At 70.0% G+C, this 56240-nt stretch carries 56 protein-coding genes (1 of these 56 running past the window's edge); 23 read left to right on the forward strand and 33 right to left on the reverse strand.

The genetic code is table 11. From position 1 onward, the window contains the following. Positions 1-564: 564 nt before the first annotated feature. The 3 genes from LR393_RS28705 to LR393_RS28715 form a co-directional block, all read right to left on the reverse strand. A complete protein-coding gene (locus tag LR393_RS28705) occupies positions 565-1095 on the reverse strand; it encodes a DinB family protein (RefSeq protein WP_231488061.1) in 531 nt (176 codons plus the stop codon). A gap of 40 nt (positions 1096-1135) precedes the next feature. Continuing rightward, entirely contained in the window at positions 1136-1393 is a 258-nt protein-coding gene (locus tag LR393_RS28710) for a hypothetical protein (protein ID WP_231488062.1), read from the reverse strand. An 88-nt stretch (positions 1394-1481) separates the two neighbouring features. Further along, complete coding sequence (locus tag LR393_RS28715) at positions 1482-1817, reverse strand: EthD domain-containing protein (RefSeq protein ID WP_231488063.1); 336 nt, start codon at positions 1815-1817, stop codon at positions 1482-1484. Between the two features lie 111 nt (positions 1818-1928). On the opposite strand from LR393_RS28715, the gene LR393_RS28720 reads away from it, so the two are divergent. Further along, positions 1929-2312 (forward strand): MerR family transcriptional regulator, encoded by a 384-nt coding sequence (locus LR393_RS28720; protein ID WP_231488064.1) that lies wholly within the window; start codon positions 1929-1931, stop codon positions 2310-2312. A gap of 12 nt (positions 2313-2324) precedes the next feature. Here the strand turns inward: LR393_RS28720 and LR393_RS28725 are convergent, their stop codons facing one another. The 5 genes from LR393_RS28725 to ureA form a co-directional block, all read right to left on the reverse strand. Then, positions 2325-2444, reverse strand: a complete 120-nt coding sequence (locus tag LR393_RS28725) for a MarR family transcriptional regulator (protein WP_231488066.1) — start codon at positions 2442-2444, stop codon at positions 2325-2327. Between the two features lie 111 nt (positions 2445-2555). After that, entirely contained in the window at positions 2556-3008 is a 453-nt protein-coding gene (locus LR393_RS28730) for a VOC family protein (RefSeq protein ID WP_231488068.1), read from the reverse strand. Positions 3009-3052: 44 nt separating this feature from the next. Beyond that, positions 3053-3181 (reverse strand): hypothetical protein, encoded by a 129-nt coding sequence (locus LR393_RS35855; protein WP_269328046.1) that lies wholly within the window; start codon positions 3179-3181, stop codon positions 3053-3055. A gap of 45 nt (positions 3182-3226) precedes the next feature. Further along, positions 3227-4903 carry an urease subunit alpha gene (locus tag LR393_RS28735; RefSeq protein ID WP_231488070.1) on the reverse strand — a complete coding sequence of 559 codons (1677 nt, stop codon included), beginning with the start codon at positions 4901-4903 and terminating at the stop codon, positions 3227-3229. After that, positions 4900-5604, reverse strand: a complete 705-nt coding sequence (ureA, locus tag LR393_RS28740; RefSeq protein ID WP_231488072.1) for an urease subunit gamma — start codon at positions 5602-5604, stop codon at positions 4900-4902. The genes LR393_RS28735 and ureA overlap by 4 nt, the downstream gene beginning before the upstream one ends. Before the next feature lie 82 nt (positions 5605-5686). On the opposite strand from ureA, the gene LR393_RS28745 reads away from it, so the two are divergent. Further along, positions 5687-6691: an agmatine deiminase family protein gene (locus LR393_RS28745; RefSeq protein ID WP_231488074.1), complete on the forward strand. Its 1005-nt coding sequence runs from the start codon at positions 5687-5689 to the stop codon at positions 6689-6691. A gap of 59 nt (positions 6692-6750) precedes the next feature. Next, a complete protein-coding gene (locus LR393_RS28750) occupies positions 6751-7365 on the forward strand; it encodes a TetR/AcrR family transcriptional regulator C-terminal domain-containing protein (protein ID WP_231488076.1) in 615 nt (204 codons plus the stop codon). Here the strand turns inward: LR393_RS28750 and LR393_RS28755 are convergent. From LR393_RS28755 to LR393_RS28765, 3 genes are all read right to left on the reverse strand, one after another. Next, positions 7362-8615 (reverse strand): hypothetical protein, encoded by a 1254-nt coding sequence (locus LR393_RS28755; RefSeq protein WP_231488078.1) that lies wholly within the window; start codon positions 8613-8615, stop codon positions 7362-7364. The genes LR393_RS28750 and LR393_RS28755 overlap by 4 nt on opposite strands. Beyond that, positions 8612-9226 (reverse strand): ABC transporter ATP-binding protein, encoded by a 615-nt coding sequence (locus tag LR393_RS28760; RefSeq protein WP_231488081.1) that lies wholly within the window; start codon positions 9224-9226, stop codon positions 8612-8614. The genes LR393_RS28755 and LR393_RS28760 overlap by 4 nt, the downstream gene beginning before the upstream one ends. Before the next feature lie 325 nt (positions 9227-9551). Further along, positions 9552-10175 carry a TetR/AcrR family transcriptional regulator gene (locus LR393_RS28765; protein WP_231488083.1) on the reverse strand — a complete coding sequence of 208 codons (624 nt, stop codon included), beginning with the start codon at positions 10173-10175 and terminating at the stop codon, positions 9552-9554. An 85-nt stretch (positions 10176-10260) separates the two neighbouring features. On the opposite strand from LR393_RS28765, the gene LR393_RS28770 reads away from it, so the two are divergent. Together LR393_RS28770 and LR393_RS28775 are read left to right on the forward strand one after the other, a co-directional pair. After that, the gene (locus LR393_RS28770) at positions 10261-10668 is read left to right on the forward strand and encodes a RidA family protein (RefSeq protein WP_231488085.1); all 408 of its coding nucleotides are present in this window, start codon (positions 10261-10263) and stop codon (positions 10666-10668) included. 100 nt (positions 10669-10768) lie between these two features. Beyond that, positions 10769-11212, forward strand: a complete 444-nt coding sequence (locus tag LR393_RS28775) for a GNAT family N-acetyltransferase (protein ID WP_231488087.1) — start codon at positions 10769-10771, stop codon at positions 11210-11212. A 444-nt stretch (positions 11213-11656) separates the two neighbouring features. Here LR393_RS28775 and LR393_RS28780 read toward each other — a convergent pair whose 3' ends face one another. After that, positions 11657-12211 carry an acyl-CoA thioesterase gene (locus tag LR393_RS28780; protein ID WP_231488089.1) on the reverse strand — a complete coding sequence of 185 codons (555 nt, stop codon included), beginning with the start codon at positions 12209-12211 and terminating at the stop codon, positions 11657-11659. A gap of 236 nt (positions 12212-12447) precedes the next feature. Between LR393_RS28780 and LR393_RS28785 the strand changes: the two genes are divergently transcribed. Next, positions 12448-13041: a histidine phosphatase family protein gene (locus tag LR393_RS28785; protein ID WP_231488091.1), complete on the forward strand. Its 594-nt coding sequence runs from the start codon at positions 12448-12450 to the stop codon at positions 13039-13041. A 40-nt stretch (positions 13042-13081) separates the two neighbouring features. Here the strand turns inward: LR393_RS28785 and LR393_RS28790 are convergent, their stop codons facing one another. Further along, positions 13082-13933 (reverse strand): PIG-L family deacetylase, encoded by an 852-nt coding sequence (locus LR393_RS28790; protein ID WP_345718949.1) that lies wholly within the window; start codon positions 13931-13933, stop codon positions 13082-13084. 73 nt (positions 13934-14006) lie between these two features. Continuing rightward, positions 14007-14576 carry an NADAR family protein gene (locus LR393_RS28795; protein WP_231488095.1) on the reverse strand — a complete coding sequence of 190 codons (570 nt, stop codon included), beginning with the start codon at positions 14574-14576 and terminating at the stop codon, positions 14007-14009. Between the two features lie 80 nt (positions 14577-14656). Here LR393_RS28795 and LR393_RS28800 point away from each other — a divergent pair, with 80 nt between their 5' ends. Next, on the forward strand, positions 14657-15073 hold the full coding sequence (locus LR393_RS28800; protein ID WP_231488096.1) for a hypothetical protein: 417 nt from the start codon (positions 14657-14659) through the stop codon (positions 15071-15073). Positions 15074-15122: 49 nt separating this feature from the next. Here LR393_RS28800 and LR393_RS28805 read toward each other — a convergent pair whose 3' ends face one another. Then, on the reverse strand, positions 15123-16298 hold the full coding sequence (locus LR393_RS28805; protein WP_231488100.1) for an acyl-CoA dehydrogenase family protein: 1176 nt from the start codon (positions 16296-16298) through the stop codon (positions 15123-15125). Between the two features lie 55 nt (positions 16299-16353). Here LR393_RS28805 and LR393_RS28810 point away from each other — a divergent pair, with 55 nt between their 5' ends. Continuing rightward, positions 16354-17724 (forward strand): NAD-dependent succinate-semialdehyde dehydrogenase, encoded by a 1371-nt coding sequence (locus LR393_RS28810; RefSeq protein WP_231488101.1) that lies wholly within the window; start codon positions 16354-16356, stop codon positions 17722-17724. A 22-nt stretch (positions 17725-17746) separates the two neighbouring features. Here the strand turns inward: LR393_RS28810 and LR393_RS28815 are convergent, their stop codons facing one another. Next, the gene (locus LR393_RS28815) at positions 17747-18352 is read right to left on the reverse strand and encodes an acyl-CoA-like ligand-binding transcription factor (protein WP_231488102.1); all 606 of its coding nucleotides are present in this window, start codon (positions 18350-18352) and stop codon (positions 17747-17749) included. Positions 18353-18493: 141 nt separating this feature from the next. Here LR393_RS28815 and LR393_RS28820 point away from each other — a divergent pair, with 141 nt between their 5' ends. Next, positions 18494-19321, forward strand: a complete 828-nt coding sequence (locus LR393_RS28820; RefSeq protein ID WP_231488103.1) for a mycofactocin-coupled SDR family oxidoreductase — start codon at positions 18494-18496, stop codon at positions 19319-19321. 35 nt (positions 19322-19356) lie between these two features. Here the strand turns inward: LR393_RS28820 and LR393_RS28825 are convergent, their stop codons facing one another. Then, positions 19357-20235 carry a LysR family transcriptional regulator gene (locus LR393_RS28825; RefSeq protein WP_231488104.1) on the reverse strand — a complete coding sequence of 293 codons (879 nt, stop codon included), beginning with the start codon at positions 20233-20235 and terminating at the stop codon, positions 19357-19359. Positions 20236-20332: 97 nt separating this feature from the next. Between LR393_RS28825 and LR393_RS28830 the strand changes: the two genes are divergently transcribed. Next, the gene (locus tag LR393_RS28830) at positions 20333-21646 is read left to right on the forward strand and encodes a CoA transferase (RefSeq protein ID WP_231488106.1); all 1314 of its coding nucleotides are present in this window, start codon (positions 20333-20335) and stop codon (positions 21644-21646) included. Positions 21647-21650: 4 nt separating this feature from the next. Here LR393_RS28830 and LR393_RS28835 read toward each other — a convergent pair whose 3' ends face one another. The 4 genes from LR393_RS28835 to LR393_RS28850 form a co-directional block, all read right to left on the reverse strand. Next, positions 21651-21869, reverse strand: a complete 219-nt coding sequence (locus tag LR393_RS28835; protein WP_231488108.1) for a helix-turn-helix domain-containing protein — start codon at positions 21867-21869, stop codon at positions 21651-21653. Continuing rightward, complete coding sequence (locus LR393_RS36725; protein ID WP_231488110.1) at positions 21869-22540, reverse strand: DUF2975 domain-containing protein; 672 nt, start codon at positions 22538-22540, stop codon at positions 21869-21871. The genes LR393_RS28835 and LR393_RS36725 overlap by 1 nt, the downstream gene beginning before the upstream one ends. Positions 22541-22717: 177 nt before the next feature. After that, the gene (locus LR393_RS28845; protein WP_231488111.1) at positions 22718-23014 is read right to left on the reverse strand and encodes a CPBP family glutamic-type intramembrane protease; all 297 of its coding nucleotides are present in this window, start codon (positions 23012-23014) and stop codon (positions 22718-22720) included. Positions 23015-23190: 176 nt separating this feature from the next. Continuing rightward, entirely contained in the window at positions 23191-24111 is a 921-nt protein-coding gene (locus tag LR393_RS28850; protein WP_231488112.1) for an alpha/beta hydrolase, read from the reverse strand. Positions 24112-24168: 57 nt separating this feature from the next. Here LR393_RS28850 and LR393_RS28855 point away from each other — a divergent pair, with 57 nt between their 5' ends. After that, complete coding sequence (locus LR393_RS28855) at positions 24169-24738, forward strand: TetR/AcrR family transcriptional regulator (RefSeq protein WP_231488113.1); 570 nt, start codon at positions 24169-24171, stop codon at positions 24736-24738. A gap of 29 nt (positions 24739-24767) precedes the next feature. Here LR393_RS28855 and LR393_RS28860 read toward each other — a convergent pair whose 3' ends face one another. Together LR393_RS28860 and LR393_RS28865 are read right to left on the reverse strand one after the other, a co-directional pair. After that, positions 24768-25253, reverse strand: a complete 486-nt coding sequence (locus tag LR393_RS28860) for a TlpA family protein disulfide reductase (RefSeq protein ID WP_231488114.1) — start codon at positions 25251-25253, stop codon at positions 24768-24770. Positions 25254-25477: 224 nt separating this feature from the next. Beyond that, the gene (locus LR393_RS28865) at positions 25478-26062 is read right to left on the reverse strand and encodes a TetR/AcrR family transcriptional regulator (protein WP_231488118.1); all 585 of its coding nucleotides are present in this window, start codon (positions 26060-26062) and stop codon (positions 25478-25480) included. Positions 26063-26211: 149 nt separating this feature from the next. On the opposite strand from LR393_RS28865, the gene LR393_RS28870 reads away from it, so the two are divergent. Both LR393_RS28870 and LR393_RS28875 read left to right on the forward strand, forming a co-directional pair. Then, on the forward strand, positions 26212-26946 hold the full coding sequence (locus LR393_RS28870) for an SDR family NAD(P)-dependent oxidoreductase (protein ID WP_231488119.1): 735 nt from the start codon (positions 26212-26214) through the stop codon (positions 26944-26946). Positions 26947-27098: 152 nt separating this feature from the next. Continuing rightward, on the forward strand, positions 27099-28496 hold the full coding sequence (locus LR393_RS28875) for an L-serine ammonia-lyase (protein ID WP_231488125.1): 1398 nt from the start codon (positions 27099-27101) through the stop codon (positions 28494-28496). Positions 28497-28549: 53 nt separating this feature from the next. Here LR393_RS28875 and LR393_RS28880 read toward each other — a convergent pair whose 3' ends face one another. The 4 genes from LR393_RS28880 to LR393_RS28895 all read right to left on the reverse strand — a co-directional run bounded on the left by LR393_RS28880 (position 28550) and on the right by LR393_RS28895 (position 32804). Next, entirely contained in the window at positions 28550-29674 is a 1125-nt protein-coding gene (locus LR393_RS28880) for an L-talarate/galactarate dehydratase (RefSeq protein WP_269328047.1), read from the reverse strand. Positions 29675-29784: 110 nt separating this feature from the next. Next, positions 29785-30381 carry a DJ-1/PfpI family protein gene (locus LR393_RS28885; RefSeq protein WP_231488127.1) on the reverse strand — a complete coding sequence of 199 codons (597 nt, stop codon included), beginning with the start codon at positions 30379-30381 and terminating at the stop codon, positions 29785-29787. A 72-nt stretch (positions 30382-30453) separates the two neighbouring features. After that, entirely contained in the window at positions 30454-32484 is a 2031-nt protein-coding gene (locus LR393_RS28890) for a beta-galactosidase (RefSeq protein ID WP_231488128.1), read from the reverse strand. 179 nt (positions 32485-32663) lie between these two features. Next, positions 32664-32804, reverse strand: coding sequence for a class I SAM-dependent methyltransferase (locus LR393_RS28895; protein ID WP_231488129.1), 141 nt, complete (start codon positions 32802-32804; stop codon positions 32664-32666). A 40-nt stretch (positions 32805-32844) separates the two neighbouring features. On the opposite strand from LR393_RS28895, the gene LR393_RS35865 reads away from it, so the two are divergent. The 3 genes from LR393_RS35865 (at position 32845) to LR393_RS28905 (ending at position 35225) form a co-directional block, all read left to right on the forward strand. Then, on the forward strand, positions 32845-32967 hold the full coding sequence (locus LR393_RS35865) for a hypothetical protein (protein ID WP_269328048.1): 123 nt from the start codon (positions 32845-32847) through the stop codon (positions 32965-32967). A gap of 68 nt (positions 32968-33035) precedes the next feature. After that, positions 33036-33575 carry a hypothetical protein gene (locus tag LR393_RS28900; protein ID WP_231488131.1) on the forward strand — a complete coding sequence of 180 codons (540 nt, stop codon included), beginning with the start codon at positions 33036-33038 and terminating at the stop codon, positions 33573-33575. Positions 33576-33704: 129 nt separating this feature from the next. After that, on the forward strand, positions 33705-35225 hold the full coding sequence (locus LR393_RS28905) for an SDR family NAD(P)-dependent oxidoreductase (RefSeq protein ID WP_231488137.1): 1521 nt from the start codon (positions 33705-33707) through the stop codon (positions 35223-35225). A gap of 1 nt (position 35226) precedes the next feature. Here LR393_RS28905 and LR393_RS28910 read toward each other — a convergent pair whose 3' ends face one another. Beyond that, on the reverse strand, positions 35227-40707 hold the full coding sequence (locus LR393_RS28910; protein WP_231488142.1) for a diguanylate cyclase: 5481 nt from the start codon (positions 40705-40707) through the stop codon (positions 35227-35229). A gap of 152 nt (positions 40708-40859) precedes the next feature. On the opposite strand from LR393_RS28910, the gene mgrA reads away from it, so the two are divergent. After that, positions 40860-41873 (forward strand): L-glyceraldehyde 3-phosphate reductase, encoded by a 1014-nt coding sequence (gene mgrA, locus LR393_RS28915; RefSeq protein WP_231488146.1) that lies wholly within the window; start codon positions 40860-40862, stop codon positions 41871-41873. Positions 41874-41890: 17 nt separating this feature from the next. On the opposite strand, the gene LR393_RS28920 is transcribed toward mgrA, so the two are convergent. Next, on the reverse strand, positions 41891-42841 hold the full coding sequence (locus LR393_RS28920; protein ID WP_231488148.1) for an aldo/keto reductase: 951 nt from the start codon (positions 42839-42841) through the stop codon (positions 41891-41893). Between the two features lie 71 nt (positions 42842-42912). Between LR393_RS28920 and LR393_RS28925 the strand changes: the two genes are divergently transcribed. Beyond that, positions 42913-43962: an enoyl-CoA hydratase/isomerase family protein gene (locus LR393_RS28925; protein ID WP_231488149.1), complete on the forward strand. Its 1050-nt coding sequence runs from the start codon at positions 42913-42915 to the stop codon at positions 43960-43962. Positions 43963-44343: 381 nt separating this feature from the next. Then, a complete protein-coding gene (locus tag LR393_RS28930) occupies positions 44344-46422 on the forward strand; it encodes a hybrid sensor histidine kinase/response regulator (RefSeq protein WP_231488226.1) in 2079 nt (692 codons plus the stop codon). A 72-nt stretch (positions 46423-46494) separates the two neighbouring features. On the opposite strand, the gene LR393_RS28935 is transcribed toward LR393_RS28930, so the two are convergent. Further along, on the reverse strand, positions 46495-47508 hold the full coding sequence (locus LR393_RS28935; RefSeq protein WP_231488151.1) for an Lrp/AsnC family transcriptional regulator: 1014 nt from the start codon (positions 47506-47508) through the stop codon (positions 46495-46497). A gap of 114 nt (positions 47509-47622) precedes the next feature. On the opposite strand from LR393_RS28935, the gene LR393_RS28940 reads away from it, so the two are divergent. Next, complete coding sequence (locus LR393_RS28940) at positions 47623-49137, forward strand: MFS transporter (RefSeq protein ID WP_231488153.1); 1515 nt, start codon at positions 47623-47625, stop codon at positions 49135-49137. 128 nt (positions 49138-49265) lie between these two features. Here LR393_RS28940 and LR393_RS28945 read toward each other — a convergent pair whose 3' ends face one another. From LR393_RS28945 to LR393_RS28955, 3 genes are all read right to left on the reverse strand, one after another. Beyond that, a complete protein-coding gene (locus LR393_RS28945) occupies positions 49266-50126 on the reverse strand; it encodes an LLM class flavin-dependent oxidoreductase (RefSeq protein ID WP_231488155.1) in 861 nt (286 codons plus the stop codon). 117 nt (positions 50127-50243) lie between these two features. Beyond that, complete coding sequence (locus tag LR393_RS28950) at positions 50244-52376, reverse strand: methyl-accepting chemotaxis protein (RefSeq protein ID WP_231488157.1); 2133 nt, start codon at positions 52374-52376, stop codon at positions 50244-50246. Between the two features lie 85 nt (positions 52377-52461). Then, positions 52462-52947, reverse strand: coding sequence for an Lrp/AsnC family transcriptional regulator (locus tag LR393_RS28955; RefSeq protein ID WP_231488159.1), 486 nt, complete (start codon positions 52945-52947; stop codon positions 52462-52464). A 150-nt stretch (positions 52948-53097) separates the two neighbouring features. Here LR393_RS28955 and ald point away from each other — a divergent pair, with 150 nt between their 5' ends. The 3 genes from ald to LR393_RS28970 all read left to right on the forward strand — a co-directional run. Next, a complete protein-coding gene (gene ald, locus LR393_RS28960) occupies positions 53098-54213 on the forward strand; it encodes an alanine dehydrogenase (RefSeq protein ID WP_231488160.1) in 1116 nt (371 codons plus the stop codon). 176 nt (positions 54214-54389) lie between these two features. Then, complete coding sequence (locus LR393_RS28965) at positions 54390-55508, forward strand: thiamine pyrophosphate-dependent enzyme (protein WP_231488161.1); 1119 nt, start codon at positions 54390-54392, stop codon at positions 55506-55508. After that, positions 55505-56240, forward strand: the 5' portion of a protein-coding gene (locus LR393_RS28970; RefSeq protein WP_231488162.1) for an alpha-ketoacid dehydrogenase subunit beta. Its footprint extends 302 nt past the window's final position; the window shows 736 of its 1038 coding nt (coding positions 1-736); its start codon is at positions 55505-55507; its stop codon lies off the right edge, out of view. Before LR393_RS28965 ends, LR393_RS28970 begins: the two co-directional genes overlap by 4 nt.

Raw genomic sequence — 56240 nt, forward strand, 5'->3', positions numbered from 1 at the left:
TTCCTGCCTTTCGGCGTTCCGTCCTGGCGACGTTGTAAACAGTAGACCCTGTGTTGCTCGCCGGTCAAATCCGTGTTTCGCGATTTGAAAAGCGATAGAGCTTTCCCCAGAACGGTAATAACCATAAGAGTGACGCGTACCCGGAAAGGGCACGCGAAGACTTCTCAGGCTTTTACTCAGGAGAACGGGTTGCTGTCACCCCGGAACCGGCCACCTATATGTCCGTTGCTTCCGGAGCGTCGGCGTCCGCGTGAGCGACCCGCCGAAAACCCTTGGAGAACATTACCAGCTCCCTGGCATCCTTCAAGGCCCGCCCGACGCGACGGGCGTCACATGCCGATAACGGAGTCGGCCCTCGTCGATGAGATGCCCGGCAGGCGCCCCCATGACCGGGGAAGTGGGCCCCGCCCGGCCGAAGACTGGGGGATCGCATGATCACGACCCAGGAGGGCGGGGCGACCCGCCAACGGTCGTGCCGCAACGCCACCGGTCCTGCCGGCAGCGCTCGGGGTCGTGCCCCAGTGCTAGAGACAGGGCCCCAGTTCTAGAGACAGTGCCGCAGCGCTAGGGACGGGTGGCAGACGCGCGCAGCAGTCGCAGTGTCCCGATTTCCGCGGCGTTCTTCATCAGCTCCGCGTTCACCCATCCGGCCATGTCGGCCAGGCTCCGCTCGGCCTCCACCGGCCAGGGGAACAAGGAAGGCGCGTCGAGCGCCTCGTCCTCAATCTCGTCCAGCAAACTCCGCCACTGCGAACCGAGCGTGCGCAGCCAGTCGACCGCCGCGTCCCCGATTCCCGGGTACTCCACCTCGGACGGATCGCGGAGAGCGCCACCGTTGGCCCGGTCGAGCGCAGCGCCCAGCCACCAGCCCAGATGCCAGCTGGTCCAGGCGATGGTGGGCACCGGGATGGGGTCGGGCTGGCTCTCCGCCCAGTCGGGCACCCAGCTCCCGTCGGCCTGTGCGTGCAGGGTCCAGCACAGCGGCCCGGGCTCCCAGAGGAAGTCCTCGGCCTCCAGACGCTCCAGGTGGTACTCGAAGAACGACCAGGCCAGGTCGAACTGCCAGCGGAGCAGGTCGCGACGAGGGGACTCCATGGCGCGACCCCATCACATGATCTTCCCCGCGGCAATGGTGCTACTCACCGGTCCGCTGTCGGTGGTGACCGCTGGGGCCGCTCCCGTCACGCATTTCTCGAGGCCGACGCCGCACGAGGGAATTCACGCCGTAGGCCAGGGCGAGCAGCGAACCGGCCCAGGGAATCACCACGGCTGCAATGATGGCTGCCCGGCCGAGTCGCCGGTCCTCTCCCTGCCACATCGCCATCAGGCTCACGGCAATGCCGACGAGGACGAGCAGGAGATAGGTGGCCTCGATGCCATTCAGAGCGAGCAATTCTTCACCGTTCACTGAGACTCGCCGATGGCGGGCGTCACCGACGAGCCACACCGGGGCCGGATCGCGGCGTGGCTCGTCGAGCTTGTCAGATCACGGTTCTCTCCTCGGTGACCAGGCTGAAGCTGGTCTCGAAGGAGACGAAGGTGGGCTCGTCCGGCTGGACGAGGGTCTTGTAGTTGTCCGAGGCGAAGAACGCGTCGTGGTCGGCCCAGTTGTCGAACCAGATCTCGGTGAGACCGTCATAGGTCGGCGCCGGGTAGTTCGGGGCTTCGATCGGGTGGGAAATGGTGTACCTCCGGACGTACTGCTTCGCCTCCGGGATCGAGGCGAACAGCGGTGCATGCTGCTCCCGGTGGTGCCGGACGAACTCCTCGGGGCTCATGCCCTCGATCCGCCTGACCATGAAAGCAAGCTTGATCATTGTGTTCTCCTGCCGTCTCGACCGCTGGATGCGGCGTGGTGCGGCTACGCTAAAACTTGACATGCATGTCAGGGACAAGCCGATGTGACGCAGCACACGACAGGGAGCAGGATGCGGATCGGCGATCTGTCCGCCCGGACCGGTGTCAGTCAACGGTCTTTGCGGTACTACGAGAACCAGGGACTGCTGAGCACCACCCGGTCTCCCGGAGGGCAGCGGCACTACGACGAAGCCGATGTGCCCCGGGTGCAGGAGATTCGGGCGTTCCTGGCCGCCGGCCTGCCCACCCGGGTGATCGCCGGCCTACTCAACGGCCTGGCCGTGTGCCGGGCAGCACCGGACGCCGACGAGGCCCTCCACTCCTGGGAGACCCTGAGCCGCGAACGGAGCCGGATCACCTCCGTCATCGACGAGCTCGTCACCGCCCGCCACGCCCTGGACGAGCTCCTCGCGGTCAACCACGCCTTCCTGAAGGAACATCCGACAGCACGGTGAGCCGAGGTCTGTTCATCTCGCGCCCATGTGCGGTGACGTAGAGGCGCTGGCGTCGCCCGGATCAGGCGCGCGGGCCAGGTAGCCGCGTTCCTCCAGAGCGGTGACGGTCTTCGCGGCCGCCTGCTTGGTCACCGCCATCCGACCTCGGAAATGTCGGCCACCTGATCGCCCAGGGAACCCCGCAGGCCCTGGCCGATGCCCTGCTCGACTTCGCCGGCCAGGTCGACAAGGGCTGAAAGAAGCTCAGGAACAGCAGAACTCGTTGCCCTGCGGGTCGCGCAGAACCCACCAGCGCCCGGCCGGCCCCTGGTCCACCTCGTTCACCCGGGTCGCGCCGAGACCCTCCAGCCGGGCCACCAGATCGTCCAGTGATCCCGAACCCCGGTGCACGTCGATGTGGAGCCGGTTTTTCACCGTCTTCTCCTCGGGCACCTCCTGGAACAGCAGCCGCCGCCCCTGCCCGATGCCGGTGAAGGCGTCGAACGGGTCGTCGGGATGCCGGATCGCGGCCATCCCCCGGAAGTACCGGCGGCCCTCGTGCTCCACCACCGCGGCCGGGGGCAGCTGCCCGGCCCCGACCAGGTGCTCGATCAGGGCGTTCTGGTCTTCGGGCGTGTACTCCAGCGCCGCCGCCCAGAAACCGGCGAGCGCGATCGCGTCGTGACTGTCGATGACCAGCTTCCACCCCAGAGCCATGATCCTATTGGTAGTGGTTACCGGGTGAGTAGGACAAGCGAGGTTCAGGCGCGGGCGGGCTCGCGTTGCCGTTCCTGGGTGACCCGCCGGGCGATGCGGTGGGCGGCGTCGCGGGTGAGGTGCCCACCCCGCGCGCGACGTCCCCCGGATCGTCCGGTTGACGCGCCCTCCATGGGTGCCCTGCTGGATCAAAACGGCGCTGCCTGAGGACGCGGGGGTCAGAGGAAGTAGAGACGGTTGAGTGCGGTGGACTCGGCCGGGGTGGAGGTGACGGGCTCGCCGTCGACCGTGACCAGCCCGGATTCGGGGGCGACGCGGACGGTGGCGAGGCGGTGGTTGAGCAGCATCTGGGCGGGGCCGATGCCGCGGGTGCCGCGCACGCCGACGCGCCGGCGGCGGGTGGTCATGGTGTCGTTGCCGTCCTGGGCGGCGGCCTGGGAGGTGAACGCGACCGACAGATCGGCCGCGGTCGCGCCGTGCCCGCCGAACTGCGGCCCGTAGACCAGAGGTTCGGCCCGGTCGATCGCGGCGTTCGGGTCACCGGTGACCCCGTAGGCGGGAAAACCCGCCTTGAGCACGAGGTCGGGTTTCGCACCGAAGAACTGAGGACGCCACAGCACGACATCGGCGAGTTTGCCCACCTCGAGCGTGCCGATCTCGTGGGAGAGGCCGTGCGCGATCGCCGGATTGGCCGTCAGTTTGGCGATGTACCGCAGAGCACGGGCATTGTCGTTCCGCTCCGGCGCTCCCAGTTCGGCCTTCATCTTCCCGGCCATGGCGAAGGTCCGGCGCACGGTCTCCCCCGCGCGGCCCATGCCCTGGGCGTCGGAGGAGGTGATCGGGATGATGCCCAGGTCGTGCAGCACGTCCTCGGCGCCCATCGTGCCGGCCCGGATACGGTCGCGGGCCAGTTCCGCGTCGCCGGGCAGGTCTTCCTTGAGGCCGTGCGCGGCCATGATCATGTGGAAGTGCTCGGCGACCGCGTCGCGCCCGAACGGCAGGGTCGGATTGGTGGACGAGCCGATCACGTTGGGTTCCCCGGCCAGGCTCAGCACGTTCGGCACGTGCCCGCCGCCGCAGCCCTCGATGTGGAACGCGTGGATCGTGCGCCCTTCCAGCACGGCGAGCGTGTCCTGCACCGACAGGGACTCGTTGATGCCGTCGGTGTGCAGCGCGACCTGCACGTCGTGTTCCTCGGCCACCCGTAGCGCGGTGTCCAGGGCGCGGGCGTGGGCGCCCATGTCCTCGTGCACCTTGAACCCGCAGGCTCCGCCCTCGACCAGCGCCTCCACCGACGAGCCCGGTTCGGAGGCCGAACCCCGGCCCAGGAAGCCGATGTTCACCGGCCAGGCGTCGAACGCGTTGAAAGCGTGGCGCAGGGCCCAGGGCGAGTTCACGCCGACGCCCCAGACCGGGCCGAACTCCTGCCCGATGATCGTGGTGACACCGCTGGCCAGCGAGGCCTCCATGATGCGGGGGCTGAGCAGGTGCACGTGGGTGTCGATGGCTCCCGCCGTGGCGATCAGGCCCTCCCCCGGCACGATCGTGGTGCCGGTGCCGACCACGACGTCCACCCCGTCCAGGGTGTCCGGGTTTCCGGCCCGGCCGATCGCGCTGATGCGGCCCTCCCGGATCCCGATCGAGACCTTGCGGATGCCCAGCACCGCGTCGATGACGACCACGTTCGAGATCACCACGTCACAGGTCTCGCTCACCCGGGCGGCCTTGAGATGCATACCGTCGCGGGCGGTCTTGGCGAACCCGGCCAGGAACTCCTCCCCCGGCCGCTGGGAGTCCGCCTCGACCTCGATCACCAGGCCGGTGTCGCCGAGGCGGATGCGATCGCCCTCGCGGGGTCCGTAGGCGCCGGCGTAGTCGGTTCCGGTGAGGCTCATGCCTGATCCTCCGCTGCGGTGTCCAGATACCCGCAGGCGTGGGCCTTCTCGAGGGCGGCGTCGATCGCGCCGGGGGCGTCCAGAGAGCCGTCGACCAGGCCCGCGAAACCGATGACGACGCGGGCACCACCGATCGGGGTCAGGTCGACCTCCCGGGTCTGACCCGGATCGAAGCGCACGGTGCCGCCGGCGTCGATGGCGAGTCGTCGTCCGTAAGCGGCCCGCCGGTCGAACCGCAGACGGGGGTTGACCTCGAAAAAGTGGAAGTGCGAGGTGACGCTGATGGGAACGGGGGACGTGTTGGTCACCGGGATCCTCAGCGCGTCGGGGAAGGTGATCGGCTGGGCGGGGCCGGGCAGCAACGCGCCCGGGGCATCCTCGCCCAGTGATCCATGTGGTCCTGCGAACGGCTCCGTGACCACCACCAGACGGGTACCGTCGTCGAACACGGCCTCCACCTCGACGCGGTCCACGACGTCCACGACGCCCGGCAGCACCTCGTGCGGGCCGAGTACCGTGCGCCCCGCCTCCATCGCCTGAGCCAGGCGGGCACCGTCGCGCGCGGCCTCACACACCGTGTCGGCGATCAGCGCCGTGGCCTCCGGAATGTTCAGCCGCAGGCCGCGCGATCGTCGTGACCTGGCCAGTTCGGCGGCCGTGAAGATCAGCAGACGGTCACGCTCGGTGGGGGTCAACCGCATGCCGCCCACCTTAATCGAAATCGTTTCGGTTAAGGTGGGGGCACGCCCGACCCCCGGAGGACCCATGCACGCCGGACGCCACATGCCTGCCGAATGGGAAGCGCACGAGCGCACCTGGATGGCCTTCCCCACGCCCAACCCCACGTTCGGTGAGACCGGTGGGCCCGACCTGGCCCGCGCGCGCACCGCCTGGAGCACCGTCGCGAACACCGTCGCCGGGTACGAACAGGTCTCGATGCTCGTCGCCCCCGGTGACGACTCCGCCGCCAAAGCGCTGCTCGACCCCCGGATCCAGCTGGTCGAGGTCGCCATCGACGACGCCTGGCTGCGTGATTCCGGGCCCACGTTCGTACGTCAGGACGACGGCCTGATCGCCGTCGACTGGTGCTTCAACGGGTGGGGCGCCCAGAAATGGGCGAAGTGGGACCTGGACGCCTACGTGGCCACCGCGATCGCCGAACGCGCCGACCTTCCGGTCAGCACCTCGACCCTCACTCAGGAGGGCGGCGGCCTGCACGTCGACGGCGCGGGCACCGTGCTGCTGACCGAGACCGTGCAGCTCGACCCCGACCGCAATCCCGGCTGGACCCGCGAGGACGTCGAGACCGAGATCCACGCCCAGCTCGGCACCACCACCGCGATCTGGCTGCCCCGCGGCCTGACCGCCGACTACGGCGAGTTCGGCACCCGCGGCCACGTCGACATCGTCGCCGCGTTCACCCGCCCGGGCACCGTCGTCGTGCACACCCAGACCGACCCCGGTCACCCGGACTACGCCGTCTCGCAAGAGGTCTCGGCAATCCTGCGCGAGGCCACCGACGCCCGCGGCCAGCGCCTGGAGGTCATCGAGCTACTGGCCCCCGAACGCCACGAGGTGGACGGCGAACTCGTCGACCACTCCTACGTCAACCACTACGTGGCCAACGACGTGGTGGTGCTCTGCTCGTTCGACGACCCCCGCGACGAGCAGGCCCGGGCCGTGCTGCAGACCGCCTACCCCGACCGCACCGTGGTCAGCGTCGACGCCCGCGACATCTTCGCCTTCGGCGGTGGCATCCACTGCATCACCCAGCAGCAGCCCCGCTGACCCGGCCGACCCGGCTGATCCCGCTGACCCGGCCGATCCGGCCGATCCGGCTGACCTGAATGGCCCGCCCCGCCAAGCCTCTGCTCTCGCGCGAGGCAATCCTGCACGCCGCCCTGGCCCAGCTCGACGCCACCGGCACCCTCGCCCTGCCTGCGCTCGCCCGGGAACTCGGCGTCAGCACCTCCTCGCTCTACCACCACGTGAAAGGTGGCCGCGAAGAGGTGATCGAGGGCATCCGCGGGCTGCTGTCGGTGTCCGCGATGCTGTCCGACCGCCGCCCGGGTGAGACCTGGCGCGACTTCACCGCACGCTGGGCCACCTCGTACCGCGCCGCCTACGCCGCCCACCCGGCGGTGGTGCCTCTGATGACTGCGCAGACCGTGGCCCACCCGGCCACACTCGCCTCCTACGAGACCCTGGCGCAGGTGCTGCACGACGCGGGTTTCGGTGACCAGGACCTGCTGCACGTGATGACGGTGCTGGACAGCTTCATCCTCGGCTCGGCCCTGGACGCCGGGGCCCCGGTCGAGGTCTGGGCCGACAGTGGCGACCCGGACTCCGCCCTGTCGCGGGCCCGCGGGGCGACCCTGGCCCAGCCGGGAGACCGCTCGGAGCGGGCGTTCCGGCTCGGCCTGGAGAGTCTGCTCGCCGGACTCGAAGACCTGCGGCGCTAAAGAGCCAGAACGACGAGCGCCGCAACGACCAGCACGTCGTACCCGGCGACGGCCCGGTTCACGGTCTGGATCGGCAGTGGCCCGGCCGGGGTGGCCAGCAGCGTCAGTCCTTCGCAGCGGCGGGCCTGGTCCCGGCGCCACAGCGCCAGGGGCGGGACCGCCAGGAGCACGAGAACCGCCGGGAGCGGTGCGGACACGGCCGTCCAGGCCAGGCCGGCGACCAGCAGGGCACTGACGAGCACTGGCGCGAACAGCTCGGCCGACGTCGAGCGGTGACCCCAGATACGCTGCAACGCCGGAGATTCCCGCCAGCTCTCGGCGCTGCGCCCGGTGGCCGTGGTCAGCCGGTACTGCAGCACCACGAACACGGCGAGCCCGGCCCCCGGCCCGAACAGACGGGCGGCGATCAGACCGGTCAGCACCAGGGCCGCCGTGGGCAGGAACGCACCGGTGAGGGCCCGCCAGAGGACGACGCCGGCGAGTGCCGTCGGTGTCCGGTAGCAGAATGCCGGCACGGGTTTGCGGGTCGGACGGCCCTGGCTCTCGTGCACGGCCTGGACGATGTCGCTGTCCAGCGCGAGGATGCCGGCGTTCACCGACCAGCGGTTGGTGTGGCCCCGGATCAGCTGCCAGCGGGGGACGAGGGGGTGCGCGGTGCCGAGGGCCCGGGTGAGTCGAAGCCCCTGGTTCAAACCGGTCACGAGAGCGGCGCCGGAACCGACGGCCGCACCGATGGGAAGTGACCAGGCCTGGGCTGCGGCCAGAGTCAGGGCGGTGAGCAGGAGGAGGGCCGACAGCAGGGCCACCAGGCCCGGGGCGTCCCGTCTCTGGAGCTGGACGATCGTCATCAGGCTCGCGCAGAACACGAGGGCGACACCCAGCGCGACGGGCGGACCCGGCCAGCCCATCGCCCGGGCCACCAGTACCGCCAGAACGACCAGCAGGGCGATCACCGCCGTCACGACCAGCCAGGTCAGCATCCGGTCGCGCCCGAGCACGTCTCCGGTGGGCAGCCATTGCTGCTGGGCCGCCGAGGCCGCGATCGGCCCGGCGAAATACAGTGCCTGCAAACAGATCCCGGCCAGGGCCAGACCGGTGGCGAGCGCCAGGAGCTCGGGGGAGAAACCTCGCTCCTGCGCGGCCCGGAGCACGGCGGGCAGTATCTGGTGGCCGACGGACCAGAGGGTGGAGCCGAACATCGGCAGCGCGATGAGGGCGGAGACCGCCTGCTCGGCATAGGGACGCCTCATCGCACGACCTCGCCGGCCAGGCTGATCTGCGGGCAGTCCAGGGCCCGCAGCAGTGACGAGTCGTGGGTGGACAGCAGGATGCACCGCTCGGGGGTGAGCATCGCCAGCAGTTCGCGAGCCAGGACGCCGACCCCCGCGACGTCGAGGTGGGCCTCGGGCTCGTCGAGCAGCAGCACGTGCCAGGGCCGCACCCGAGCCGTGGCCAGGGCCACCCGCTGACGTTGCCCCGAGCTCAGGGCGGTCGGCTTGTGGTCGCCCACGTCAGGCACCCCGAAGGCCGCGAGCGCTGCGCGGACGTCGTGCGCCGGACGTGGCTGCAACAACATCAGGTGATCGGTGACGGTGAGCCCCGGTAGCCAGGTGAAGTCGTTGAGCACCCCGTAGACCGACTGCCAGTGGCCGGCCGACGACGGCTGCGAGGGCCGGCCCAGGATCTCCACGGTGCCGGAGTCCATCGGCGCAGCTCCCGCGAGACAGTCGAGCAACGTCGACTTCCCCGCCCCGTTCGGCCCGACCAGCGCCGCGATGCCACCGGCGGGAACCTCGAATGTGACGTCGGACAGGACTGTTCGGGAGCCGTAGCTCTTGTTCAGGCCGGTGACACGCAACATGAGCGCAGTTTAGGCTCTGCCGGTCCGGGCCTGGCCGGTGGAAGCTCTCGAGACCCAGGACGTGGGCTGAGCACCCGGACCATCTCGGCCACGACCTGATCAACGTCTCCACTGCCCATCGGACGCATATCGAAAAGCCTGCCAGATCGTGCCCTGGCCCGGCACCTGAGCACACCCGGCCACTCCACCCGGCCACACCACCCGGCCACACCACCCGGCCACTCAGGCGTATCTGGCCACTCAGGCGCTTCTGGCCACCCCGACGGCCCTGCTAGCTCCGGCAGCCTCCAGCCTCTGTCCAACCAGCCACGGCCGCACCACGTTCCTATCGGTGCGGCAGCCCCGATTCCTGCCAGGCCCTGTTGACCGAGGCGCGGCAACGGTCCGGTTCGTCGCCCACCCGCTCGAACAGGCCTTCCAGCAGAATCGGCCCTTGGCGCAGGGTTTCGTGCGACTGGGGGCCGGTGGCGACCAGGGCGGCCAGGCCGTGGGTCACGGCCCAGGTCTGCACCGCGAGGTCGAGCGGTGCGAACTCCGCGGCGAACCGGCCGGCGTCGATTCCCCGGGCGGCTGCCTGGACCATGCACTCCAGCCCATCGTCCGCGGCCTGGTCGTCTTCCAGGCCGAACGTCGCGTCGAACATGACCCGGTAGAGGTCTGGGTGCTGCAGCGCGTTGTGGATGTACGCGGTGGCGTGCGCGGCCAGGTCCAGCACCGGGTCATCCGTGATCGGCACGGCCCGGAACAGCACGCCCATACGGGTATGACCCTCCTGCCGCAGGGCCGTCCACAGCCCGTCCATACTGCCGAAGTGCGTGTACACGGCCATGGTCGAGTAGCCGGTGTCGGCCACCAGCGACCGGAGCGTGATCGGCTCACGGGTGCGCAGCATCTGCCCGGCCCGCTCGATGAGCATCGAGCGCACGGCCGGATCCTTCGGTCTCGCCATGCCCCGATGATAGATGGCATTGCCATGTTATGTTTCCGGAGAAGAGCGGGGGCTCCCCCCATCCATCGACCTCCAGGAGACATCCATGTCCATCACCCTGAAGAACCCCGCCGGCCTGGCCGAGGTCCCGCTGTACCGTCACGTCTCGATCGCCAGCGGCTCGAAGATGGTGTTCATGGCTGGCCAGGTCTCCGTCGACCAGGACGGGAACACCGTCGGCGCAGGTGATTACGTGGCCCAGGTCGAGCAGTGCTACCTCAACGTCGCCACCGCCCTGGCCGAGGCCGGCGCCACCTTCGACGACGTCGCGAAGATCAACGTTTACGCCGTGAACATGACCCCGGAACTGGTCGCGGCCTCCGGCGAAGGCATCGCGCGCGCCGAGAAGAAGCTCGGCGTCACCATCCAGGCCCCGCTCACCGGCATCGGTGTGGCCGCCCTGGCCTCCCCCGAATACCTGGTCGAGGTCGACGCCATCGCCTTCATCGACTGACTCCAGGCGGTGCGCCGCACCAGCCGGGCGCACAGTGGCCGAGAGACCCACCACAGGCCCGTGACAACAGATCTCGTGGTCGGTTGTCTACTATTCCCCCATGGCAGACTGGACCTTCCGCCCCACCACCCCAGATGATCTGGAGCGCATTGCCGACCTGAAGGTCCTGGTGATCCGCGAGCATCTGGAGCGCCTGCGCCCCTGGAACGAGCAGTCTGCGCGCGATTACCTGTACGAGCGCTTCGTTCCCGCCAATTCGCGCATCATCGAGGTGGGTGGCCAGTTCGCCGGGTGCGTGGCGCTACGGCAGGCGCCGGACTGCCGCTGGATCGAGCAGTTCTACCTGTATCCCGATCATCAGGGGCACGGCATCGGCAGCGCCGTCCTGACGACGCTGCTCGAGGAGTGCGATGCTGACGGCGTCGTCGTGCGCCTGGACGTCCTTCAGGGCAGCCCCGCCCGGCGTCTCTACGAACGTCACGGGTTCGTGTTCGAGCACGAGGACTCGCTCGACATCTTCATGATCCGCTACCCGGCTTCGTGATTCGTCACCCGTCTTCGCGATTCGCTACCCGTGAGCATTCTCTGCTGAGAGCCCCAGCGCTGCGGCTACCAATGCACGCCCCGGCAGCCGAGGAGCTATGACCGGGTGATTTCCGTGCCGTCATAGCGCACAGAAATCACCCGGCCATGGACGCGCGCTCCCGCAAGGGTTCGTGGTGCCAGCACCAGTGCCGGCGCAGGCCGGCGCAGGCCGGCGCAGGCCGGCGCAGGCCGGCGCAGGCCGGCGCAGGCCGGCGCAGGCCGGCGCAGGCCGGCGCAGGCCGAGCAACTCTGGTCGTTGTGTACACCTGGTACATCCGGTACCGGATGTACCAGGTGTACACAACGACCAGGACCCGTTCAGCCACAGAGCGCCGAAGGGGAGTCGCGAACGTCATCACGGCACGCGTGACACTGTTGTACGCACCGTCCAGCAGTCGGTAGCTCAGGCAAGCGGCCTTTCGCCGTCACCCACCGGAGTGCTCTTGGAGATCCGGACGCTGTCGGCCCACTCCCGCACCCACAGCGGCAGTTCCAGGTCGGCGGGATAGGCGCCGACGGCGTCCTGAAGTTCCGCGTGCGTCACCGAGCCACCCGTGCGCTTGAGGAACCGGATCTGGATCACCGCGCGGGCCATGATCTCGTCACCGCGCAGGAAGGTCTGCTCGATGTACGAGTTGCGCTCGTCGAAGCCGAGCATCCGCGTGTGCACATGGAACTTCTGCCAGAGCGTGAGCGAGCGCCGGTAGGTGATGGTCTGGGCGGCGACGACAGGGAACCAGCCGCGACGCTTGACCTCGGCCCAGTAACCGGCGCGAGTCATCAGGTCGAGGCGGCCGAGGTCGCAGAATCCCAGGTAACGGCTGTTGTTGACGTGCCGGAACAGGTCGAGGTCGTTGGGCAGAACCCGGAACGGCGTGCGGGTGCCCTCCCACATGGAGACCTTCGGCCGGAGCCGGACGACGAGGCTGAGCAGGAACAGGCGCAGATAAAGATTCATGTGTTCTTTCCCGGATCGGACCCGTGGTGGACCGATCGCGCCGCTGCGCTCGGCCCGGTCATTGTAGGAAGTCCGCTGAACAGCCGCTTACCGGGTCTGGCCCTCACCCGATCGAGCACGGTCGAGCACGGTCGAGCACAGGTGGCACGCGTCTCCCGGCCCAGGCAGCACCGGTGACCGTGGGCTGAGCGAGGATGGAGGCCCGCACAGAATCCCCGCACAGAAACGGCATCCGCATGCGCCTGCTGCTCATCCGCCACGGTCAGACTCATTCCAACGTGATCGGCGCCCTGGACACCGCACGCCCCGGCGCCGACCTCACCGATCTGGGCCATGAGCAGGCCGAGCTGCTGGTGGAGCGACTGAAGGACGAGTCGATCGACGCCCTGCACGCGACCACGCTGGTGCGCACGCAGCAGACCGTGGCGCCGCTGGCGAAGGCCCGCGGGCTGGAGGTCGCCATTCATGACGGCATCCGGGAGTGGGACGCCGGCGATCTGGAGATGAAGAGCGACGACGAGTCGGTCAACCTCTACGTGAAGATCACCATGAGCTGGGCCGCCGGCAACACGGGTGTGCAGATGCCCGGCGGCCCGACCGGTGACGAGGCCCTGGCCCGGTTCGACCGCGCGATCGGGGAGATCGCGGCGACCGGCGTCGAGTGTGCCGCGGTGGTCAGTCACGGCTCGGCGATCCGCACCTGGGTCGCGATGCGGGCCACGGACGTCGACGGCGCCTACACCGCGGCCCATCCGCTGCTGAACACCCAGGTGGTCAAGCTCGTGGGCGACCCGCAGAACGGCTGGCAGGTAGAGGAGTGGGGCTGGTGAAGCCGGCCGCCGGGCCGTGCGGGCCCGGCGACGCGAGGTGTCAGCGCTCCAGGCCCTCGAACAGATCGGTCTCGCGCGTGGCGCCCAGGGCGGCGCCGACCAGCTGAAACGTCTCCACGCCCATCATCGCGCCGAACCGCTCGACCCCGAGCGCGAGCATCTGCGCGCTGTCGGACTGGCTGGCGTGAGCCGACAGGGCGTCGAATTTCTGCTGGTTCCAGGCCTTCACGTCAACCCAGGTGGTGAGCTCCTCGTCGGGCAGACCCATCGGGAGCCGGTCACCGCGGGCCAGAGCGGCGTTCATCCCGGCCTCCATCGTGGCCATCTCGGCCTTCTCCGCCTCGGTGCCGAACTCCCGGGTGAGGTCGCCCCACATCTTCATCTGCGAGTAGGGCGGTGAGGACCAGTACACCTTCGAGGGCTGCCACGGCTCGCCGGCAAGCAGCTCCACGGCGGCCATGGTGATGCGGTGAGCCTGGATGTGGTCGGGATGGCCGTACACACCATTGGCGTCGTAGGTGACGACGACGTCGGGCCGGTGGGTGCGCATCAGGTCGGCCAGACGAGCGGCCGCCTCGGCCACCGGGGTGTTCCAGAAGGCCCCCGGCAGCGTGTTGGTGTCCCAGCCCATCATCCCGGAGTCGTGGTAGCCGAGCTGCTCGACCACTTCGAGCCCCAGAACCTTCGCACTGCGCTCCAGCTCGCCCGCGCGCACCTTCACCACAGCCTCGGCGTCGTGGGCGGCATCGCCCGGCTTGACCCCGCCCGGACCGTCGCCGCAGCGCCCGTCGGTGCAGGTGACGAGCACGGTGCGGATGCCCTCGGAAACGGCCTTGGCGAACACGCCACCGGTACCGGTGGCCTCGTCGTCGGGGTGGGCATGGACGGCCATGAGGGTCAGGGTCACACCGGCGACCCTAATGGCGACCACCGACAGAACCGGACCGCTGTTCGCGCTCGGCGCATCAGGCTTCGCGCAGGAATACCTCGCGGACGTCCATCAGGGCGAACCCCAGCAGGTTGAGACCCCGCCAGCGCGTGGGATCGGTCGCCGCCTCGTTGTCGGCCGCCAGGCCGATGCCCCAGATCCGGTCGACCGGGCTGGCCTCGACCAGCACCCGGGAGCCGGAGGCGCGCAGCACCTCGGCGTACTTCGGGTACTGACCGAACTTGGCCAGGTTCCCCTCGGCGACCAGCTGGTACCGGTGCTCCAGCCAGCGATCCTGGTCGAAACCCCGCACCTGACGACCCAGCTGCTTCGCCTGCGCCGGGGAGGGCGCGGCCAGTATCTTCGCCAGCACCGGCTCGTCCCCGAACAAGCGCGCCTTACCGGCCATCATCCAGTGCTCGGCCGTGCCGTAGGTGACACCGTCGACCGTGAACGGCGACGGCCACCACTGGCTGAAGCATCCCTGCCCCACCCGCCCGTCCCGCTCCGGGCGATGCCCCCAGAAGAAGATGAATTTCTGCTTCTTCCCGGCGGCGTGCCGCGCACGGATCGCGGCCAGACGTTCGTCAGGGTTCGTCCAGGACATGAATGCCATCATGAACTCGTCGTCACCGTGACGCGAAGTATTTTCCGGCGCACCCGCGCCCGGAACCCCGGAGGCCCACCGTGACCACCCCCGTAGTCCCGCCTCACCCGGGCCCCGGCGCCGGTGACCCCTTCGATCCGTTCGCCCTGGAGGACGTCCGCAAGCGGGTGGTCGAACCGGTGCTCGCGTGGATGCTGCGGGAAGGTGAGCTCGAGGAGTACGCCCTCGGCTGGACCAACGGCGATGTGCACGACTGGGCCGAGCCCCAGAACTCCCCCGGCGCGCTCCGCCTCACCGAGCTCACCGTCATCGTCCGGGCCGGCGGCCAGTTCCAGTACTGCCTCTGGTCACCGGAGCACCCCCACGACGCCGAGACCCTCGACCAGGTCGCCCACCGCTTCGCCAGCGAGATGCAGGACTGGGTGGCCGAGTGGGTCCGATGGGGCGAGTTCCGCTCGATCGCCTACAGCATCCCGGCCCGCGACAACAACCAGTGATTCACCTCGACGTGATCCGCGGTCACCATCACCAGCCGTTCAGCGCAATTCAGCGGAACGCGTCGATCCCGGTCAGTGCCTTTCCGATGACCAGGGTGTGCATCTCCACGGTGCCCTCGTAGGTGAGCACCGACTCGAGGTTGTTCATGTGCCGAATCACCGGGTACTCCAGCGAAATTCCGTTCGCCCCGAGAATCGTGCGGGCCGTCCGGCAGATCTCCAGGGCCTCCCGCACATTGTTCAGCTTGCCCAGGCTGACCTGCGCGGACCGCAACGTTCCGGCGTCTTTACGCCGGGCCAGATGCATGGCCAGCAGCATGCCCTTGACGTACTCCAGTTCCATGTCGGCGAGTTTCTGCTGGGTGAGCTGGAACCCGGCGACCGGGCGGCCGAACTGCGAGCGCTCCACCGCGTACCGCAGTGCAGTGGAAAGGCAGGTACGGGCGGCCCCCATGGCCCCCCAGACGACCCCGAAGCGGGCCTCGGCCAGACAGGTCAGGGGACCGCCCAGCCCCCGCACCTCCGGAAAGACACACTCCTCGGGCACCCTCACCTCGTCCATGGTCAGCTCACTGGTGATCGAGGCCCGCAGCGACAGCTTGTGCCGGATCTCGACGGCGGAGAAACCAGGGGTGGAGGTGGGCACCGCGAAACCGCGGATGCCCTCGTCCGTCTGTGCCCAGATGACCGCGACATCGGCGATCGAGCCGTTGGTGATCCACATCTTGCCGCCGTTGATCACCCAGTCCGAGCCGTCCCGCCGGGCGCGCGTCGTCATTCCCGAGGGGTCCGAGCCGTGATCGGGTTCGGTCAGCCCGAAGCAGCCCACGGCGTCCCCGGCCGCCATCGCCGGCAGCCACTGCGTCTTGACCTCCTCCGAGCCGAACCGCCACAGCGCGTACATCGCCAGCGATCCCTGCACCGAGACCAGGGAGCGGATGCCCGAGTCGACGGCCTCCAGCTCCAGGCAGGTCAGCCCGTACTCGGTGGCGCTGAGACCGGCGCAGCCGTAGCCGGTCAGGTGCATCCCCAGCACCCCGAGCTCACCCAGTTCCCTCACCAGCCCGCGGGGGTCGTCCACCGTTCCGCGCTCGAACCAGTCGGCCACATAGGGGGCGATCCGGGACTGTGCCATGGTGCGCACGGCACGCTGAACATCCCGTTCGTCGTCATTGAGCAGTTCGTCGAGACCGGCGAGATCCACGGCCGCATCGTTGAGGTCCACGAGGGCAAACTAGGCTCAGCCCCGACGCAACCACCAGCCCCTGCAGGAGAAGCGCATGAGCCCTACGCAGCCGTCGTACCAGGTCACCGACCCCGCTACCGGTGAGGTGCTGAAGACCTTCCCCTTCGCGACGGACGCCGAGATCGAGTCGGCGATCGCCGGAGCCCACACGGCCTTCACCGCCTGGCGCAACCGTTCGCTGGAAGAGCGCGCCGCCGTGGTGAAGCGCGTGGCCGAGCTGTTCGGCGAGCGCGCGCAGGAACTGGCGAAGCTGTCGCAGCAGGAGATGGGCAAGGCCTACGACGAGGGCAAGGAGGAGTCGGAGTTCAGCCAGGCGATCTTCGACTACTACGCCACCCAGGGCCCGCGGCTGGGTGCCGACCAGACGATCCCGACCAGCAGCGACACCGGTGGCACGGCCGTGGTCGAGCGGCGCCCGGTGGGCCCGGTGCTGGGCATCATGCCGTGGAACTTCCCGACCTATCAGATCGCCCGGTTCGCGGCGCCCAACCTGGTGCTGGGCAACACGGTGATCCTCAAGCACGCCGAGAGCGTGCCGCAGGTGGCGCTGGCCGTTGAGCAGATCATGAAGGACGCGGGTGTCCCCGAGGGCGCGTACGTCAATGTCTTCGCCACGCACGACCAGATCGAGACGATCATCGCCGACCAGCGCGTGCAGGGCGTGTCGCTGACCGGCTCGGAGCGGGCCGGCGCGGTCGTGGCGCAGCTGGCGGGCAAGTACCTGAAGAAGTGTGTGCTGGAGCTGGGCGGCTCGGACCCGATGGTGGTGCTGGACACCGACGACGTGGCGAAGCTCGCCGCCACGGCGTGGGACTTCCGGGTCTACAACAACGGTCAGGTCTGCAACTCGAACAAGCGCATGATCGTGATGGACTCGGTGTACGACGAGTTCGTCGCGCAGCTGACCGAGAAGGCCCAGGCGATCGACGCGTCCGCCCACGCCCCGATGTCCTCGCGGCGGGCCGCCGAATCGATCGACGAGCAGGTGCAGGAGGCCGTCGGCCGGGGCGCGACCCTGCACGCCGGTGGTGTGCTGGGTGAGGGCCCGGCGGCCCACTACTCCCCCGGTGTGCTGACCGGGGTGACCCCGCAGATGCGGGCCTACAGCGAGGAGCTGTTCGGGCCGGTCGCGGTGGTCTACAAGGTCAGCAGTGAGGACGAGGCGGTCGAGCTGGCGAACGCCACCCGTTTCGGTCTGGGTGGGTCGGTCTTCAGCGTCGACACCGAGCGCGCCAAGCGCATCGCCCGTCGTCTGGACGTGGGGATGACCAACGTCAACACCCCGGCCGGCGAGGCCGCGGAGCTGCCCTTCGGCGGCACCAAGAGCTCGGGCTTCGGCCGCGAGCTGGGCCCACTGGGCTTCGACGAGTTCTGCAACAAGCGGCTGACGTACATCGCTGATTGAGATGTCCGTGCGGGAGGGACGTTCAGCGTCCCTCCCGCACGAATCGGGGGTCGGGGGGAAGATGAAGCGAGAGCGCCCGCACCAGAGCCGGTTCCAGCTCGGTCTGGGGGTTCTCGACCCAGTACTCGTGCGCGGTCAGCATGGCCGCCACCAGTGCCTGCCCGACCGCCAGCGGGAAGAAGCCATCCTCGTCGAGCCCCGTCTGCCGGGCCGCGAAAGCCCTTCCCTCGCTGCGCCATCCCTGGAAGGCACCCCAGATCTGGGCCTGTACGGCCGGAGCGCTGAACACCAGTTGCGCCCGGTGCAGGGCCCATTCGCGCTGCCCGGGCGAGGTGATGCGATGGGTGATCAGCGCGGCCTGAGTGATCACCTGGTCGTAGGGCAGGGCCGGGTCGGCGTGAGCCAGGAGCTTGGCGAACTGCTCGTTCTCACCCGGGGTCTCCACCCACAGCACGTCCGACTTCGTCGAGAAGTACCGGAAGAACGTGCGCCGGCTCACCCCGGCGGCGGCCGCGATGTCCTCGACGGTCACGTTCTCGAAGCCACACTCCAGGAACAGCCGCTGCGCGGTGTCGGCCAGCTCCCGCGCGCTGGTCGTGGCCGGGCGACCACCCGGAGGTCGTGTCATGGAAGTCATGGTGCGGCCGATGGAGCCTCCCAACAAACCGTGACATGAAATGGTGCATCACGGGGTGGACAGGGTCAAACCCCCTTCGTTAAGTTACGTCACGCTGTGCCATAACTTCTCTCCCACCACCGAAGGAGCCTCATGGGCCGCGTCGAAGGCAAGGTCGCGTTCATCACCGGAGCTGCGCGCGGGCAGGGCCGCAGCCACGCGATCAAGCTGGCCGAGGAGGGTGCCGACATCATCGCCGTCGACATCGTCGACCAGGTCGAGTCCGCCCCGTACGCCACCGCCACCGCCGAGGACCTGGCCGAGACGGTCAAGGCCGTCGAGGCCCTGGACCGCCGCATCATCGCCCGCACGGCCGACATCCGTGACCTGGCCGCGCTGACCGCCGTCGCCCAGGAGGGTGTCGCGGAGTTCGGTCGTCTCGACATCGTCCTGGCCAACGCCGGTATCTCGAGCATGGCCCCGCTGCTGGACCTCACCGAGGACCAGTGGAACGAGATGATCGACATCAACCTGTCCGGCGCCTGGAAGACCCTCAAGGCGACCGTTCCCCACATCATCGATGGTGGACGTGGTGGCTCGGTGGTCATCACCAGCTCGCTGGCCGCGATGGTCGCCAACGGCAACAACGGCCACTACTCGGCCGCCAAGGCCGGTCTGGTCTCGCTGATGAAGACCGCCGCGAAGGAGTGGGCCCCCCACAACATCCGGGTCAACACCATCCACCCCACCACGGTGCAGACCCCGATGATCCTGAACGACGCCACCTACGCGTTGTTCCGCCCCGACCTGGAGAAGCCGGGCTACGACGACTTCATCGTCGCCGCCAACACGCTCAACGCCCTCCCGGTGCCGGTCACCGAGCCGATCGACATCACCAACGCCGTGCTGTACCTGGTGACCGAGGACGGCCGTTACGTCACCGGCACGACGCACGTCGTCGACGCCGGCGGCGCCCTGTAGGTCCGGTTCAGGCGGCGCCGGAGACCCGGCGCCGCCTACTGGTTCCGCAACGCCTCCAGCGCCACCGGCAGCGCCGGGTTCTGGCTGTCGCGAGCCCAGAGCAGATGCAGTTCAACCGGTTTCGGGGTCGGGGTGGCGAACGGCAGAAAGCTCACCCCGTCCACCCGGATCAGTTCGGTGCTGTGCGGCACCAGGGCGACGCCTCGTCCCCCCTGCACCAGCCAGACCATGGTGAGGATCTGGCTCACCGAGTGCACGACGTTGTCGTGCCGCACCGGCATCAGCCCCACCACCAGGTCGTAGAAGTACCGGGCCTTGGCGTCCGAGTGCATGATCAGCGGCTCGGCGACCAGATCCTCCGGATGCACCGGACGGTCCAGCCGCGTCAGCGGGTGGGTGTCGGGGACGGCGACCACCAGCGCCTCGCGCATCAGCAGCCGGTGCCCGAACGTCGCCGCGTCGAACGGCGGACGCGCCAGCCCCAGATCGATCTCGTGACCCTGCACCGCCTCCACCTGGTCGCGGCTGACCATCTCGAACAGCTCCAGCTCCAGATCGGGCAGCTGCGCGGACAGATGGTTGAGCAACCGCGGCAGCACCCCGTACCCCGCCCCCGCGGTGAAGCCCACCCGCAACCGGCCGGCCGACCCCTCCGAGATGCGCCGCGCCTGCTGCGGCGCGCTCTCCGCCAGCGCCAGCAGCCGCCGGGCCTCGCCGTAGAACGCGGTCCCGGCCGGCGTCAGCCGCACACCGCGACTGTCCCGATCGAACAGCCGCACCCCCACCTCGCGTTCCAGTTTCTGCACCAGACGGGACAACGGTGGCTGCGTCATCGACAACCGGGTGGCCGCCCGGCCGAAGTGCAGTTCCTCGGCCACGGCGACGAAACCGCGCAGTTGCTCGAACGAGAACATGGCGCCGGACGGTACGCGAGATCGCGGCCCGTCGATACCCGTGCGGCATGATGGGGCGGTCGGCGGTTACGCCGCGGGTATCTTCCGGAAGGCTGGCATGACGGACCGGATCCTCCCTCCGCTGGAAATCGGCGCCGGCGAACCCACCTACGGGCCGCGGCGCTGGTGGGGCGGCGCGCTCGACGTGGAGGGACTCGCCCTGGCCTCGACCGGGCTGGCCTGCGCGGCCGTCGACGACCTGCTGAACCGCCCCGGTGCGCTGCGCGCGTCCTCCCTCCGGGTCGCCGCCGCGTTCGATTCCCTCGGGCACCTGCGCATTGACGGACGACGTCCGATCGGCTTCGCGTCGATGTCGGGGTTCTTCGCCACCACCGACGGCTGGGTGCGCACCCACGCGAACTATCCGCATCACGAGGCCCGGTTGCGTCGGGCGCTCGGGGCCTCCACCGCGCAGGACGTCGTGGACGCCTTGCGGCGTCTGGGTTCCGTCGAGGCGGAGCGGGTGATCGGGGAGGCCGGGGGGATCGCGGCCGCCGTGCGCACCCGGGCGCAGTGGCTGGCCTCACCGATGGCAGCCGGAGCCCCACCCCGCGACTGGATCTCCTTCGACGTCTCACCCTCGCCCTCGGTCGCCTGGCGCCCGGGCACCGACCTGCCGCTGACCGGCCTGCGGGTGCTCGACCTGACCCGGGTGGTCGCCGGCCCGGTCGCGACCCGCACCCTGGCCGCGCTCGGCGCCGACGTGCTGAGGATCGATCCGCCCCACCTGCCCGAGCTCGAGGATCAGCACGTGGACAGCGGTTTCGGCAAGCGCACGGCCCTGCTCGACCTCGTCGCATCCGCGCAAACCCGGCACGACCTCCTGGCCCGGGCCGACGTGGTGGTGCTCGGCTACCGCAACGGTGCGCTGGGCCTGTCCCCCGCCGTCCTGCGCGAGCAATACCCGTCGCTGATCGTGGTGAACCTGGATGCCTGGGGCGATCGCGGCCCCTGGGCCCAGCGCCGGGGCTTCGACAGCATCGTCCAGGCCGCCACGGGAATCGCCGACGTCTATCGTCTGCGCGACGGCCGCCCCGGAGCCCTACCGGTGCAGGCTCTGGACCACGCCACCGGCTACGGCATCGTCGCGGCGGTCGTGGGCCTGGCCGCAGCCCGCCGGAAACACGGCGTCAGCGGCATCGCCCACCTGTCCCTGGTCCGGGCCGCCGACCTGCTGTTCCGCAGCCGGGCCCCCGAGACGCCGGTCCAGCCGATCCTGGATCCCGACCTCCTGACCACCCCGAGCCCCTACGGCGAACTCAGTTACGTGCCGTCCCCTTTCGACCTGTACGGCGCCCCGCTCAGCTACCCCCACGCCCCGCACCGCTACGGCATCGACACCGCAACTTTCCCCCACCAACACCCCTCTTGATGGCTTATCGAGCTTCAGATTCGGCGACGTACTCGATGATGTCGCCCGGCTGGCAGTTGAGTTCGCGGCAGATGGACTCGAGGGTGGAGAGCCGGACGGCCCTGGCCTTGCCGGTCTTGAGAATGGAGAGGTTCGCGACGGTGATACCGACGCGTTCGGAGAGCTCGGTCAGCGTCATCTTGCGCTCGACCAGTTCCCGGTCGAGCCGGATCACGATGGGCATCAGACCGTCAGCCTGCGCTCGGCCTCGACGGCCGCACCATGGCGGAAAGCCTCGGCGAGAAGAAGAATCAGCCCACCGAGAGCAAGCTGCGTGAGATTGACCCCGGCCTCGCCCATCTTTTCCACGAAGGGGTGACCGTAGCCGAACATCGGCATCGCGTAGCCATCGTCGAAGCTCACGGCGAAGGCCACGACCGGCTTGACCACGTTGCCGAGGATGACCAGCCACCCGATACCTCGCACCTGCCCTACCGCGCGAGCGCTGAAGACATCTCCGGCCGCCGAGTTCGCCAGCAGCCGCCAGAGCAGGAGCAGCACGGCACTGATCACCATCAGGCTGATGGCCTTGCGGGTCACCGATGCCGCGACGAGCGGACTCCACCCGCCCGTCGTGGCCAGGGAGATCGCCCCGGTCGCATACAGGTCGTTGGGCCGGACATCCGCGTCCTGAACGTGAACCGGCCCGCCCCCGCTGTTCTCGCTGCCTTGATGCATGAAGAGCCGCAGGCAGTCGCTCGGTTCGCCCGAGTCGTAGGTGCTGGCCTTCTGGCACACCTCTTGCCAGACCGCGACCGGCATCGATACCCGGTCATGAACCGAGAACGGTCCCAGGCTGACGTTCACCGGATACGTCACCCGTCCGGTCAACGCCAGTGCGCCGGTCACCACCACCGTCACCGCCGACAGAGCAGCCAGAACGCCGAGCACCAGGGCGGCCCAGCTACCTGTCCGGAAAACTCTTCGGGTCATCAGGCAATGTCCTCATCATGGCGCCACGCCGGGCATTCGTATCGAATTGCGATGTTCTCATATCGCAAATCAATATGACAACCACGCAGACCGACCTCCTCAACGTCCCTCGTCCAGTTCAACCGTCTCCAGCGGCAGACCGGCATGCCCCGGGGAACTGCGCCAGGCCCAGATCACCAGCGGGATCAGTGGAATGACACCGATCAGGTTCAGCATCTCCCCGCTGATCTGGCCGGTGTCCACCATGAGCGCGGACGGGAGCATCCAGAGGACGAAGTTGTTGCCGGCGTGCGCCAGGCTCGGCACCCAGATACTGCCGCTGCGTTCGTAGAGACCGGTCAGGATGGCCTGGAGCGGAAAGAAGATCGCCGTCCAGCAGAGCAGCCCCAGGAACACGTTGCCGATTGCGCCGTAGCTCTGACGACAGCCGCACGAGATCGGTGCTGGTTCGAGTAGACATGTACCCAAATTCGCCGGTCACCGGCGAGTGCCGCCATCCGGCCAACCCCCGCAGAACAGGTGGGGCATCCCCCTTCTCAAGCCGTAAGGGGAATGACCGCGATCCGGAAGGGTCAGCCGGGCAACACCTCTGCCGTCGACTCGCTACCGAGGAAGCCCTCCAGGATCTCGACGAACCGCACCGGCTGCTCCTCGGCCACGTAGTGGCCGCAGTCGTCGACGACCACCTCGGTGACGTCGTCCGCCACCAGTCGCATCGTCCCCGCAGCCTGCGCGCCGCTGTACAGCGCGCCGCCGACGGCGAGCACCGGCAAGGTCAGCCGGGTCTCCTTGCGCTGCTCGTTCTGCGCGATCGTCTCGTCCAGCGCCCGGTAGTACCCGAAACTCGCCTGTAGGCCGCGAGGATCCGAGGCGATCGCGTCCACGTAGACATCGACGGCGTACTCGGGGATCGCGTCCGGGGTGGCTGCTTTCCTGGCGAACTGGTAGCCGAAGTAGAGCCGCTCCCGCCCCCGCACCAGTTCCTCGTTCAGATCGCTGAGACGGTTGAAACCGAAGTGCCAGAGCCGCTGGCTGACCGCGGCCGAGGTGAAGAACGACGGGGTCGGCGTCAGACCGGGGATGATGGCGTCCACCACTGCGAGCCGGCCCACCCGCTCGGGATGATCGGCGGCCAGGGCGTACCCCGTCCACATGCCGATGTCGTGGCCCACCACGTCGAACCGGTCGTGCCCCAGCTCCGCCATCAGAGCGACCAGGTCGGCGGCCAGGGTGCCGGCGTCGTACCCGTCGCCGGGCTTGTCCGAGAGCCCGCACCCACGTGAGTCGACGGCGACGACAGTGTGGTGGCGGGCGAGCGCGGGCATCACTTCCCGCCAGGCGTACCAGGTCTGGGGCCACCCGCTGATCAGCAGCAGCGGCGGGCCGTCCCCGCCGGTGACCGCGTGCAGTCGTAGCCCGTTCAGCTCCACGAACCGGCTGCTGAAGACATCGGCGAATCCTGCGGGCAGCCGCAGCGAACTCAAGCTCGTCATGCATGCGACCATACGCATCTTGGAACGATCGGTCAAAGAAGTGTAGAGTGGTCAACCATGGCGGGCCGTAAGCAATTCGACGTGGACGAGGCACTGCAACGGGCGATGTACGTCTTCTGGCGCTGGGGCTACCCGGAAGCCTCGATCGACCGCCTGACCGAGGGCACGGGTCTGGGCCGGGGCTCGCTCTACAGCACCTTCGGCGACAAGAGCGCCCTCTTCCGCCAGAGCCTCGACCGGTACGCGCAGACCTACCACCCGCTGTACGACCAGGCCCTGTCCGGCCCGCACCCGAACCCGGGCGCCGTGGTGACCGCCTACCTCCAGGTCACCCTGAACCGCATTGCCGACCCCAACGTCCCGGACGGCTGCCTGCTCACCATGTCGGCAGCCCAGTTCCCGGCCCTCGACGCGGAGGGCCAGGCCCTGGTCCGCACCATGATCGACACTCTGCGTGCCCTGCTGACGCAGGCATTCCTGGCCGCCGGCGCCGACGACCAGGAGGCAGCCGAGCTGGCGCTGTGCACGCTGGCGACGAACCAGTCCCTGGCCGTGCTGAGTCGCACGGGCTTCTCGAGCGACGACCTGGCCACCGTCGCCACCGCCGCCGCCCGCATCCCCCGGTAGACCGCATCCACCGCCGTGAGCAAGGCGGACTACCCACTGACGTCCTTGACCACATCCTTCAGCGTCTCCTTGCTGACCGCGCCCACGTAGCGAGCGGCGATCCGCCCCCGGGCGTCAAGAACCAGGGTCACCGGAATCGCCCGGGAGGTGACTGCCCCGTTCAGTTGCAGCAGCAGATCACCTTCGTCCAGCAAGCTCGGATAGGTGACCCGGTACTTCTTTTCATGCGTCTGAGCACCCGCCCGGGTGTCATCGAACGCGATCCCGACGAAGTTGGTGGTGCCCCTCAGCTCGTCGTACGCCTGCTGCAGGGCCGGTGCTTCTTTCCGGCACACCCCGCACCAGGATCCCCAGACATTCATCACCAGCGGCTTTCCCCGCAACACGGCGATGTCCAGCTTCTCGCCGTCCACGGTCGTCGCCGACATCTCGACGGGCGATTGACGATCCGCAACGGGAATGACGGTGATTGCCCCGGTAGCTGATGACCCGGAGCAACCGGCGGCGGTGAACACGAACGCCGGGACAACGGCGACACTGACCCAGTGGCCCACCCTGAACCTCATCCGGCCAGGATTCCGCAATGAGTTCCAGGCGAACAGCCAACACGCTGACCTGATTCAGGCCCCGGCCCAGCGATCCACCGTCCGCAGCCCCCAGCCGGCTTCCGGCCGATGCAACGGGCTCAGGCGGTCAGCGGCTTCCCCCCGGGGCGGGAGCCGGCCCGGTGGTTGCGCGGCTAACGCGCCGATGACGCGGGCAGGGCGCTGTCGATGAGGACGACGGCGATCGCCTTGGCGGTGGACCAGGATTCGCGATTGAGGACTCGGGTGCGGGCCGAGGCCCCGTCGATCAGCAGCGCCAGTTGCTCGCCGAGCTGCTCGGGATCGGTGGCTCCGGCTTCACGGGCGGCCCCGGTGAGCCGCGCGGCGATGGACGTCTTGTATTCACGGGCGTACCGGGACGCCGGGTGTTCGGGGTCGTGGAGTTCGACGGCCGCCCCGATGTAGGGACACAGGGGTGTGGACGCGGGCATCTCGAAGGCAGCCAGAAGTCGTTCACGGGGCGTGAGGTCGGCGCGGTCGAACACTGTGGGCATGACCTCGGGATCGAATCGGCGCAGGTATTCGGCGACGAGCTCGTCCTTGCCGGCGAAGTGCTGGTACGCCGTGCGTTTGGACACCTGGGCCACGGCACAGAGCTGGTCCATCCCGGTGCTGTTGATGCCCTGCTCGCGGAACAGCTGCTGAGACGCGCCGAGGATGCGCTCGCGGGCGCCCCGGCCGCGCCGCCGACCCAGGGGGCCCTTCTCCAGCTCCGTCATACCCGCAGCATACATCGCCCGGTACCGATCGGTGTACTTAGCTTGCGTCGCGGTCGCCAGCCGGTCTACGTTAAGTATACAGCCTGGTGTTCATAAGAGCCGGGCTGCTGCACATCCCCCTTCATCCAGGCCAATTCAACGGAGTGATCATGGGAAAGCTCGATGGCAAGGTCGCAGTGATCACCGGTGCATCCACCGGCCTGGCGCTGGCCGGCGCCAAGCTGTTCGTCGAGGAAGGCGCCTACGTCTTCATCCAGGCCCGGCGGCAGGAAGCACTGGACGACGCCGTCCAGCTGATCGGTGGCAACGTCACCGCCGTCCAGGGCGACGCGTCCGACCCGGCCGATCTGGACCGCCTGTACAAGACCGTCCAGCAGGAGAAGGGCTCGATCGACGTGCTCTGGGCCAGCGCCGGGACGGGTGAGCCCGCCGTCCTCGGCGAGATCACCGAGGAGATGTACGACCGCTCCTTCTCCCTCAACGTGCGCGGCACCCTGTTCACCGTGCAGAAGGCGCTGCCGCTGATGAACGACAACGGCTCGATCCTGATGACCGGATCCAACGCATCCCTCGGCGCCTTCCCCGGCTGGAGCCTCTATGCCGGGAGCAAGGCCGTCCAGCAGGCCTGGGCCCGGGTCTGGCTCAATGAGCTGCGCGACCGCAAGATCCGGGTCAACGTCCTGACCCCGGGCCAGGTGGCCACCGCCAAGCAGGCAGAACTGTTCGACGAGGCGACCAAGGCCGCCTTCGAGTCCCTCATCCCGCGCGGGACGATGGGCAGCCCGGAGGAAATCGCCGCCATCGCCCTGTTCCTCGCCTCGGACGACTCCGCCTACGTCAACGGCCTGGAACTGGTCGCCGACGGCGGCGTCACCGCCATCTGACCCCGTCACACAAGCCGTTCGGCGCCTTCCAGTTGCGCATCGTGATGCTTGTGCCGCATCGTGCGACTCATGCTGGTCATGTGTTCGTCACGGGGCGAAACGCATGATTCGCCTAGCATCGAGAAGTTGGGCTTCAGCGGGAGGTCGTTCACATGATCAGCGTCTTCGACATCTTCAGCATAGGTCTGGGGCCGTCGAGCTCGCACACGGTCGGGCCGATGCGTGCGGCGGCGGAGTTCGCCGAGACCCTCGACAAGCTCGGGCGTACCGAGCTGGTGAGACGGGTACGGGTCGACCTGTTCGGGTCGCTCGCGGCCACGGGTGAGGGGCACGGCACGCTGATCGCCTCGGCGGTCGGCCTGGAGAACGTGCGCCCGGAGTCCGTCGAACCCGACGACTACACCCGGATCGCCGGGCGCATCCGCAAGGACCTCGTCCTTCATCTGGGTGGCCGGCACGAGATCGCCTTCAGCCTGGACGACGACGTGGTGCTGCGCCCGCTCACCGTGCTCCCGGGGCACCCGAACGCCCTGCGGTTCACCGCCTACGACGGCCTGAGCCTGGAACTGGCCTCCGAAACCTACTTCTCGGTGGGTGGCGGGTTCATCGTGCGCGAGGGCGCGCAGGCCCCGGCGGGTGTGGACGGGCCGCAGAAGGGCGAGCACACCCCCGACTGCTTCACCTCCGGCGACGACCTGCTCGAACGCTGCGAGCGCCTGGACCTGAGCATCAGCGAGGTCATGCTCCGGCAGGAACTGATGTTCAGCACGCAGGAGCAGGTCCGGCTGGGGCTCAAGCGGATCCACGAGGTGATGGACGACTGTGTGCAGCGCAGTGTGCGCGAGGAGGGGAACCTGCCCGGAGGCCTGAACGTGAGGCGGCGGGCGAAGAAGTGGTACGACGACCTCGTCACCGAAGACCCCGACCACGAGCCGGGTATGGCGATCGAGTGGGTGAATCTGATCGCCCTGGCGGTGAACGAGGAGAACGCGGCCGGTGGACGCGTGGTCACGGCTCCCACGAACGGCGCCGCGGGCATCATCCCGGCGGTGCTGTACTACGCGATGACGTACATCCCGTGGATCGAGGTCGCGCCGCAGGACGAACGTGACCAGGCGGCGGCCGAGTTCCTGCTCACCGCAGCGGCGATCGGGTTGTTGTTCAAGGAGCGCGCGTCGATCTCCGGCGCCGAGGTCGGCTGTCAGGGTGAGGTGGGTTCGGCCTCGGCGATGGCCGCGGCCGGGCTGGCCGAACTGCTGGGCGGCACCCCGTTGCAGGTGGAGAACGCCGCCGAGATCGCGATGGAGCACAACCTGGGCCTGACCTGCGACCCGATCGGCGGGCTGGTGCAGATCCCGTGCATCGAGCGCAACGCGATCGCGGCGGTGAAGGCCATCAACGCGGCCCGGATGGCCATGCGCGGCGACGGTCGCCACCACGTCAGCCTCGATCAGGTCATCGAGACCATGCGGCAGACCGGCGCCGACATGAGCCACAAGTACAAGGAGACGGCCCTGGGCGGGCTGGCCGTCAATGTGCCCCTGTGCTGAGGTGTATCGATCGGTCAATGATGGACGCGTGCCCGCCCCCTGGGGCGGGTGGTTCAGGGAAGCTTTCCGCATTCGGCCGTGGCCACGGTCCAGGCCCGGGCCTGACCGGTCAGGGTGATACCCAGCCCGGGTCGCTCGGAGACCCGCATGCGTCCCCCGTTCGTCACCAGTGACTCCTCGAACAGCGGCTCCAGCCAGTCGAAGTGCTCCACCCACGGCTCCAGCGGGTAGGCCGCGGCCAGGTGCAGGTGGATCTCCATGGCGAAGTGCGGGGCCAGGTCGAGCTGTCGGTGCTCGGCGTAGGCGGCGAGCTTCTGGAACTGGGTGATGCCGCCGACGCGTGGGGCATCGGGCTGCACGATGTCGCTGGCCCCGAGGTCGATGAGCCGCACGTGCTCGGCCACGCTCGTCAGCATCTCCCCGGTGGCGATGGGGGTGTCCAGGGATCTCGCCAGGTCGGCGTGCCCCTGCGCGTCGTAGGCGTCCAGCGGCTCCTCGATCCAGACCAGGCCGAACTCCTCCAGGACCCGCCCCATCCGCATGGCCGTGGCCCGGTCCCACTGCTGGTTCGCGTCCACCATCAGCGGCACGTCCTCGCCGAGCGCTTCCCGCACAGCGGTGACCCGGGCGATGTCGGTACGCCAGTCCGGCTGTCCCACCTTGAGTTTGATGCCACCGATCCCGGACGCGACCGAGGCCTTCGCATTCTCGATCACCTGCTCGACCGGAGTGTGCAGGAAGCCGCCCGAGGTGTTGTAGGTGCGCACCGAGTCACGATGGGCACCGAGCAGTTTGGCCACGGACAGGCCGGCCCGGCGAGCTTTGAGATCCCACAGGCACACGTCGAACGCCGCGATCGCCTGCGTGGCCAGACCACTGCGTCCCACCGAGGCCCCCGCCCACGACAACTTCGTCCACAATCGGCCGATGTCGCTGGGATCCTCGCCGATCAGCACCGGAGCGATCTCCTGAGCGTGAGCGAACTGCCCCGGCCCACCGGCCCGCTTGGAGTAGGAGAACCCGATCCCCTCGTGCCCGCCCGCGGTGGTGATCTCGGCGAACAGGAACACGACCTCGGTCATCGGTCTCTGCCGCCCGGTGAGAACCTTGGCGTCGCTGATCGGCGTGCGCAGCGGCAGCACCACCGAAGACAGCCTCACGTGCGCGATCTCGTCCATGCAGTGACGTTACGAACCGGCTCGGGTGGGGGTCCAAGACCAGTTGTGGATCGGACGATGCCCAACGGGTATCCCGCCTCGGCCGGGCGGCCGCGGCGCCGAAAAGTCCCCTACACCGGGGGCTCGGGGTCGTACTGGATTCCCCGGCGCACGTCTCGCGCCCGGTCGGGGAAGCTCAGCCGGGAGACCAGGTGCAGGGCCATGTCTATGCCGGCCGACACCCCCGCACTGGTGACGACGGTGACGTCGTCCACGAACCGGGCCTTCTCGTCCACCCGGATGGTCGGGTCGAGTTCGGCGAGCAGATCGAGTGAGCCCCAGTGGGTGGTGGCCGGGCGGTTGGCCAGCAGGCCGGCCGCGGCGTAGACCAGGGATCCGGTGCAGACGCTGGTCATCAGCTCGGCGTGGGCGGCCTGCTCACGAACCCAGTCCAGGTGCTGGGCCTGGCGCAGGAGCCGGCGCGTGCCCTGGCCACCCGGATGCAGCACCACGTCGAGCGCGGGGGCGGAGGCGAAGGAGTGGTCGGGGGTGATCCGCAGGTTCTTGGCGCAGGTCACGACCTCACCGTCGGGCGAGAGGGTGAGCACCCGGTAGCCGTCGTCGGGGTGGTTCTGCGTCCAGTACGCCAGCACCTCCCACGGGCCGACGGCGTCCAGTTCCTCGACGCCGTCGAACAGCACGATCCCGATGGTCTTCGACTCCGTCATGCGGTGACTCCCATCTTGAGCGAGGTGCCATTGTGCCGCTTGATGCCCGCGTGGCCCAGAGGTGGATCCCCTTCAGCCGAGCATGAGGTGCGCACCGAAGGCGTCAAGAGCGATCGATTCCCCGGTGACCGTTTTCACCGTCGTCTCCTGGCCGCTCCAGTTGAACAGGAACCAGGCGCGCCGCCCGTCGGGCAGCAGCCCCGACGAGACGGTGACGGGCAGGTCCGGATTATGGACGATCTGGTCGGCGATCGTCGTCGGCACCAGCCAGCCGACGAGGGACGCGGCGAGCGCGGGGTTGGGCACGGTGCCGACCGTGGTGATCCGGCCGGCGTCGTGGGGGTGGGTGACGACGGCGGGGAAACGGCCCAGCTGCGGGTGGTCGTAGGTGGCGAGGGTCTGGGCGCCGTCGGGGATCAGGCCGTCGATCCAGGCGGTGGCCGCGGCGGCCTCGCTGAGGACGAGGGTCTCGCCACCCGTGACCGGGATCGGGGCGTCGATGTTGGTGTACTCGTCGTAGTGGACGCCGCCGGGTCCGTCGAGGCGGGCCGGGGCCACCTCGACGCGGGCGCGGGCTTCCTGGTCGCCGTAGCCGGTGCGGACACCGATGACGAGATGACCTCCGGCCGCGGCATAGTCGCGCAGGAGCTCGAGGTCGGCGTCGTCGGCGACGTACAGGGCCGGGGCGATCAGGACGGGGTGGCGGGCCGCCAGTTCCTCCGGGCCCAGATCGCGCGCCTGTTCGGTGTGCAGGATCCGGGCCTGGGCTCCGGCATCGATGACGCCGCGGTGGAAGGCGTCGAAAATCCTCTCGTACGACTGCGGGTCGGGCTGACCGGCGACGGCCAGGGGCGGGAAGAACTGCAGGGCCCAGCGGGAGGGGTTCGACCACAGCAGGGTGACGTCGGCGTCCGGTACGAAACCGTCGAGCTGGTCGCCGATCCGGGCCAGTTCGGCGCCGATGCCCGCGACCTCGCGGTAGACCCGGCCGGGCTTGAGCGAGTGCGGCAGCACCCCGCCCCAGTAGGTCTCGGTGCCGTAGGGCAGCGTGTGCCAGTGCCAGTACTCGATCATCGAGGCGCCCCGGCTGATGAGGGCCAGCGTGGCCTGGCGCAGCTGACCGGGCCAGGCCGGGCGGTTCTCCCAGCTGCCGTCGATGCTCTGGGCGTTGGTCTCGGTGACCAGGAAGCGTTCCTGCCGGGAGGAGAACAGCCGGTCGGCCTGCCGGAACAGCCCGGCCACCCCACTGGTGGTCCAGTTCGTTAGGGCGGCAGTGTCTTTCGTGGCGTCGAGGTGGTCCTGCATGGCGTAGTAGGGGTTGCCGGCGGTCACGTCCAGCACGCCGGCCAGGGTGCGGTCGTCGGCGGCCGGGCGCGGGTAGCTGATGCACGTGGTGACGAACTGGCCCTCGCGGGCGTAGGAGCGCACGATCTGCGCCTGCCAGTCGATGAACTCGGTGGTCAGGTCGGCCTGGTAGCGGCGCCAGGCCAGGTCGTACTGCGGCAGCGTGTTGCCCTCGGGGCGCCACAGCTGCGAGAAGTCGGTGATGCGGTGCGACCAGTAGGTCAGGCCCCACTCACGGTTGAGGGTCTCGGTGTCGCCGTACTGCTGTTGCAGGCGGCGCACGAAACGGGTGAAGGCACCGTGGTTGTGGAAGAGCTCCAGGCCGGGCTCGTTGTCGACCTGGTAGCCGATGACCGCCGGGTGCTGGGCGTAGCGCCCGGCCACGGCGCGGATCACCCGCTCGGCGTGGAACCGGAACGCGGGATGGGAGTAGTCGACCTCCTGGCGCCCGCCCCAGGCGATCGCGCTGCCGTCGGGCCGGGCCGCGGCGATCTCCGGGTAGGCCTGCTGGAGCCACGGCGGCACCGCATAGGTGGGGGTACCGAGGATGACGCCGATGCCGCGGGAGTGCGCGCCGTCCAGCACGGGCAGCAGCCATTCGAGGTCGAACTCGCCCTCGCGCGGCTCCCAGGTGGACCACACCGACTCCCCGACCCGGATCACCGTGAACCCGGCCTCTTTCATCAGGTCGAGGTCGGTCCCGGTGCGGTCGTCGCGGTGGTACTCGGCGTAGTACGCGGCACCGTAGAGAACACCCATGCCAGTGGCTCCGTCACATCGTCGTCTTCAGCCCGGGGCGACCGGGCCGGTCCGCGGCAAATCTAGGCCGGGGCCCCCGGCCCCTCCCCCACCGGGGCAGCACCAGGGTGAGGAACCCGAACGTGTCGCGGTAGCCGCGCAGCCGGCCCTCAAGATGTTCCTGCGACACCGCCAAGGCCCTAGGAGGTGAGCTGACCGGCGTCCTCAAGCTGGAAACGCACCCGCCCCGCCTCAGCCGTGGCGTGCGCGAGCGCGGGCTCCGAGACGTCGACACCGACTGCGCTCGCCTGCCCGGACCGTTCCAGGGCCGCAGGATCCACTCTCCGCCGCCACACCCCAGATCCACCCGCGGCCCCGGGCGTGCCGCAGCACCTCACCGACCGCCGCGTCGTGCAGCGGGGCGGCGATCGGATGGTCGCGATGCGCGAAGCGGGAGACGCGGTGACGGTCCCGGCCCGGATGCTCACCGGATCGCTGTCGTGAAGCCACTGAATTACCGGACGCGGATCGACTAGTTTGTGGGGTCGCTTCACCAGGGAGGAACGCGCGCGGTGAGTCCGGGTACCGAGATTCTGAGGGCCCTCGAACTGGGGACGTCGACGCGGCCGCAGGCGTCCGTCGAGCTGCGTGAGTTCATCGCCGCGACCGGGCCCGGGCGGCAGGAGCTGCGCTGCGCCTCCGTCGTGGCCCTGGCCTGCCTGGCCGGGACCGGCGCCACCGGTGACCTGGCCGCGCTCCTGACCGACCGCACCCGGGCGGTGCGCGAGTGCGCGGCCGACCTGCTCTACCACGTGGGCGACGGGCGGGCCTGGGACTCGGTGATGGAGTACTTCGCCGGTGAGGTGATCGAGCGTGGGCCCCGGCGGGCCCAGCTGCCGCCCGCGATGCCGATCTCCTACCTGCTGATCCACGCCCCGGTGGGCTCACGCAAGGCGGTGGAGCTGGTCGGGTTCCTGCGCCAGGAGTGGATCCGGCTCTCGGCGCTGGAGCGCCAGTGGCTGGCCGACCACGCCCCCGAGGCGATGCCCAGCTCGCTCGACGCGGCCCGCGTGGCCCTGCCCTCCCGCACCCAGCTGGCCCTGACGGTCTGACGGCCGGCCGGCGGGCATCTGACGGCAACGGGTGAACGCGTCGCGGTCCGGTCCGGCGATTGCGTATCTTCTTCAGGTCACCCCGACCTCACCAGCTTCCCGAGCAGAAACCCGAGCGGTTCACACATCATGACGGCGCAACTCGACGACCAGGCCGAGACCGACCCGACCGACGACACCACCGTCGAGGGCATCGACCCCGCTGACCTGGAACTCTGCCTACAGGTACTGGCCCGCGTGGAACAGCTGCCGGCCGAGCACCCGGACTTCCTGAAGGTGCGGCTGGCCACGGCCAAGATCTTCAAGGCGGCCAAGCTGGACCGTCGCGCCCAGCGCCGGGCCACGATCAACACCAACGACGCCGCCGTGACGGCCGCCACAGCCACCGGGGCCCCGGGCCGCATCGACGACGAGACCCAGGGCCTGCCCCTGTCCTCCGCGGCCGCCGCCGCGGGCGACGAGAACGGCTCGGCGGGTGAGTACATGCGCCCGCGCGGCTGCTACACCTGCAAGAAGCGCTACACCCGGGTCGACGCGTTCTACCACCAGCTGTGCCCGGACTGCGCCGCGAAGAACCGGCAGCGCCGCGACGCGCGCACCGACCTGACCGGCCGCCGCGCCCTGCTCACCGGCGGGCGGGCCAAGATCGGCATGCACATCGCGCTGCGGCTGCTGCGTGACGGCGCGCACCTGACCATCACCACGCGCTTCCCGGCCGACGCCGTGCGCCGCTTCACCTCGATGGACGACAGTCAGGACTGGATCCACCGGCTGCGTATCATCGGCATCGACCTGCGCGACCCGGCCCAGGTCAGCGCGCTCGCCGACGACGTGGCGGCGCAGGGTCCGCTGGACATCCTGATCAACAACGCCGCGCAGACCGTGCGCCGCTCCCCCGGCTCGTACGCTCCGCTGGCGGCCGCCGAGTCAGCGCCGCTGCCGCCGGGCCCGCTGCCGCAGATGCTGACGATCGGCCGCACCCCCGACGCGCACCCGGCGTCCATCGACGCGATCACCGGGACGACGGCCGAGGCAGGTACGGGCCACTGGGCCCCTTCTCCCCACGCACTGACCGCTCTGGCACTCACCGCGGGTTCCGCGTCCCCTGCTCGCATCGCCGCCAACACCGCGATCGACGCCGGGGGCCTGGTGCCCGACCTGCACCACACCAACAGCTGGGTGCAGCCGGTGCAGGAGGTCGACCCGGTGGAGCTGCTCGAGGTGCAGCTGTGCAACAGCGTCGCGCCGTTCATCCTGATCAGCCGGCTGCGCCCGGCGATGGCCGCGGCCGGTTCGCACCGCAAGTACGTGGTCAACGTGTCGGCCATGGAGGGCAAGTTCAGCCGGGGCTACAAGGGTCCGGGCCACCCGCACACGAACATGGCCAAGGCCGCCCTGAACATGCTCACACGCACCAGCGCGCGGGAGATGTGGGAGAGCGACCGCATCCTGATGACGGCCGTCGACACCGGCTGGATCACCGACGAGCGGCCCCACCCGACCAAGATCCGGCTGGCGGACGAGGGTTTCCACGCCCCGCTGGACCTGGTCGACGGTGCGGCCCGGGTCTACGACCCGATCGTGCGGGGCGAGGCCGGCGAGGACCTGTACGGCATCTTCCTCAAGGACTACGACCCCACCGACTGGTAGGTCAGACAGTCCCGACCTGGTTGCGCCCGCCCTCCTTGGCCTTGTAGAGGCCCTGGTCGGCGCGGGCCAGCAGGGCGGCCACGTCCTCGTCGTCCGCGCGCAGGTGCGCGGCGCCGATGCTGATCGTGATCTCCAGCGGGCCGGTGCGGGTCTGGATCGGCGCCTCGGCGATGCAGACGCGCATCCGCTCGGCCAGTTCCAGACCCGGGTCGTCGCCCTGCTGCAACAGGGCGAACTCCTCACCACCGTAACGGCCGATGATATCGGTGGTGCGTACCTCCGCGGCCAGGCGGCGGGCGACCTCGGCGATCACGTCGTCACCGGTCGGGTGGCCGTGGTTGTCGTTGACCCGCTTGAAGTGGTCGATGTCCATCATCATGCCGATCAGCGGCCGGTCCTGGCGCTGGGCCGCCTCCAGGTCGCGGGCGGCGATCTCGAAGAACCGGCGCCGGTTGGCCAGCTGGGTCAGCTCGTCGACCACGGCCAGTTCCTGCACCCGCTCGAACAGCGCGGCCCGGTCGTAGGCGGTCATGCCCTGGGCCACGAGGGCGGCGGCCAGGTCGACCGACGCCGACAGCGGGCTCTCGGCGTCCTGTGCCCCCAGTACGAGCAGCCCCAGGTCGACGTCGGTGGCCCGCAGCGGCAACGCCACCCACGAGGCGAGGCCCGGCAGCCGGTCGGGCAGGGGCGCCGGGGCGTCGGACGCGTCCCCCGAGACCGGGGTCAGCACACCGGAGATCGCCGCCGCGCTGCCGTCGTCGGTGAACGCCGTCATCAGGGGCTGGCGCACGTCCGGGGTGAGGACGATGCCCGTGCGGTTCCCGACCCCGGACCGACCGGGCCGCAGCACGAACGCGGTGTCGGCGCCGAGCACCCCACCGCCCCGGCCGGCCGACAGCAGGAGCTGATTGAGCACACCCATCGGCTCGACCGGCTCGGCCATCCGCTCCTGGGCCTGCTGCAGGGCCTTCGCCAGCTCGGCCGACCGCTCGGCGGTCTGCGCCTTGATCGCCAGCTGGGCGGCACGGGCCGTCTCCAGGGACGAGGCCACGAAACTGGTCAGGGCGCCCAGGATGACGGTGTCGTGGTGGGTGAAGATGCCCTTGGCGACCTGACTGTCGAGGTACACCACACCCCGCATCCGGCCGTCGAGCATCATCGGGGCCACCAGGATCGAGCGCAGGCCGTGCAGCACCACGCTCTGGGCCCCGAGCGCGGCTCCCTCCTCGGTGCCGGCCAGCACCTTGGGCTCGCCCGTGCGCCAGACCATCTCGACCACGCTGGTGCTGTAACCGGTCAGCCGCTCCAGGTCCTCCCCGGCGGCCGACCGGCCCAGGTACTGGGCCAGCGTGCCGGTGTCGGAATCGACGAGGAACAGGAACGCGCGGTCGGCGGCGAGGATCCGGATGGTCTCGTCCAGGGCGATCCGGGCCAGGACGCGGGGGTCCAGCACCCGGGCCGCGGCCGCGCTGACCTCCTGCAATGCTTCCAGGCGCTCGCGTTCATGACCGCCCGAGTAGGTGTTGCCGTGGCTGCCGCCGGTGAGCAGGACGCGGTCCTCGACCGGCAGGGAGAACTCCCCGACCACGGACGCGGCCCGCTGGGGCCAGCCCTCCGCGACCGCCACCGCGTAGGCCGTGCGGGCGCGGCGGCGTCCCTCCTGCGGGTTCAGCGAGCGCAGGGCCCGCGCCGCGATCCGGGCCACCTCGAAGGCCACGGTCGGCAGGTCGTCCTCGACCGCGACGTCCAGGGCGGCCAGCACGTCCAGGGCCTTGCGGGGCTCGTCCTGCAGCACCAGCAGGTCGGCCCGGGCCACGGCCCAGAAGGCCTTGAGTTCCTCGGTGTTCGCCGCCCGGCCGAGAGTCTCGACCGCCTTGTGGGCCTGGCTCATCCGCAGCGCCTGCTGCTTCATCGCCTCGGGTGTGGTGGGGCGCGCGCAGGCCCGGGCCTGGGCCAGGCGGGCCGAGGCGATCAGCCAGAAGATCGGCCGCTGCGCGCGCCAGACCAGGCTCGGTGACAGCCGCAGCGCCTCGACGTCGCTGACCAGGTGGTCGACGGACTCGACGGTGCCGTCGTCCTCCAGCTGGACGAACAGGCCGGCCATCAGCCGGATGAAGTTCAGCTGCCGGGCGCCGATCTCGTCGGCCACCCGGTTCAGGCGGGACATCTCGGTCTCGGCCTCCACCGAGCGGCCCAGCAGGGCGGCCGTCATCGCCGGGGCGATGACGAACGAGGTGATCTCCTCGGCGCGGTCGCTGAGCCGCAGGCGGCCCTGGGCCAGCCAGTGCTGGGCGTCCTGCGTGCGCCCGGCGAAACAGGCGTTCAGGTTGAAGGTGCTCATCGAATCGATCAGCGGCACGAAGTCGAGCCACGGACTGAAATCGTCGAACTGCGGACGCCAGCCCCGCCCCTCGGGGCGGTTGCCCGCCCAGGCACCGCCCAGACGGAACGAGCGCAGCATCGAGCGGGTCTGCGGCGTCTGCGCCGAGGGGTCACCGTCGCAGCGACGGAAACAGCGCTCCGCGGCCCGGTTCAGCCCCACGGCCGCGCAGAGCACGCCGACGTTGGCCTGGGCCGCCACGAACCGGCGGCCGTGGCCGAGCTTCGCCGCCCAGTACAGCGAGCGCAGGTTGTGGGCGATGAAGTCGGGCACCCGCATGCCCAGGTTCGCCCCGACGATCGCGGCCTCGTGCAGCCCGGCCATCGTCAGCGCGCGGCGCCGGGCCTCACCGGTGGCGTCGCCGAGCAGCGGACGCAGACGACGGCGCACGACGGAGGCCAGGGCCATCGCCGCCGAGCTCAGGATGAACCAGAAGGTGCTGCGCGGCAGGGGTTTACCAGCTGCCGCGAAACCCTTGGCAATGGCGTCGGTGAGTTCCTCGCTGCGGTACCCGGCCCGGTGCACCTCGGCCAGCAGGGTGTAGATGGCCGCCTGGGACAGCGGATCCTTCTCGACCGCCAGAGCCTGTTCCAGCCGGCGCCGGGAGGCACTGAACTGCCCGGCCTGTTTCAGGGCCCGGCCCAGCAGCACGAGCACCACGCTGGAGCCGTTCTCGCGCCGGCGGGCCAGATGGGCGGCGTGCTCGAGGAACATCACGGCGTCCTCGCCCGCGGACTCCTCCAGCGCCAGTTTTCCCGCCTCCAGGCAGGCGGCGTAGACCTTGTCGGCCGAGGCCGCGGAACCGGCCTTCAGGTAGTGCCGGGCCACGGCGAAGGTGTGGGCGGCGGCCTGGGTGAACGAGGCGGAGCGGCGGGTGGCCAGCACGTCGGCGATGCGCAGGTGCAGTTGCTCCAGCTGCGCGGGGGTGAGCTCGGCCAGCACCGCCTCGGCGATCCGGCCGTGCAGGAACCGGAACGTGCCTCCCTCGGCCGGCTCGACCAGGCGCTGGCGGGCGGCCTCGGTGAACACGCCCAGCACGCTCGTGGTGCTGCGCCGCTCCACCGCCGCGACCACGTCGACCCGCACCTCGGCCCCCATCGCGGCGGCGACCACGAGCAGGTCGCGGGCGTGCGGGGCGAGGTTCTGCACACGGTTGACCAGCAGGCCCATCGCGTCCTGGGGCAGGTCCAGGGCGTCGAGGCGGTCCAGGTCGAGCTGCCACGTGCCCCAGTCCGGCCACAGCAGGCCGGCGTCCAGCACCGCCCACAGGTACTCCTGGGCGATGAACGGGTTGCCGTTGCTGCGGGTGGTGAGGGCGGCCAGATCGTCGTCGGGCAGTCGCTGGCCGGGGATCAGCGAGCGGATCTGGGAGCCGACGGCCGACTCGTCCAGCGGCGCCAGGCGCAGGTCGACGTCGAGCACCCGGGACGCCTGGGCGACGTAGGAGGCCAGGTCGGCGTTGCTGAGCACCCGCTCCAGCTCACCGTCGCGGCCGGTCCCCAGGTAGAGCATCGGCGCGTCGCGGATCTGCTCGGCGAGGTGCCCGATCACCTGACGCACGGACGCGTCGGCGGCGGTCACGTCGTCGAGGATCAGCAGCAGCCCGCCGGAGGTGCGGGCCAGGTCGAGAAGGGCCGCGGCGATCGCCGCGCCGAGCTGCTCGTCGTTCTGCTGCTCGACCAGGGCGTCGGCCCGGAGCTCGCCGGTGCCCTCGGCGGGTCCCTCGGCCAGGGGTATCTGCCCGGTGAGGGCCGCGATCTCGCTGGGCGAGTGCAGGGTCTCCTCGGCCGAGGCCGAGGCCGACGTCGGCTCGGTCGCCTCCCCGCCCGGGCGCACCACGGCGTCGAGCCCGGGGGCGATCCGGGCCAGCATCGCCGGTGACCAGGTCTCGAACACCGCGCGCAGCCGGCCCGCCCGCGCCGACCGCTCGCCCCAGGGCAGGCGGGCGATCTGCTGCAGATGGTTGACGAAGACCTCACGGAACGCCGCGAAGGGCAGCGCCTCGTCGGTGAGCACCCGGGCCCGCAGCACCAGACCGCCGGTCTCCTCGAGCAGGTCGCCGAACTCGTGCACCAGACGGGTCTTGCCCAGCCCGTTGTCGCTGCGCGCGAAGGCGAACCCGCCGTTCCCGGCGCGGACCCGCGTCCATTGCTGTCGCAGGGTGTCCAGCTCGTTCTGCCGCCCGAACATCGGGGGCTTCTCCGCCCGGGCCGGGGCGCTCTGCTTGCCGGCCACGGCCCGCAGGTCACCGGCCAGCGCGCGGCCGTCCTGATAGCGGTCGTCGGGGTCCTTGGCCAGCAGGGTGGCCACGATCAGGGCGAGTTCCGGCGGGGTCTCGGGCACCAGGCCGGTCAGGTCCGGCGCGGCCAGCGAGGCGTGCGCCCGCAGCAGTTCGCCCACGTCGCCGGTGGGGAACGGCAGCACCCCGGCGAGGGCCTCGAACATGATCACGCCGAGCGAGTACAGGTCGGACCGGTTGTCCACGGGGCGCTTGAGCATGCCCGACTGCTCCGGCGCCGAGTAGGCGAGCGTGCCCACCGCGACCGGTGTCTCGTTCTCCTCGTCCTCACCCTCGCGGGCCGTGAGGCCGAAGTCGATGAGCCGGGCCTGCCCGTCGGGCAGCACCATGACGTTCTGCGGCTTGAGGTCGCGGTGCACCAGACCGCGCGCGTGCACCGCGGCCAGCGGCTCGATCACGTCCAGCACCAGCGCCACCACCCGCTCGGCGGGCAGCGCGCCCCGGGTCAGCTCGTCGGCCAGGGAGGTACCGCGCACCAGGTCCATCACCAGGAACGGGCGGCGCTCGGCCACCCCCACCTGGTGCACCCGGGGCAGGCCGGGATGGTCCACCGCGGTGAGCAGCGCGGCCTCACGCCGCAGGCCGGCCAGCCCGTCGGGGCGGTCCAGCAGCTTCAGGGCGTACTCCTGGGAGTCCTGAAGCTCCCCGGCCTTCCCGACCGCACGACGCCGCACCCGATACACGGTGCTTCCCGCTCCACCACCCAGCTGACCCAGTACCTCGAAATCGGGTAGGTCGACGGGCACACCGACCGACGCCGTGCCCGCCCCGGCGCCCGGGGTCCCCCTCTGCTCCGGACTCACATTTCTCGTTCGGCCGGAACCGGCGGCAGCTTGACCGGGGCTGTCACCCCTCCGGGTGAGTCAGGCCGATGTCGTCCCCCGCCCGGACACAGGACAGAATGAGCCTCGGCCAACGAGGCCACCTACTCGACCCACCCCAGTGGAGCGCACCGATGACGTACCGCCCCGATCCCGCCCGTTACGACGGCAGCATGAGCTACCGCCGCACGGGTCGCTCCGGGCTCGACCTGCCGATGCTGTCACTCGGCTTCTGGCACAACTTCGGCGACGACAAGCCGTGGAGTGTTCAGCGGGACATCGCACTGCGCGCGTTCGACCTGGGCATCACCCACTTCGACCTGGCCAACAACTACGGCCCGCCCTACGGCAGCGCCGAGATCAACGCCGGCCGGCTGTTCTCCAGTGATCTCAAGCCGTACCGCGACGAGCTGGTCATCTCGACCAAGGCCGGGTACGACATGTGGGCCGGCCCGTACGGCCAGGGCGGCGGCGGCCGCAAGTACATGCTGTCGTCGCTGGACCAGTCGCTGACGCGTCTGGGCCTGGACTACGTCGACATCTTCTACTCGCACCGCTTCGACCCGACCACGCCGCTGGAGGAGACCGCCTCGGCGCTCGACGCCGCGGTGCGGGCCGGTAAGGCGCTGTACGTGGGCATCTCCAGCTACAACGCCGCGCAGTCGCGCGAGATCGCCGGGCTGCTGCGTGAACTGGGCACCCCGCTGCTCATCCACCAGCCGTCCTACTCGATGCTGAACCGCTGGATCGAGGACGACGGCCTGCTCGACGCCGCGGCCGACGAGGGCTTCGGCGTGATCGCGTTCATGGCGCTGCAGCAGGGCCTTCTGACCAATCGTTACCTCAACGGCATCCCCGAGGGCTCGCGCGCCACCCAGGGCAAGACCCTCGACGCCGGTGTGATCACGCAGGACCTCCAGGCCGGCCTGCGCCGCCTGGCCGCGATCGGTGAGAAGCGCGGTCAGTCCCTGGCCCAGCTGGCCCTGGCCTGGGCGCTGCGCGACGAGCGGGTCACCTCGCTCGTCATCGGCGCCTCGTCGGTGTCGCAGCTGGACCAGAACGTCGAGGCACTGGGCAACATCGCCCTGTCCGAGGACGAGGTGGCCCAGATCGAGGAGATTCTCTCCGGGATCCAGTTCAAGGGCTGAGCTTGCCAGGGCCTGTCCTAGGCCCAGGCTCTCGCCGAGCGCTGCGCCCAGTACTCCCGAGGGGGCTGGGCCAGGCCGGTGAGGTCCTGGGCCAGGTCCAGTCCCGTCGCCCCGAGGTTGGCCCGCAGCTGATCGATGGTCACCGCCCCCGACAGCACCCGCCACGCCCACGGCTGGGCCAGCGCCGCGGCCGTCGCCACCTGGTCCACGCCCGCGCCCAGTTCCGCGGCGACCCGCCGGGCCTGCACGGCCGCCGGATGCGGGTCGTCCTCGGCCGGGGTCAGCCGGCCGTTGGCCACGGCCTCCTTCACGATCACCGTCGCCCCCGCCTCGGCCGCCTCGGCCAGGGCCGGCCCGGCCGACGGCTCCAGCACGTTCCAGGTCGACTCCACCGACGTGAACAGCAGCTGGCCGTCCACCTCCAGTTCCAGGGCCCGGCGCACCACCTCGCCCTGGTCCGGCCCGGAGGTGGAGAACCCGACCCGGGTGCCCGAGGCCCGCAGCCGCGCCAGGGCCAGGTGCAGCGCGCGATCCTCCAGCGCCGGGGAGTCGGGGGTCAGCGAGTGCAGGTGGTAGATCGCCAGCCGCTCGCCCAGCAGCCCGTGGCTGAGCGGGTACTGCGTGCGGAACGCGTCCAGCGAGTGGTCTTTCACCTCGTGCACGTCCGCGTCCAGGCGCCAGTCGCCCACGTACCGGTAGCCCCACTTGGACCCGACCACCACGTCCACCGCCTGCGGTCGCACCGCCAGCCAGCCGGCCAGGAAGTCCTCGGCCAGACCGTAGGAACGGGCCACGTCCACGTACCGCACCCCGGCCGCGTAGGCGGCGTCGAGCAGGGCGTGGCTGCGGGCGCGCAGCCGCTCCACAGCCCGGTCCCCGCCCAGGTCGCAGCCCCGGGCGGGCGTGATGTAGGCGGGCCGGGCCGCCGCGGCGAGCCCGATCCCGATCCGGATCGTGGGGAAGGTCATGGAAAGATCCTCGCCCATTCCGGCCCCCGCGAGGGCACCCGGCACAGCGCGCGCCGGTAGCGTTCGCCCCGATGCCTGAATCTCATGCCCCCGAGGCCGTCCGTGTGATCGTTCAGGGCCGGGTCGGCCGGATCACCCTGACCCGCCCGCAGGCGATCAACGCGCTGACCCACGCCATGATCCGCACCATCTTCGCCAGTCTGCTCCAGTGGCAGGACGACCCGGAGATCGAGTGCGTGCTCCTGGACGGCGAGGGCCCGCGCGGGTTCTGCGCCGGCGGTGACATCAAGGCCGTGTCCATCTCCACGCTGATCGACGGCGGTGACTCGGCCCGGGCGCTGTGGCGCGACGAGTACCGGATGAACGCCGTGCTGGCCGACTACGGCAAGCCGGTGGTCTCGCTGCTGAACGGCATCACCTACGGCGGCGGTGTCGGCCTGGGCTGTCACGCCGGGCCCCGGGTGGTCACCGCCGACTCCCGGCTGGCCATGCCCGAGACGATCATCGGCCTGGTCCCGGACGTGGGCGGCACCTGGCTGCTGGCCCGCGCGCCCGGTGAGCTGGGCACCCACCTGGCCCTGACCGGCCTGCCGGTGGGCCCCGCCGACGCGATCCTCTGCGGCCTGGCCGATGTGCACACCCCGGCCGGCGCCCTGCCCGACCTGGCCCACGCCACCTCGCTGAAGGTCGTGCAGGACATCCTCGGCACCTGGGCGACCGCCCCCGAGCCCGGGCACCTGGCCACCGACCAGGAGTGGATCGACCGCTGCTACACCGGTGACGACGTGGCCGCGATCATCGAGCGCCTCGAGGACGACCCGGCGCCGGCCGCGCAGGAGGCCGCGAACGTGCTGCTGACCCGCTCGCCCACCTCGCTGCAGATCACCCTGGCCGCGATCCGCCGCTGCGCCTCGCTGCCCGGCCTGCGCGCCGCCCTGGTGCAGGACTACCGGATGATGTCGCACAGCCTGGACCGCGACGACGTGCGCGAGGGCATCCGCGCGCAGGTGGTGGACAAGGACCGCAAGCCGCGCTGGAACCCCGCCCGGGTGAAGGACGTCGATCCGGCCGTGGTGGCCCGGGCCTTCACCGAGGCGCCGGGTGGGGACCTGACCTTCTGAGGCCTTCCCCGAGCCATGGTCGCCGGTGGTCGCCGGTGGTCGCCCATGACCACGGTGACTGAGGTGAACTTCGAGCGCCGACCACGACGCCCCGAACTGAGGCCGACAGGTCCGCGTTGTGTACACCTGGTACATCCGGTACCGGATGTACCAGGTGTACACAACGCTTCCCCTGCTCAGCCGTGGATCGCCCTCCGGCCACAGTCCCGAGCGGGCCGGAAACACCGAGCCGGCCCCGTCCCCGGCCGGGGCTGATCCGACCGGGTGACGACCGGGGTGGCTGCTCACCCGTCCGGCTCCTGGGGTCGAAAAGGCCGTGTGGGCGCGGATCAGGGAACGACCCGGCACGTGGGTCCGTGGCCTACGGCATCGGTCGTGGTGATGGTGCCGATGTTCACCGTCGTCTACGCCGTGGCGGTGCTGCTGGGCCGGCTCTCCCGGCTGCCCGGCACCTCCCTGTCCCTGGTCTGGCCGGCCGCCGCCGTCGCGTTCGCCTGGCTGCTGTGGGCCTCGTCCCGGGGCCGGGCGCCGTTGATGGTCAGCTCGGTGGTGCTGGCCGCCGTCGCCACCGCGATCAACCACCTCACCGGCAACCTGTCCCTGCCGGTGTCGCTGGCGCTGGGCGTCGCCAACGTGATCCAGGCTCTGGTCGAGACGGCCGTGCTGAGCCGGTTGCGGCCGGATGCCTGGCGGCTGAGACGCTCGGCCGACCTGGCCTTCTGGGTGCTGGCCTGCCTGGCCGGGGCCGCGGCCGGCTCCCTGCTCGGCCCCGCCGCCCTGGCCACCTCGTCCCACCTGGAGTTCTGGAACCTGGCCGGGGCCTGGACGCTGCGCAACGCCACCAACACCTTCGTCTTCGCCGCGCTGGCCCTGCGGATCGCCGGGAACGGCCTGGCCGGGCTGGTCCCGCCCCGCGACCGAGAACTGGAACTGGTCGTGGCCACGCTGCTGTTCACGGTGGCCTACGGGGTGGTCTTCGGGCTCGCGGACGGTCTGCCGCTGTCCTATCTGGTGCTGCCCCTGTCGATGTGGTTCTCGTTGCGGTTCGACACCACGCTGGTAGCCGCCCATGTGTGGCTGGTGGCCGCCGGCGTCCTCAGTTTCACCCTGACCGGCCACGGACCGTTCGTGGCCACCTCCCCCGCCGCCCGGGTCCTGCTCGCCCAGGCGTTCGTGGCGATCGTGGCGCTGGTGGCCCTCGTCCTCGCGCTGCACCGCGACGAACGGCAGGAACTGATCACGCAGTTGCGCCGGGCCCGGGCCACCTCCGACGAGCAGGCGCAGGAGCTGCGCGTGGCGTCCCGGCACAAGAGCGACTTCCTGGCCACGATGAGCCACGAGATCCGCACGCCGCTGAACGGGGTGCTCGGCTACACCTCACTGCTGGCCGAGAACCCGGGCTCCCCGCAGACTCCCGAGTGGATATCGGGCGCCGACCGGGCCGGGCACGTGCTGCTCGACATCGTCAACGACAGCCTGGACGTGGCCAAGATCGAGGCCGGCGGGATCGACCTGGAACAGGTCCCGCTGGACGTGGTCGCCGTGGCCCGGGAGGCGCTGCTGCCGTCCCGCCCGCGGGCCGAACAGGCCGGGATCCAGCTGACTCTCCAGACCCCCGAGGGCCTGCACCGCTACCGCACGGGCGATCCGACCCGGCTGCGGCAGATTCTCACCAACCTGATCGCCAACGCGGTGAAGTTCACCGATCAGGGGTCGGTCACGGTCACGATCGAGGACGCGGGTGACCGCGTGCGTCTGGTGGTCGCCGACACCGGGATCGGGATGGACACCGAGCAGATGAAGAACCTGTTCCGGCCCTTCGTGCAGGCCTCGTCCGACACCACCCGGCGCTACGGCGGCACCGGCCTGGGCCTGTCGATCGCGCAAGGGCTCACGCTGGCGATGGGCGGGCACCTGAGCGTCAGTTCCGAGCCCGGCCGGGGCACGCAGATGTGCCTGCTCGTGGTGCTGCCCCGCACCACGGCGCCGGTTCCGGTCGCGGCACTCCCCCGTCCGCGCCGGTCCCCGGAGGCCACCCTGGCGGGCAAACACGTGCTGGTGGCCGAGGACAACGAGACCAACCAGCTGATCGCCCGGGCCATGCTCACCTCCCGCGGGCTGGTGGTGGACATGGTGGACGACGGCGAGGCCGCGGTCGCGGCGGTGCGGGCCGGCACCTACGACGCCGTCTTCATGGACGTGCACATGCCGGTGCTGGACGGGCTCGAGGCCACCCGGCGCATCCGCGCGGACGAACTCACCCGGGGCCTGCGCACGCCGGTGATCGCGATGACGGCCAACGCCTTCGACGACGACCGGCAGGCCTGCCTGGAGGCCGGGATGGACGATTTCCTGCCCAAACCCTGGAAGGCCGGCCAGCTCTCGGAGGTCCTGGAACACCTGGCCACCGGCGACTTCCCGCAGCGGCGGGGAAAGCTCTCGGCAACCCCCGAGAATTGAGGAACCCCCCTCCTGGTTCGTGATCAGGCACAGTGTCCCCGGAGTTCTGCAACCCTCCGGGCGGAGCCCGGGTCAGTCGGCCGGGGCAGCCAGGCGCCCGTCCCTCATGAACGTCCCGTTCTGCTTGAGACGGCGCAGGATGGGCGAGATCTCGAGCTGCTGCACCCCCGGGACGGATCCCACTCGCCGGGTGACGTACTGGTAGAGGTGTTCGGGGTCGCGGGTGATGGCCGAGGCCGTGAGGTTGCGGTTGCCGCTGATCGCCGCCACGTAGGCGATCTCCTTGTGCTCGGCCAGCTCCAGCCCCACCCGGTCCAGGTCGGCCGGGGCGACCGTCAGCCAGAGCGTCGCGTGGGTGAAGAAACCCAGGGCCTCGATGGCCATCTCGACATCGAAGTAGAACAGCCCGGCGTGCACCAGCTCGTCCAGGCGCCGCTGCACCCGGGCCGCGCTCCAGCCGGTGGCCTGGGCCAGCCGGGAGACCGGCGCCCGGCCGTCGGCCCGCAGCCCCGCCAGCAGCGTGTCGTCGTCCGGGCCGATCGGTACCGCCGGGTCGGCACCCTCGACACGCATCAGGGCCCCCCGCCGGATCTCGGCCACCTGCGCCGGGTCCAGCTCCGTCAGGTGACCCATCGAACCGAGGCGCTCGTCGAAACGGTGCATCACCATCTGGGCGGTGAAGTCGATGACCTCCTTGGTGTGCGGCAGGCGGCGCAGCAGCAGTTCCCGGCCGGGCTCGGTGCCGTATCCCGTGTGCGAGCGCGCCGCGCACAGGATCTCGGTGCCGCCCGAGGTCAGTGACACCCAGGAGACGTCGGGGCGCTGGGCCAGGGCGTCGGCCAGCGGGCCGGCCGCATCGGGACGCGCCCGGATGCGCACCATCCAGTTGCCCTGACCATTGGCGAAGGGGTCGACGACCCCCATCACCCGCACCACTCCGTGCTCGCGCAGCCGCCGGAACCGGCGAGCCACGGTCTGCTCGGAGACGCCGGTGAGTGACGAGAAACGGGCGAACGGGATGCGAGGATCCAGCCGCAGCGCGTGGATGAGCTTCTGATCCAGATCATCGGTCGTGAGGATTTCCATCAAATCACCACCCTTCGATGGAGGATTCTAATGCTCTGAGGACTTCTGGCGACATTCGCCGGACTACTTGCCCCATGCTCCTGCCATCACCCGCAAACTACTGGGAGTCGTTCCATGCGTAAGTGGACCCCGCTGCTGGCGGTCTGCCTGGGCACCTTCATGTTGCTCATCGACATCACGATCGTGAATGTCGCCCTGCCCGACGTCACCCGCGACCTGGACGCCAGTTTCAGCCAGGTGCAGTGGGTGATCGACATCTACGCCCTGAGTCTGGCCGCACTCATGCTCGGCGCCGGGGCCCTGGCCGACGCGCTCGGCCGTCGCCGGGTGTACCTGGCCGGCCTGACGGTCTTCGCCGCCGCCTCGGTCGCCTGCGGCCTGTCGCAGAACATCACCGTGCTGATCATCGGCCGGGCCGTGCAGGGCATCGGCGGCGCGGCGATGTTCGCCACCACCGTGGCCCTGATCAGCGTGTCCTACTCCGGCCGCGACCGGGGCACCGCCTACGGCATCTGGGGCGCCGTGGCCGGGGCCTCCGCCGGTGTCGGCCTGGTCATCGGGGGCGCGCTCACCGACCTGCTGTCCTGGCGCTGGGCGTTCTGGGTCAACCTGCCGGTCTCGATCCTGGCCATCGCGCTGTCGCTGATCGTGTTCCAGGACGCCGAACGCCGCCGCGTGCGCCTCGACGTGCCCGGCATGCTCACCTTCACCGCGGCCGCCGGCCTGATCACCTACGCGATCATCGAGGCCGGCGAGGAGGGCTGGACCGCCACCACCCCGATCCTCACGGCCGTGCTCGGCGTGATCGCCCTGGCCGTGTTCGTGCTGCTGCAGCGCCGCACCGCGAACCCGCTCATCGACCTGGGCCTGCTGCGCAGCCCGGTCTTCACCGGGGCGGTGCTGGCCGCGGCGGTGCTCTCGTCCACAGCCTTCGGCTCGAGCGCCCTGATCTCGATCTGGCTGCAGTCGGTCGTCGGCCTCAGCCCGCTCAAGACCGGCCTGGTGCTGCTGCCCATGTCGGCCGTGGCGTTCACCGTGGCCGGTGGTCTCAGCTCAAGGCTGCACGGCATCCCGGTGGCCCGGCCGATCGGGGCCGGGCTGTTCCTGATCGGGTGCGGCACCCTGCTGATGCTCTTCGTGCACCCCGAGTCGTCGTGGACGGCCCTTCTCGCGGGTCTGCTCGTCGTCGGTCTCGGCGTCGGTATGGCCACTCCCCCGCTCACCGCCGCGGCCCTGTCGGCTGTCCCGGTGCAGCGCAGCGGCATGGCCTCGGGTGTACTCAACACCGCCCGCCAGCTGGGCCTGGCCTTCGGTGTGGCGATCCTCGGGTCGGTGTTCACCTCCCGTGCCGCCGACACCCTGGCCTCGCACGACGTGCCCGGTGCCGACGGGCTGGCCTCGGCCGTGTCCGGCGGTCAGACCCAGGCCGTCCTGCGGGCTGCCCCGGAGAACTTCCGGGGCCAGCTCGAGACCGCCATCCACGAGGCCTTCGCCTCGGGCCTGCACGGCGCCTTCCTGATCGCCGGCCTGGTCGGCGTGCTCGGCTCGGTGATCGTGTTCCTGCTGCTGCGCCGGGAAGCCGCCCCTCAGCCGCAGACCACCCCCGAACCCGCCACCGCCGCGAGCTGACCCCCAACCCCTCCAATCCTTCCGTGATCATGCAAAACCTCCCCGGAGTTCTAGAACTGCGAGACCGAGAGTTCTAGAACGCTGGGGAGGTTTTGCATGATCACGAAGAAGTGGGTGGGGTGCTCGCCCTAGCCGCCGATCTGGGCGATGATCCCGTCCCGCACCCGGTGGGCCACCTGGTCGGTGTACGGGGCGGGCAGGATCAGCACGATGTGCCCGAATCCCGCCCCGATCGCCCGTTTCACGGCCTCGCGGGTGCCGGCCGGGTTCTGCGGGTCGGCGGCCAGGGCCATCGAGCGGGTGATCTCGTGCGGGTCGCGGCCGATCTCCCCACAGAACCGGTCGAGCAGGCGGCTGCGGTCGACGCAGTCGTCGAGGTCGCCGCCGGCGATGTTCCAGATGTCCGCGTGCCGGGCCACCACTCGCAGAGTGCTCGCCGCCCGGCCCGCGAGCAGGAACGGCTTGGGCGTGGCCGGGCGGGGGTTGCAGAAGGCTCCGGTCAGGTCGACGTACTCGCCGTGGAAGTCGAAGGGTTCGGGTTCGGTCCACAGTCGCCGGATCACGGTGCAGGCCTCGTCCAGCGCCTTCACCGCATCTCGAGGTTCCTGGAACGGCAGTCCGTGCGCCGGGTACTCGCGCCGGGCCGACGGCGGGTTCGGCCGTGATCCCACACCGAGACCGAACTCCATCCGGCCACCGGCGACCACGTCGACGGTCGCGGCGATCTTGGCCAGCATCGCCGGCGGGCGGAACCGGTTGCTCGTGACCAGCAGACCCACCCCGATCCGCGTGGTCTGGGCGGCCAGGGCGCTCAGCAGCGACCAGCCCTCGAAGGCCGGGCCGCCGGGATCGCCCCCGATCGGCATCAGGTGGTCGAAGAGCCAGGCGTGCCCGATCTCCGGCACCTCGTCCGCCTCCTTCCAGACGCGCACGAGATCCTCGTACGCCACCTGCACAGGCGGGGTCATGATGCCGAAACTGGTTGCCATCGGGCCCTCCGGGAGATCAGTGGCCGCGCCACGCAACGGAACCTTGCTCCGCAAACATACGGAACATCGTTCCGCATCGCAACGACAGCGGCGACCGCTTCGTCCTCCCTTGACAGATCAGCGGGCGAAGCGCTCCACCAGACGGGTCAGCTCGCGCGCGTTCTCATCCAGCGTGCGCGCGGCCTCCCGCGAACTGCCCACCGCCGTCAGGGTGCTCGCGACGGTGTCCTTGACCTCGCCGATACCGGCGCTGATCTGGGTACCGCCGGCCGTGACCAGGTGCACGCTGCGGCTCATCTCCGAGGTCACCGAGCTCTGCTCCTCCACGGCACCGGCGATGGCCTCCTGGAAACTGCTGACCCGCTCGATGGCGTCGCCGATGGCCACGATGGCCGCCACCGCATCGTCGGTATCGGTCTTGATCGCGTTGACCCGCGTGGTGACGTCGACGGTGGCCTCGGCCGTCTGGCGCGCCAGTTCCTTGACCTCGTTGGCGACCACGGCGAAGCCCTTGCCGACCTCACCGGCCCGGGCCGCCTCGATCGTCGCGTTGAGCGCCAGCAGGTTGGTCTGGCCGGCGATCGCGTTGATCACCTCGATCACGTCGACGATCTGGGCACTGGAGTTACCCAGCCGGTTGATCACGGCGCGGGCCTGTTCGGTGCGCTGCACCGTCTCCTGGGCCACGGACGCGGCCTGGGTGGCGTTGCGCGCGATCTCACCGATGGCGGCGGACATCTCGTTGGAACCGGTCTCCATCGTGGCCATCGTGCGGGCCACGTCGTCGGCCTCGGTCGCGACGTGCGTGGTGCGGGCGGCGACCGCGTCGGCGGCCCCGGCCACCTCGTCCCCCACGCTCGTGACCTGATCGGCGGCCCGGGCCACCCCGGTGGCCGTGCGGGCCATGTCCGAGAGCAGGGAACGGATCTCGCCGACCGCCGTGTTGAGGGCCGCACTCATCGTGCCGATCTCGTCCGTACCCTCGGTGACCTGTACGTTCAGGTCCCGCCGGGCAACCTTGTCCAGGGCCGCGGTGAGGGTGTCCAGCCGCAGCACCGTGCGCCGCGCCCAGTACCAGGCCAGGCCGCCACCGATGACGGTCAGCAGCACGGCCGCCAGGGCCAGGATCATCAGCATGCTGCTGCGGCCGTCGCTCAGAGCGTTACTGGCAGCGGCATAGTCGGGGTTGTACGTCTGCACCGCGATGGCCCATTTGTAGGGCGTGTAGTACATCACCCGTACCGTGCTGTCGGCCGCCGTGGCATTGTCCCGGCCGGGCAGCCTGTACTCGCCCGTCCACTCCTGGCCGTCCTCGAGTTTGGCTGCTGCGTCGACGATCTGCTGGACGTAGGGGGCGCCCGAGGCATCCACGACCTCGAGCGGCTTGTCCCCGGCCGGGGCCGGCAGACCCGAGGCGATGATCCGCCCGCGGTCGGCGGTCTCGTTGCTGAAGATCGAGACTCCGCCGTGCTGGCCAATTTTCGTGGCCGCGATGCTCTCGGTCAGTTCATTGATCGCGTCGGCCTGCGGAACCCCGAAGAAGACCGCCCCGATCACGTCACCGTTCGCGTCCTTCAGCGGGTCGTAGGCCGTGACGTACCAGGTACCGACCACCTGGGCCACGCCACGATACGGCTTGCCGGCCTTGATGGCGGCGACCACGGCGTTCGGGCTGCCGTCGGCGCCCACCGACGGGATGTACGTGCCGATGGCCCGTCTGCCCTCGGCATTGGTCACATTCGTCGCGACGCGGAGCAGGTCACCGGCCTGGTTCATCCGCTGGAAGATCGTGACGCTGCCGCCCACCTTCGCCGCGAGGGTGTCCACGACGGGGGTGGCCTTCTTCACGTTCCGGTTCTGGCCCAGCCAGGTGCCCTCGACGTTCACCCGCGGCAGCTGGACCGTGCCGGCCTTCTGGCTGACCTGGTTGACCGCGTTCCACGTCACCGTCGAGTCGCCGAGCTCGAGCCCGCCCTTCTCGGCGAGATCGGCCAGCGCCACGGTGTTCGCCCGGTTCACCCGGTCCTGCGTGGCCGCCCCCGCGTTGTTGACCAGCTGATAGACCTGCGACGTGAGACTGTCGAGCTCACTGTCGCGTTGATCGGCGATCGTCTCGTCGGCCTTGTTGCTGAAGACACCGCTCTGCCAGGCGGCGACCCCTCCCAGCACCCCGGCCGTCAGCACGATGCCTCCGACACCCAGCAACAACAGGGTGACCCGCAGGGTCACGGTGCGCGGCGGTCTTCTCACACTCTGCTCCTCGACCCGGAACAGCACCGACTGAAGCTCCGGGGGCGGGCAATCGTCACCGATCGGCGCAACACACCGCGGGCAGCTACCGATGCGACCCGGCCACCAGGTGCTCGAAGATCACGTTGGTCTCGGTGAAACCGACCTCCCGCCGCGCGCTCAGGTTGCGCACCACGAAATCGCGCAGGGCGGCGGGTGACTCGACCGCGATGTGGACCTGGAAGTCGTTGGCCCCACCGAGGAAGAACACATTGAGGACGCCGTCGAGCGCCGCCATCTCCTGGGCGAAGGCCCCGATCCGGTGGCGGGACGGGGTGGTCAGGCGCACCGCCACCAGGGCCTGCAGCGAACGGCCCATCGCCTCGGGCGACAGCTCGGCGCGAAAACCCCGGATCACCCCCGCCTCCTGCAGACGGCGCACCCGCAACAGGCACGTGGACGGCGCGACCCCGACCCGCGCGGCCAGCGCGTTGTTCGGCAGACGGGCGTCCGCGACCAGCTCGGCGAGGATCTGGCGGTCGATCTCGTCGAGTTCGGCCGGGCCCTGACCGGATCGACGATTGTTCGCCATGACAAGCCTTCCACCTGGGCGGATACGAATTCGTCAGCAGACTAACCGGTCAAAATCGAATATCCTTCGACGAAACAACCTGGAAACGGAATCATCACGCACTCTGCCGTCACGAGGCCGGACAGGCCCCTTCGTGACAAGGAGCGCAGCATGCTGGTCGGTGTCCCCCAGGAGATCAAGAACCACGAGTACCGCGTGGCCATCACCCCCGCCGGGGTCCGCGAGCTGACGCTGCGGGGGCACGACGTGGTCATCGAGCGCGGCGCCGGCATCGGCTCGGCCCTGCCGGACGCCGGCTACGAGGCGGCCGGGGCGAAGATCCTCGACACCGCCGAGGAGGTCTGGAGCGCCGCCGAACTCGTACTCAAGGTCAAGGAGCCGGTGGAGGCCGAGTACTCCCGGCTACAGTCCGGGCAGACCCTGTTCACCTACCTGCACCTGGCCGCGTCCCGTTCCTGCACCGACGCCCTGCTCACCGCCGGCACCACCGCCGTGGCCTACGAGACCGTGCAGACCGACGCCGGCGCCCTGCCCCTGCTGGCCCCGATGAGCGAGGTCGCGGGCCGTCTGGCCCCGCAGGCCGGTGCCCACCAGCTGATGCGCTCGGCCGGCGGCCGCGGTGTGCTGCTGGGTGGGGTGCCCGGTGTGCGCCCGGCCCGCGTGGTCGTGATCGGCGCGGGCATCTCCGGGATGAACGCCGCCACGATCGCCGCCGGGATGGGCGCCGAGGTGCAGCTGCTCGACCTGGACGTGGACCGGCTGCGCGCCGCCGACCAGGTCTTCGGCGGCCGTGTACGGACCATCGCCTCCTCGGCCTTCGAGATCGAGCAGGCCGCGCTGCAGGCCGACCTGGTGATCGGCGCGGTACTGGTGCCCGGTGCGAAGGCCCCCATCCTCATCTCCAACGACCTGGTGCGCCGGATGAAGCCAGGTGCCGTTCTCGTCGACATCTCCATCGACCAGGGCGGATGCTTCGAGGACTCGCGTCCCACCACGCACGCCGAGCCGGCCTACGCGGTGCACGACACGATCTTCTACTGCGTGGCCAACATGCCCGGCGCGGTGGCGAGCACCTCCACCCGCGCCCTCACCAACGTCACTCTGCCCTACGCGGTCGCGCTCGCCGACCGGGGCTGGAAGGACGCCCTGGCCGCCGACCGGGTGCTGGCCCGCGGCCTGAACACGCACGACGGCAAGGTGACGTACGCCCCCGTCGCCCGGGCCCACGGGCTTGAGTACACCGAGACGGCCTCTCTCCTGGGCTGATCCGTTCACGAGAGGCCCGCCGGACGATTCCGGCGGGCCTCTCGTGCGTCGCTCCCCCACCCCACCGACGCGAGCTCGTACGCGTCCACCATTGACGCACCGCCACCCGCAGGCAAGGATTAATGACCGTACGGTCAGTATTTCGCGTCCGCATTCAAGGGTGAAGGTGGAACCGGGTGACTGAGGGTTGGCTGGGCCTGTTGCCGTCCGAGGGGCCGGTGCGGCTCATCGATGCCGCCGGCGTCGCGACCGGTGACGGCACGTACGAACTGCCCGATCACGAAACGCTCGTCGCGCTCTACCGGGCGATGGTCGTGGGCCGTCGGTTCGACGCCCAGGTCACGGCGCTGACGCGGCAGGGGCGCCTCGCGGTCTACCCCTCCTCGCGGGGTCAGGAGGCCTGCCAGGCCGGGACCGCGCTGGCGTTGCGCCCGCAGGACTGGCTGTTCCCGACCTACCGCGACTCGGTCGCGGTGGTCACCCGCGGGGTCGATCCGGTGGACGTGCTGGTCAACTTCCGCGGGGACTGGCACTGTGGGTACGACCCCTACGAGCACCGGGTCGCGCCGCAGTGCACCCCTCTGGCGACGAACACGCTGCATGCGGTCGGAGTGGCGCACGCGGCCCGATTGCGACGTGAGGACGCGGTGGCGGTGGTGCTGCTGGGCGACGGGGCCACCAGCGAGGGAGACACGCACGAGGCGCTGAACTTCGCGGCCGTGTGGAAGGCGCCCGTGGTGTTCGTGGTGCAGAACAACGGGTATGCCATCAGCGTGCCACTGCACCGGCAGACCGCGGCTCCCTCCCTGGCGCACAAGGGTATTGGTTACGGCATCCCCTCGACCCTGGTTGACGGGAACGATGCGGCGGCGGTGCATGCGGCGGTCTCCGGCGCGATCGCCTCCGCCGCGGCCGGGGGTGGTCCTGCGCTGATCGAGGCCCTCACCTACCGGATCGAGGCGCACACCAACGCCGACGATGCCTCGCGGTACCGGCAGGACGACGAGGTGGCCGGCTGGCTGGAGCGCGACCCGGTCCGGCGGCTCGCCGTCTTTCTTTCTTCCTCAGGGGTTTTCGATGCGGCTGGGTTCGATGCCGAGGCCGAGGGTCTGGCTGCCGGATTGAGGACGCGGATGGGCACCGATGCACCGGTCTCACCGTCGCATCTGTTCGAGTACGTGTACGCGCGGCCGACGGCCGCGCTGGCCCGGCAGCGGGCAGACGCGCTGGACCTTCCGGTAGGGGGAGGGGCCACGATGGACGGACAAGAACCCGGCGGGAGGGGGATCCGGTGAGTACCGTGACCGAACGCGCAGGCCAGGTGAATTCAGCGGTGCATCAGCCGGTCTCGCTGGCCGGGGCGCTGAACCGGGCACTCGGTGACGCGCTGGAGGCCGACGAGCGGGTGGTCGTGTTCGGGGAAGACGTCGGGCCGCTGGGCGGGGTGTTCCGGGTGACCGACGGCCTGGCCGCGCGGTTCGGGTCCGACCGGGTCTGGGACTCGCCGCTGGCCGAGTCCGGCATCGTCGGCACCGCGATCGGCATGGCGATGAACGGGCTGCGCCCGGTGGTGGAGATGCAGTTCGACGCCTTCGCCTACCCGGCCTTCGAGCAGATCACCAGCCATCTGGCCAAGATGCACAACCGCACCAGAGGCCGCGTCGGGTTACCGATCGTGGTGCGCATCCCGTACGGGGGCGGCATCGGTGGGGTGGAGCATCACTGCGACTCCTCCGAGGTCTACTACACGCACACCGCCGGGCTGCGCGTGGTCACGTGCGCCACGCCGTCCGACGGGTACCGCCTGCTGCGCCAGGCCGTCGACAGTCCCGATCCGGTGATCTTCCTGGAGCCGAAACGCCGCTACTGGAGCAAGGAGACGATCGATCTCGCGGTGGAGGGCCCGGAGCTCCACCAGGCGCGGGTGGTGCGGCCGGGTACCGATGTCACGGTGATCGCGTACGGCGGCACGGTGGAGACCGCGCTGGAGGCCGCCCGGATCGGCCACGACGAGGGGTACGACCTGG

Source organism: Kineosporia mesophila (assembly GCF_021129235.1).
Lineage (GTDB): Bacteria > Actinomycetota > Actinomycetes > Actinomycetales > Kineosporiaceae > Kineosporia > Kineosporia mesophila.

Bases quoted from the DNA above. Each gene is read 5' to 3' on its own strand.
- LR393_RS28765 (WP_231488083.1), bottom strand. From the start codon at position 10,175: ATGGCGAGACCGAAGGATCCGGCCGTGCGCTCGATGCTCATCGAGCGG.
- LR393_RS28940 (WP_231488153.1), top strand. From the start codon at position 47,623: ATGCGTAAGTGGACCCCGCTGCTGGCGGTCTGCCTGGGCACCTTCATG.
- LR393_RS28770 (WP_231488085.1), top strand. From the start codon at position 10,261: ATGTCCATCACCCTGAAGAACCCCGCCGGCCTGGCCGAGGTCCCGCTG.
- LR393_RS28785 (WP_231488091.1), top strand. From the start codon at position 12,448: ATGCGCCTGCTGCTCATCCGCCACGGTCAGACTCATTCCAACGTGATC.
- ald (WP_231488160.1), top strand. From the start codon at position 53,098: ATGCTGGTCGGTGTCCCCCAGGAGATCAAGAACCACGAGTACCGCGTG.
- LR393_RS28815 (WP_231488102.1), bottom strand. From the start codon at position 18,352: ATGACACGACCTCCGGGTGGTCGCCCGGCCACGACCAGCGCGCGGGAG.
- LR393_RS28905 (WP_231488137.1), top strand. From the start codon at position 33,705: ATGACGGCGCAACTCGACGACCAGGCCGAGACCGACCCGACCGACGAC.
- LR393_RS28810 (WP_231488101.1), top strand. From the start codon at position 16,354: ATGAGCCCTACGCAGCCGTCGTACCAGGTCACCGACCCCGCTACCGGT.
- LR393_RS28880 (WP_269328047.1), bottom strand. From the start codon at position 29,674: ATGGACGAGATCGCGCACGTGAGGCTGTCTTCGGTGGTGCTGCCGCTG.
- LR393_RS28935 (WP_231488151.1), bottom strand. From the start codon at position 47,508: ATGGAAATCCTCACGACCGATGATCTGGATCAGAAGCTCATCCACGCG.
- LR393_RS28715 (WP_231488063.1), bottom strand. From the start codon at position 1,817: ATGATCAAGCTTGCTTTCATGGTCAGGCGGATCGAGGGCATGAGCCCC.
- LR393_RS28750 (WP_231488076.1), top strand. From the start codon at position 6,751: ATGGCCCGCCCCGCCAAGCCTCTGCTCTCGCGCGAGGCAATCCTGCAC.
- LR393_RS28835 (WP_231488108.1), bottom strand. From the start codon at position 21,869: ATGCCCATCGTGATCCGGCTCGACCGGGAACTGGTCGAGCGCAAGATG.
- LR393_RS28760 (WP_231488081.1), bottom strand. From the start codon at position 9,226: ATGTTGCGTGTCACCGGCCTGAACAAGAGCTACGGCTCCCGAACAGTC.
- LR393_RS28875 (WP_231488125.1), top strand. From the start codon at position 27,099: ATGATCAGCGTCTTCGACATCTTCAGCATAGGTCTGGGGCCGTCGAGC.
- LR393_RS28730 (WP_231488068.1), bottom strand. From the start codon at position 3,008: ATGGCTCTGGGGTGGAAGCTGGTCATCGACAGTCACGACGCGATCGCG.
- LR393_RS28925 (WP_231488149.1), top strand. From the start codon at position 42,913: ATGCCTGAATCTCATGCCCCCGAGGCCGTCCGTGTGATCGTTCAGGGC.
- LR393_RS28720 (WP_231488064.1), top strand. From the start codon at position 1,929: ATGCGGATCGGCGATCTGTCCGCCCGGACCGGTGTCAGTCAACGGTCT.
- LR393_RS35855 (WP_269328046.1), bottom strand. From the start codon at position 3,181: ATGGAGGGCGCGTCAACCGGACGATCCGGGGGACGTCGCGCGCGGGGT.
- LR393_RS28780 (WP_231488089.1), bottom strand. From the start codon at position 12,211: ATGAATCTTTATCTGCGCCTGTTCCTGCTCAGCCTCGTCGTCCGGCTC.
- LR393_RS28955 (WP_231488159.1), bottom strand. From the start codon at position 52,947: ATGGCGAACAATCGTCGATCCGGTCAGGGCCCGGCCGAACTCGACGAG.
- ureA (WP_231488072.1), bottom strand. From the start codon at position 5,604: ATGCGGTTGACCCCCACCGAGCGTGACCGTCTGCTGATCTTCACGGCC.
- LR393_RS28855 (WP_231488113.1), top strand. From the start codon at position 24,169: ATGGCGGGCCGTAAGCAATTCGACGTGGACGAGGCACTGCAACGGGCG.
- LR393_RS28735 (WP_231488070.1), bottom strand. From the start codon at position 4,903: ATGAGCCTCACCGGAACCGACTACGCCGGCGCCTACGGACCCCGCGAG.
- LR393_RS28930 (WP_231488226.1), top strand. From the start codon at position 44,344: ATGGTGCCGATGTTCACCGTCGTCTACGCCGTGGCGGTGCTGCTGGGC.
- LR393_RS28890 (WP_231488128.1), bottom strand. From the start codon at position 32,484: ATGGGTGTTCTCTACGGTGCCGCGTACTACGCCGAGTACCACCGCGAC.
- LR393_RS28870 (WP_231488119.1), top strand. From the start codon at position 26,212: ATGGGAAAGCTCGATGGCAAGGTCGCAGTGATCACCGGTGCATCCACC.
- LR393_RS28865 (WP_231488118.1), bottom strand. From the start codon at position 26,062: ATGACGGAGCTGGAGAAGGGCCCCCTGGGTCGGCGGCGCGGCCGGGGC.
- LR393_RS28850 (WP_231488112.1), bottom strand. From the start codon at position 24,111: ATGACGAGCTTGAGTTCGCTGCGGCTGCCCGCAGGATTCGCCGATGTC.
- mgrA (WP_231488146.1), top strand. From the start codon at position 40,860: ATGACGTACCGCCCCGATCCCGCCCGTTACGACGGCAGCATGAGCTAC.
- LR393_RS28705 (WP_231488061.1), bottom strand. From the start codon at position 1,095: ATGGAGTCCCCTCGTCGCGACCTGCTCCGCTGGCAGTTCGACCTGGCC.
- LR393_RS28775 (WP_231488087.1), top strand. From the start codon at position 10,769: ATGGCAGACTGGACCTTCCGCCCCACCACCCCAGATGATCTGGAGCGC.
- LR393_RS28820 (WP_231488103.1), top strand. From the start codon at position 18,494: ATGGGCCGCGTCGAAGGCAAGGTCGCGTTCATCACCGGAGCTGCGCGC.
- LR393_RS28830 (WP_231488106.1), top strand. From the start codon at position 20,333: ATGACGGACCGGATCCTCCCTCCGCTGGAAATCGGCGCCGGCGAACCC.
- LR393_RS28825 (WP_231488104.1), bottom strand. From the start codon at position 20,235: ATGTTCTCGTTCGAGCAACTGCGCGGTTTCGTCGCCGTGGCCGAGGAA.
- LR393_RS28755 (WP_231488078.1), bottom strand. From the start codon at position 8,615: ATGAGGCGTCCCTATGCCGAGCAGGCGGTCTCCGCCCTCATCGCGCTG.
- LR393_RS28920 (WP_231488148.1), bottom strand. From the start codon at position 42,841: ATGACCTTCCCCACGATCCGGATCGGGATCGGGCTCGCCGCGGCGGCC.
- LR393_RS28790 (WP_345718949.1), bottom strand. From the start codon at position 13,933: ATGGCCGTCCATGCCCACCCCGACGACGAGGCCACCGGTACCGGTGGC.
- LR393_RS28795 (WP_231488095.1), bottom strand. From the start codon at position 14,576: ATGTCCTGGACGAACCCTGACGAACGTCTGGCCGCGATCCGTGCGCGG.
- LR393_RS28885 (WP_231488127.1), bottom strand. From the start codon at position 30,381: ATGACGGAGTCGAAGACCATCGGGATCGTGCTGTTCGACGGCGTCGAG.
- LR393_RS28745 (WP_231488074.1), top strand. From the start codon at position 5,687: ATGCCTGCCGAATGGGAAGCGCACGAGCGCACCTGGATGGCCTTCCCC.
- LR393_RS28945 (WP_231488155.1), bottom strand. From the start codon at position 50,126: ATGGCAACCAGTTTCGGCATCATGACCCCGCCTGTGCAGGTGGCGTAC.